At 59.9% G+C, this 55,711-nt stretch carries 50 protein-coding genes, 1 tRNA gene and 5 pseudogenes (1 of these 56 cut by a window edge); 33 read left to right on the forward strand and 23 right to left on the reverse strand.

Translation table 11 applies throughout. From position 1 onward, the window contains the following. Window positions 1-20: 20 nt before the first annotated feature. Window positions 21-97: transfer RNA gene (locus ACQZ5K_RS13610), tRNA-Met, on the forward strand. A 161-nt stretch (window positions 98-258) separates the two neighbouring features. Here ACQZ5K_RS13610 and ACQZ5K_RS13615 read toward each other — a convergent pair. The 5 genes and pseudogenes from ACQZ5K_RS13615 to ACQZ5K_RS13635 form a co-directional block, all read right to left on the reverse strand. Continuing rightward, window positions 259-396, reverse strand: a pseudogene (locus tag ACQZ5K_RS13615) (MATE family efflux transporter); the annotation flags it as partial. A 7-nt stretch (window positions 397-403) separates the two neighbouring features. Next, on the reverse strand, window positions 404-592 hold the full coding sequence (locus ACQZ5K_RS13620; RefSeq protein ID WP_135856656.1) for a hypothetical protein: 189 nt from the start codon (window positions 590-592) through the stop codon (window positions 404-406). Window positions 593-657: 65 nt separating this feature from the next. Next, entirely contained in the window at window positions 658-1,665 is a 1,008-nt protein-coding gene (gene ftsZ / locus ACQZ5K_RS13625) for a cell division protein FtsZ (protein WP_448740603.1), read from the reverse strand. A gap of 51 nt (window positions 1,666-1,716) precedes the next feature. Next, complete coding sequence (gene fabF / locus ACQZ5K_RS13630; protein WP_448740683.1) at window positions 1,717-3,012, reverse strand: beta-ketoacyl-ACP synthase II; 1,296 nt, start codon at window positions 3,010-3,012, stop codon at window positions 1,717-1,719. Window positions 3,013-3,175: 163 nt separating this feature from the next. Continuing rightward, on the reverse strand, window positions 3,176-3,763 hold the full coding sequence (locus tag ACQZ5K_RS13635; RefSeq protein WP_448740604.1) for a TetR/AcrR family transcriptional regulator: 588 nt from the start codon (window positions 3,761-3,763) through the stop codon (window positions 3,176-3,178). Between the two features lie 98 nt (window positions 3,764-3,861). Between ACQZ5K_RS13635 and ACQZ5K_RS13640 the strand changes: the two genes are divergently transcribed. From ACQZ5K_RS13640 to ACQZ5K_RS13650, 3 genes are all read left to right on the forward strand, one after another. Further along, window positions 3,862-4,971, forward strand: a complete 1,110-nt coding sequence (locus tag ACQZ5K_RS13640; protein ID WP_448740605.1) for an efflux RND transporter periplasmic adaptor subunit — start codon at window positions 3,862-3,864, stop codon at window positions 4,969-4,971. Next, window positions 4,971-8,084 (forward strand): efflux RND transporter permease subunit, encoded by a 3,114-nt coding sequence (locus ACQZ5K_RS13645; protein ID WP_448740606.1) that lies wholly within the window; start codon window positions 4,971-4,973, stop codon window positions 8,082-8,084. The genes ACQZ5K_RS13640 and ACQZ5K_RS13645 overlap by 1 nt, the downstream gene beginning before the upstream one ends. Window positions 8,085-8,391: 307 nt before the next feature. Beyond that, on the forward strand, window positions 8,392-9,204 hold the full coding sequence (locus tag ACQZ5K_RS13650; RefSeq protein WP_448740607.1) for an oxidoreductase: 813 nt from the start codon (window positions 8,392-8,394) through the stop codon (window positions 9,202-9,204). Window positions 9,205-9,382: 178 nt separating this feature from the next. On the opposite strand, the pseudogene ACQZ5K_RS13655 reads toward ACQZ5K_RS13650, so the two are convergent. After that, a pseudogene (locus ACQZ5K_RS13655) lies at window positions 9,383-9,534 on the reverse strand (isoprenylcysteine carboxylmethyltransferase family protein); the annotation flags it as partial. A gap of 20 nt (window positions 9,535-9,554) precedes the next feature. Next, window positions 9,555-10,448, reverse strand: coding sequence for an NAD(P)/FAD-dependent oxidoreductase (locus tag ACQZ5K_RS13660; protein WP_448740684.1), 894 nt, complete (start codon window positions 10,446-10,448; stop codon window positions 9,555-9,557). Window positions 10,449-10,667: 219 nt separating this feature from the next. Here ACQZ5K_RS13660 and ACQZ5K_RS13665 point away from each other — a divergent pair, with 219 nt between their 5' ends. Beyond that, on the forward strand, window positions 10,668-11,315 hold the full coding sequence (locus ACQZ5K_RS13665) for a TetR/AcrR family transcriptional regulator (protein ID WP_448740608.1): 648 nt from the start codon (window positions 10,668-10,670) through the stop codon (window positions 11,313-11,315). A gap of 74 nt (window positions 11,316-11,389) precedes the next feature. Then, window positions 11,390-11,878, forward strand: a pseudogene (locus tag ACQZ5K_RS13670) (zinc-binding dehydrogenase); the annotation flags it as partial. Between the two features lie 257 nt (window positions 11,879-12,135). Here ACQZ5K_RS13670 and ACQZ5K_RS13675 read toward each other — a convergent pair. Then, the gene (locus tag ACQZ5K_RS13675) at window positions 12,136-13,146 is read right to left on the reverse strand and encodes a LacI family DNA-binding transcriptional regulator (protein ID WP_448740685.1); all 1,011 of its coding nucleotides are present in this window, start codon (window positions 13,144-13,146) and stop codon (window positions 12,136-12,138) included. A gap of 181 nt (window positions 13,147-13,327) precedes the next feature. On the opposite strand from ACQZ5K_RS13675, the gene ACQZ5K_RS13680 reads away from it, so the two are divergent. The 6 genes from ACQZ5K_RS13680 to ACQZ5K_RS13705 all read left to right on the forward strand — a co-directional run bounded on the left by ACQZ5K_RS13680 (window position 13,328) and on the right by ACQZ5K_RS13705 (window position 18,597). Beyond that, window positions 13,328-14,281: a sugar ABC transporter substrate-binding protein gene (locus tag ACQZ5K_RS13680; protein ID WP_448740609.1), complete on the forward strand. Its 954-nt coding sequence runs from the start codon at window positions 13,328-13,330 to the stop codon at window positions 14,279-14,281. A gap of 127 nt (window positions 14,282-14,408) precedes the next feature. Then, window positions 14,409-15,530 (forward strand): ABC transporter permease, encoded by a 1,122-nt coding sequence (locus ACQZ5K_RS13685; protein ID WP_448740610.1) that lies wholly within the window; start codon window positions 14,409-14,411, stop codon window positions 15,528-15,530. Then, complete coding sequence (locus ACQZ5K_RS13690) at window positions 15,530-16,318, forward strand: ATP-binding cassette domain-containing protein (RefSeq protein ID WP_003523955.1); 789 nt, start codon at window positions 15,530-15,532, stop codon at window positions 16,316-16,318. Before ACQZ5K_RS13685 ends, ACQZ5K_RS13690 begins: the two co-directional genes overlap by 1 nt. A gap of 82 nt (window positions 16,319-16,400) precedes the next feature. Further along, window positions 16,401-17,192, forward strand: coding sequence for a TIM barrel protein (locus ACQZ5K_RS13695; protein WP_448740611.1), 792 nt, complete (start codon window positions 16,401-16,403; stop codon window positions 17,190-17,192). 26 nt (window positions 17,193-17,218) lie between these two features. Beyond that, entirely contained in the window at window positions 17,219-18,238 is a 1,020-nt protein-coding gene (locus tag ACQZ5K_RS13700) for a Gfo/Idh/MocA family oxidoreductase (RefSeq protein ID WP_448740612.1), read from the forward strand. A 56-nt stretch (window positions 18,239-18,294) separates the two neighbouring features. Then, window positions 18,295-18,597: a MurR/RpiR family transcriptional regulator gene (locus ACQZ5K_RS13705; RefSeq protein ID WP_448740613.1), complete on the forward strand. Its 303-nt coding sequence runs from the start codon at window positions 18,295-18,297 to the stop codon at window positions 18,595-18,597. A gap of 173 nt (window positions 18,598-18,770) precedes the next feature. Here ACQZ5K_RS13705 and ACQZ5K_RS13710 read toward each other — a convergent pair whose 3' ends face one another. After that, window positions 18,771-19,400 carry a TetR/AcrR family transcriptional regulator gene (locus ACQZ5K_RS13710; protein ID WP_448740614.1) on the reverse strand — a complete coding sequence of 210 codons (630 nt, stop codon included), beginning with the start codon at window positions 19,398-19,400 and terminating at the stop codon, window positions 18,771-18,773. Between the two features lie 87 nt (window positions 19,401-19,487). Here ACQZ5K_RS13710 and ACQZ5K_RS13715 point away from each other — a divergent pair, with 87 nt between their 5' ends. Beyond that, window positions 19,488-20,261: an SDR family oxidoreductase gene (locus ACQZ5K_RS13715; RefSeq protein ID WP_448740615.1), complete on the forward strand. Its 774-nt coding sequence runs from the start codon at window positions 19,488-19,490 to the stop codon at window positions 20,259-20,261. A gap of 238 nt (window positions 20,262-20,499) precedes the next feature. Here ACQZ5K_RS13715 and ACQZ5K_RS13720 read toward each other — a convergent pair whose 3' ends face one another. From ACQZ5K_RS13720 to ACQZ5K_RS13730, 3 genes are read right to left on the reverse strand one after another with little or no spacing between them, the layout of a single operon-like run. Beyond that, window positions 20,500-21,858: a peptidase S41 gene (locus tag ACQZ5K_RS13720; RefSeq protein WP_448740616.1), complete on the reverse strand. Its 1,359-nt coding sequence runs from the start codon at window positions 21,856-21,858 to the stop codon at window positions 20,500-20,502. A 36-nt stretch (window positions 21,859-21,894) separates the two neighbouring features. Then, window positions 21,895-22,299, reverse strand: a complete 405-nt coding sequence (locus tag ACQZ5K_RS13725; RefSeq protein WP_448740617.1) for a VOC family protein — start codon at window positions 22,297-22,299, stop codon at window positions 21,895-21,897. A 27-nt stretch (window positions 22,300-22,326) separates the two neighbouring features. Next, complete coding sequence (locus ACQZ5K_RS13730; RefSeq protein WP_080819752.1) at window positions 22,327-22,662, reverse strand: cupin domain-containing protein; 336 nt, start codon at window positions 22,660-22,662, stop codon at window positions 22,327-22,329. Between the two features lie 147 nt (window positions 22,663-22,809). On the opposite strand from ACQZ5K_RS13730, the gene ACQZ5K_RS13735 reads away from it, so the two are divergent. Beyond that, complete coding sequence (locus ACQZ5K_RS13735; RefSeq protein WP_448740686.1) at window positions 22,810-23,355, forward strand: MarR family winged helix-turn-helix transcriptional regulator; 546 nt, start codon at window positions 22,810-22,812, stop codon at window positions 23,353-23,355. A gap of 106 nt (window positions 23,356-23,461) precedes the next feature. On the opposite strand, the gene ACQZ5K_RS13740 is transcribed toward ACQZ5K_RS13735, so the two are convergent. After that, window positions 23,462-24,358 (reverse strand): LysR family transcriptional regulator, encoded by an 897-nt coding sequence (locus ACQZ5K_RS13740; RefSeq protein WP_003510199.1) that lies wholly within the window; start codon window positions 24,356-24,358, stop codon window positions 23,462-23,464. A gap of 105 nt (window positions 24,359-24,463) precedes the next feature. On the opposite strand from ACQZ5K_RS13740, the gene ACQZ5K_RS13745 reads away from it, so the two are divergent. From ACQZ5K_RS13745 to ACQZ5K_RS13790, 10 genes and pseudogenes are all read left to right on the forward strand, one after another. Further along, complete coding sequence (locus tag ACQZ5K_RS13745; RefSeq protein WP_448740618.1) at window positions 24,464-25,546, forward strand: 4-oxalomesaconate tautomerase; 1,083 nt, start codon at window positions 24,464-24,466, stop codon at window positions 25,544-25,546. 48 nt (window positions 25,547-25,594) lie between these two features. After that, on the forward strand, window positions 25,595-26,596 hold the full coding sequence (locus tag ACQZ5K_RS13750; protein WP_003523942.1) for an ABC transporter substrate-binding protein: 1,002 nt from the start codon (window positions 25,595-25,597) through the stop codon (window positions 26,594-26,596). Window positions 26,597-26,605: 9 nt separating this feature from the next. Next, window positions 26,606-27,427 carry an ABC transporter ATP-binding protein gene (locus ACQZ5K_RS13755; RefSeq protein WP_080707329.1) on the forward strand — a complete coding sequence of 274 codons (822 nt, stop codon included), beginning with the start codon at window positions 26,606-26,608 and terminating at the stop codon, window positions 27,425-27,427. After that, on the forward strand, window positions 27,414-28,190 hold the full coding sequence (locus tag ACQZ5K_RS13760) for an ABC transporter permease (protein ID WP_003523941.1): 777 nt from the start codon (window positions 27,414-27,416) through the stop codon (window positions 28,188-28,190). The genes ACQZ5K_RS13755 and ACQZ5K_RS13760 overlap by 14 nt, the downstream gene beginning before the upstream one ends. Window positions 28,191-28,308: 118 nt before the next feature. Further along, complete coding sequence (locus ACQZ5K_RS13765) at window positions 28,309-28,635, forward strand: hypothetical protein (RefSeq protein WP_448740619.1); 327 nt, start codon at window positions 28,309-28,311, stop codon at window positions 28,633-28,635. Window positions 28,636-28,763: 128 nt separating this feature from the next. Continuing rightward, entirely contained in the window at window positions 28,764-30,800 is a 2,037-nt protein-coding gene (locus tag ACQZ5K_RS13770; RefSeq protein WP_448740620.1) for a DUF4034 domain-containing protein, read from the forward strand. A gap of 8 nt (window positions 30,801-30,808) precedes the next feature. Continuing rightward, a complete protein-coding gene (locus ACQZ5K_RS13775; protein WP_448740621.1) occupies window positions 30,809-32,698 on the forward strand; it encodes a M48 family metalloprotease in 1,890 nt (629 codons plus the stop codon). A 300-nt stretch (window positions 32,699-32,998) separates the two neighbouring features. Next, window positions 32,999-34,942 carry a methyl-accepting chemotaxis protein gene (locus ACQZ5K_RS13780; RefSeq protein WP_448740622.1) on the forward strand — a complete coding sequence of 648 codons (1,944 nt, stop codon included), beginning with the start codon at window positions 32,999-33,001 and terminating at the stop codon, window positions 34,940-34,942. Between the two features lie 217 nt (window positions 34,943-35,159). Next, on the forward strand, window positions 35,160-35,489 hold the full coding sequence (locus tag ACQZ5K_RS13785) for a hypothetical protein (protein ID WP_448740623.1): 330 nt from the start codon (window positions 35,160-35,162) through the stop codon (window positions 35,487-35,489). Next, window positions 35,480-36,008, forward strand: a pseudogene (locus tag ACQZ5K_RS13790) (alpha/beta hydrolase); the annotation flags it as partial. The gene ACQZ5K_RS13785 and the pseudogene ACQZ5K_RS13790, both read left to right, overlap by 10 nt. A gap of 117 nt (window positions 36,009-36,125) precedes the next feature. On the opposite strand, the gene ACQZ5K_RS13795 reads toward ACQZ5K_RS13790, so the two are convergent. After that, window positions 36,126-37,025 carry a LysR family transcriptional regulator gene (locus ACQZ5K_RS13795; protein ID WP_137005202.1) on the reverse strand — a complete coding sequence of 300 codons (900 nt, stop codon included), beginning with the start codon at window positions 37,023-37,025 and terminating at the stop codon, window positions 36,126-36,128. Between the two features lie 119 nt (window positions 37,026-37,144). Between ACQZ5K_RS13795 and ACQZ5K_RS13800 the strand changes: the two genes are divergently transcribed. From ACQZ5K_RS13800 to ACQZ5K_RS13825, 6 genes are all read left to right on the forward strand, one after another. Further along, entirely contained in the window at window positions 37,145-38,077 is a 933-nt protein-coding gene (locus tag ACQZ5K_RS13800) for a VOC family protein (RefSeq protein WP_137005203.1), read from the forward strand. Window positions 38,078-38,220: 143 nt separating this feature from the next. Next, window positions 38,221-38,910, forward strand: a complete 690-nt coding sequence (locus ACQZ5K_RS13805) for a hydrolase (protein ID WP_448740624.1) — start codon at window positions 38,221-38,223, stop codon at window positions 38,908-38,910. A gap of 62 nt (window positions 38,911-38,972) precedes the next feature. Next, the gene (locus ACQZ5K_RS13810) at window positions 38,973-39,263 is read left to right on the forward strand and encodes a XapX domain-containing protein (protein ID WP_448740625.1); all 291 of its coding nucleotides are present in this window, start codon (window positions 38,973-38,975) and stop codon (window positions 39,261-39,263) included. Continuing rightward, window positions 39,263-41,245, forward strand: coding sequence for an amidohydrolase (locus ACQZ5K_RS13815; RefSeq protein WP_448740626.1), 1,983 nt, complete (start codon window positions 39,263-39,265; stop codon window positions 41,243-41,245). Before ACQZ5K_RS13810 ends, ACQZ5K_RS13815 begins: the two co-directional genes overlap by 1 nt. Window positions 41,246-41,440: 195 nt before the next feature. Further along, window positions 41,441-41,881: a DoxX family protein gene (locus tag ACQZ5K_RS13820; protein WP_448740627.1), complete on the forward strand. Its 441-nt coding sequence runs from the start codon at window positions 41,441-41,443 to the stop codon at window positions 41,879-41,881. After that, a complete protein-coding gene (locus ACQZ5K_RS13825; protein ID WP_127758127.1) occupies window positions 41,878-43,476 on the forward strand; it encodes an MFS transporter in 1,599 nt (532 codons plus the stop codon). The genes ACQZ5K_RS13820 and ACQZ5K_RS13825 overlap by 4 nt, the downstream gene beginning before the upstream one ends. A 54-nt stretch (window positions 43,477-43,530) precedes the next feature. Here the strand turns inward: ACQZ5K_RS13825 and ACQZ5K_RS13830 are convergent, their stop codons facing one another. Then, complete coding sequence (locus tag ACQZ5K_RS13830; protein ID WP_448740628.1) at window positions 43,531-44,313, reverse strand: pyrroline-5-carboxylate reductase; 783 nt, start codon at window positions 44,311-44,313, stop codon at window positions 43,531-43,533. 101 nt (window positions 44,314-44,414) lie between these two features. After that, on the reverse strand, window positions 44,415-45,278 hold the full coding sequence (locus tag ACQZ5K_RS13835; RefSeq protein ID WP_448740629.1) for an alpha/beta hydrolase family protein: 864 nt from the start codon (window positions 45,276-45,278) through the stop codon (window positions 44,415-44,417). 78 nt (window positions 45,279-45,356) lie between these two features. On the opposite strand from ACQZ5K_RS13835, the gene ACQZ5K_RS13840 reads away from it, so the two are divergent. Beyond that, window positions 45,357-45,908, forward strand: coding sequence for a TetR/AcrR family transcriptional regulator (locus ACQZ5K_RS13840; RefSeq protein WP_448740630.1), 552 nt, complete (start codon window positions 45,357-45,359; stop codon window positions 45,906-45,908). A 134-nt stretch (window positions 45,909-46,042) separates the two neighbouring features. On the opposite strand, the gene ACQZ5K_RS13845 is transcribed toward ACQZ5K_RS13840, so the two are convergent. The 3 genes from ACQZ5K_RS13845 to ACQZ5K_RS13855 are packed head-to-tail and all read right to left on the reverse strand — an operon-like array spanning window position 46,043 to window position 49,494. Further along, window positions 46,043-47,734, reverse strand: a complete 1,692-nt coding sequence (locus ACQZ5K_RS13845; RefSeq protein WP_137005209.1) for a flotillin family protein — start codon at window positions 47,732-47,734, stop codon at window positions 46,043-46,045. A 6-nt stretch (window positions 47,735-47,740) separates the two neighbouring features. Next, complete coding sequence (locus tag ACQZ5K_RS13850; RefSeq protein ID WP_448740631.1) at window positions 47,741-48,400, reverse strand: OB-fold-containig protein; 660 nt, start codon at window positions 48,398-48,400, stop codon at window positions 47,741-47,743. After that, entirely contained in the window at window positions 48,400-49,494 is a 1,095-nt protein-coding gene (locus ACQZ5K_RS13855; protein WP_137396280.1) for a PspA/IM30 family protein, read from the reverse strand. The genes ACQZ5K_RS13850 and ACQZ5K_RS13855 overlap by 1 nt, the downstream gene beginning before the upstream one ends. An 82-nt stretch (window positions 49,495-49,576) precedes the next feature. Here ACQZ5K_RS13855 and ACQZ5K_RS13860 point away from each other — a divergent pair. Continuing rightward, window positions 49,577-50,187, forward strand: a pseudogene (locus ACQZ5K_RS13860) (3'-5' exonuclease). Between the two features lie 20 nt (window positions 50,188-50,207). Here ACQZ5K_RS13860 and ACQZ5K_RS13865 read toward each other — a convergent pair. Continuing rightward, window positions 50,208-51,062 carry a LysR family transcriptional regulator gene (locus ACQZ5K_RS13865; RefSeq protein ID WP_448740632.1) on the reverse strand — a complete coding sequence of 285 codons (855 nt, stop codon included), beginning with the start codon at window positions 51,060-51,062 and terminating at the stop codon, window positions 50,208-50,210. A gap of 130 nt (window positions 51,063-51,192) precedes the next feature. Between ACQZ5K_RS13865 and ACQZ5K_RS13870 the strand changes: the two genes are divergently transcribed. Beyond that, a complete protein-coding gene (locus tag ACQZ5K_RS13870) occupies window positions 51,193-52,713 on the forward strand; it encodes an MFS transporter (RefSeq protein WP_448740633.1) in 1,521 nt (506 codons plus the stop codon). A 23-nt stretch (window positions 52,714-52,736) separates the two neighbouring features. Here the strand turns inward: ACQZ5K_RS13870 and fhuB are convergent, their stop codons facing one another. The 3 genes in view from fhuB to fhuF are tightly spaced (each overlapping or abutting the next) and all read right to left on the reverse strand, a layout consistent with a single transcriptional unit that may run on beyond the window. Next, entirely contained in the window at window positions 52,737-54,716 is a 1,980-nt protein-coding gene (fhuB, locus tag ACQZ5K_RS13875) for a Fe(3+)-hydroxamate ABC transporter permease FhuB (RefSeq protein ID WP_448740634.1), read from the reverse strand. Then, a complete protein-coding gene (locus tag ACQZ5K_RS13880) occupies window positions 54,716-55,600 on the reverse strand; it encodes an iron-siderophore ABC transporter substrate-binding protein (protein WP_448740635.1) in 885 nt (294 codons plus the stop codon). The genes fhuB and ACQZ5K_RS13880 overlap by 1 nt, the downstream gene beginning before the upstream one ends. Next, window positions 55,593-55,711, reverse strand: partial view of a siderophore-iron reductase FhuF gene (gene fhuF / locus ACQZ5K_RS13885; RefSeq protein WP_448740636.1) — the 3' portion only. It continues 670 nt past the right edge of the window; the window shows 119 of its 789 coding nt (coding positions 671-789); the start codon falls outside the window, past its right edge — the gene reads right to left on this strand; it ends in the stop codon at window positions 55,593-55,595. The genes ACQZ5K_RS13880 and fhuF overlap by 8 nt, the downstream gene beginning before the upstream one ends.

Here is a 55,711-nt window from a genome sequence, read left to right on the forward strand (position 1 = left end):
GCTATAATAAAACCAGTCAACGCGGGGTGGAGCAGCCCGGTAGCTCGTCAGGCTCATAACCTGAAGGCCGCAGGTTCAAATCCTGCCCCCGCAACCAAAAATTACAAATGATATCAAATAGCTCCGGGTCACCCCGGAGCTATTTTTTTGCCCAAAATCCTCTAGCACAACTCTAGAGCACATCCTGCAATCGATGAATCGATTGTGATGTGACAGCAGCGTTGGCAGGTGATTCAACATCCACTTCGACGGAGGTGGATGCCAGACAAGCCCATCGGCATCAGCGTGGCGGGTGGCACCCAGCGCTCGGGCCACAGCCGAGGAAACTCCCCTTCCAATCCCGCCATTCGACATCATTTGCATCAGCATGAGGACCGGAAAGACGAGGGTCACGCCCCAGCCATCACCCCTTATTTTCGGCGCCGTCTTCCCGCACTACCTCCTCGTGGGGCTGTGCCTTTAATCCAGCCACTTCGGTCTCCAGGCGGGCCAGCCGTTTTTCCAGCGCGATGAGGTAGTCTCCCTGCGGATCGTCGATACCCAGGACGGCATCTTCCCACGATCGCCATTTTTCTCGAAAACGCTTTAACATTTCAAATCTCCATGGCCATCAATTTTACAAATCGGCGCTTGCAGGCCCCACAGTATGAGCGAGCATCACGCCATTCGCTCCGAAAGGTGGATCACCTCTGCCGGTTGTCTCAATCCGGTGGCGACAACAGAGACTCTCAGCCGCCCCTCAAGCGCGTCATTGAATGTCGCGCCGACGACGATATTGGCGTCGTCATCGACTTCCTCGCGAACACGTGTTGCAGCTTCGTCGACATCAAAAAGGGTCATGTCCGGTCCGCCGGAGATCGAGACGAGAAGGCCTTTCGCTCCCCTGACGGACGCCTCATCGAACAGCGGATTGGCAATCGCTGCCTCGGCGGCATGTCGGGCGCGGGCGTCTCCCGTTGCCTCGCCCGTGCCCATGACAGCACGGCCCATGTCATGCATGACTGACCTTACATCGGCGAAGTCGAGATTGATCAATCCTTCCTTGACGATCAGATCGATGACGGAACTGACCCCGGCATGCAGCACATGATCTGCCATTTCGAATGCATCCGCGAAGGTCGTCTTCGCATCGGCAACCCGGAACAGGTTCTGATTGGGGATGACGATCACCGTGTCTGCGCATTGGCTGAGACGCTCGATTCCCTGCCGCGCTGTTCGCATTCGCTGGGTACCTTCGAATGTGAAGGGCATGGTGACGACGCCGACCGTCAGTATGCCTGCCTTGCGCGTAGCATGGGCGATAACGGGTGCGGCACCTGTTCCCGTTCCACCTCCCATGCCCGCCGTCACGAAACACATGTGCGTTCCGTGGAGATGGTCCATGATCTCGCCGATCGACTCTTCGGCTGCCGCCTGTCCAATATCGGCCAATGATCCGGCGCCAAGCCCCTCTGTGACGGTCGGGCCAAGCTGGATAAGGCGTGGCGCTTTTGACATGGACAAAGCCTGAGCATCGGTGTTCGCAACGATAAACTCCGCGCCCTCGAGATCGTGCATGATCATGTTGTTGACAGCATTGCCGCCGCCACCGCCGACGCCGATGACGGCAATCCTTGGCTTGAGGAGCGTTATGCCGGGCGGTGAAACGACAGTCGTTGGTTGCATGGTGGGAGCGTCCTGGTGGAGACTTTGTTCAAAAGGGATCACGCGCGGGGGTTAATCAGCCAATGGCGTACGACTGCCTCTCCTCGGCCAGCGTCGAAACACTGCGCTGGCATTGACGCCACCGAAGCCGAAGCCATTGGATATCGCATATTCAACATCGAGGGGTCGGGCATCGTTTGCGACAAAGTCGATGCCATTGGCTTCAAGGTCCGGTGAACTGAGATTCAACGTCGGGGGCGCGATCTGGTGCTGGAGCGCCAGGATCGTAAAAATAGCCTCAAGGCCGCCAGCGGCCCCCAGCAGGTGCCCCGTCGCCGACTTCGTGCCGCTGACAGCGATTGACTTCCTTTGGCCGAACAGGCTCTTGATTGCTCTGAGCTCTCCGAGATCTCCAACCGGGGTCGAAGTCGCATGTGCGTTCAGATGGCCGATTTCGTGCGGCGCGATACCAGCCTGCGCGATGGCTATTTGCATTGCCCTGCGGGCGCCGCTTCCGTCCTCCGGGCCGGAGGTAATATGATGGGCGTCGGCCGTCGTTCCGTATCCAACGAGTTCTGCTATCGGCGTCGCACCACGAGCAAGGGCGTGGCTTAACGCTTCAATGACGAGGATGCCTGCGCCTTCACCCATAACGAAGCCGTCGCGGGCGGTGTCGAAAGGACGTGACGCTTTGGCCGGGGTCTCGTTAAAGCCTGTCGATAGTGATCTTGCCGCTGCGAAACCACCAAGGCTGACAATGTTCATACAGGCCTCGGTGCCACCGCAAACCGCAATGTCGGCTTCATTGGATCTGATCAGTCGCGCTGCATCGCCAATCGCCTGAACGCCGGCAGCACATGCCGTCACCGGCGCTCCCAGCGGGCCTCTAAAGCCATGCCGGATAGAGACTTGTCCGGCAGCGAGATTCACGAGAAAGGATGGAATGGTGAAGGGCGAGAGGCGGCGGACGCCGCGTTGGTCGACGGTACGCACCGCCTCCGTTATCGCGGGAAAGCCACCGATGCCCGATGCGATGATTGTCGCCGTTCTCAGTTTTTCTTCTTCGGAAGCTGGCTTCCAGTTCGCCTGCGCGAGAGCCTCTTCCGCCGCTGCCAGCGCAAAGATGATGAAACGGTCGACCTTGCGTTGATCCTTCGAGGACAGGGTCCTGTCAGGATCAAATCCTCCTTCAGGATCGTCTGCCAGAGAAGGGACCACGCCTCCGATTTTTGAAGGCAAATCCCCGACGATGTCATCACCCAGCCGACGGATCCCGCTTTTGCCAGCAAGGAGCCGGGACCAGGAGATATCGACATTTGCACCAAGGGGGCTGACGGCTCCCATTCCCGTGACAACGACACGACGCATTTGCATTTCCACCTGTTTAGGATCAAAAATTTGGCATGCCTTCGGCGTCCGACCGAATGACTGGTCGTGAACTTTGGACATGCGGTTCGCGCTATTCTCTTCTGATACGCGTGCGGCGCTGAGCTTTGCCAGCTATCGGCGACGAACATCCAAAAACTGTTTGTTAGTCGCTGCCATCGCGGCCAGCAATGCGCCGAACCTCGCTCGCTGCCGCGTCGAGTACGCTCGTCGACAGCAGTTCATCCTCGATGATCCGCGACAGCGTCACCGCACCGACCATCATGGACAATATTGCCATGGCTTTTCCGCTTCGAGCTCTATCGTCACCCTCTCCGATGAGTTGTTCGAGCACCTCGAAATGCGCCCGGATACCATCCTCAAACGGGCGCCGAACTTCGTCAGTTTGACGCGCAGCGTCGGAGCCGAGAGCAACAAGCGGGCATCCTTCTGCCTTCTCGCCGCTATGATCTTTGGAGAGGTAGAAGCTGATGATCGATTCCAGCGGATCTGACGTGTCTGCTGCGGCATCAGACCACCTCCTGGTGGCGCTCTCGAGAGCACGCCGTGATGCGAGCGCCGCAAGATCGTCCTTGGATGCGAACTGCTTGTAGAACCCACCCTGGGTGAGGCCCGCACCCTTCATCAGGTCTTTAAGGCCGATCCCGTCGAAACCATGCTCTCGAAACAACCGGCTGGCGACGTTTATCACCCTCTCCCGGTTTTCCTCTGCCTGTACGCGGCTCACTCTCATGTGGACCTCCAATTAGATTTCATTTGACATCTATATGTCTTTTAGAGTTAGAGTGCAATCTAATATTTTTGAACAGGCCGTCAAGAAGGGACGATGAAATGAAACGGAAACTTGTTGTCACTGCAGCAGCAGTGCTGGCGCTGGCCGCAGGCGGAGCCGCAGCACTGCTGCTTCCGGCGCAGGCACCAGAAGCAAAGGCTGCCGATCCCCGGACCTTGGCGCCACTGGTCAATCTCGCGACGGCCAGGCTCCCTGGCAATTCGAGCAGCAGCTTTACCGGAACCGTTGGTGCTCGCGTCCAGAGCAATCTCGGCTTTCGCGTTCCCGGAAAGATCGTTGAACGTTTCGTCGACGTCGGGGAGCAGGTGAGCGCTGGCCAGCCATTGATGAGGCTTGACGAGACCGATCTTCGCCTTGCTCTGACCGCCAAGCGAAACGCTGTCATCGCAGCACAGGCGACGTTTGTTCAAGCGAAAGCCGATGAGAAACGCTTTGCCGTGCTGGTGAAGACCTCTGCTGCCTCGACGCAGCAATATGAACGATCGAAGGCCCTGCTGGATACGGCGACGGCACAGTTGGCCGCCGCTCAGGCTGAGGCGAATGTTGCCGAAAACGAGGCCCAATATACGGTTCTTGTTGCCGATGCAGATGGAACCATTGTCGAGACGCTCGGTGAACCGGGCCAGGTGGTAACCGCCGGGCAGCCGGTTGTGCGGCTCGCGAAGTCTGGTCCGCGCGAAGCGATTGTCTGGCTTCCCGAAACCATGCGTCCTGACATTGGAGCTCAGGCTTCCGCATCCGTCTATGGCAGAAACAATGCCGAAAAGGCCAAGCTGCGCCAGATCTCCGATTCTGCCGATCAGCAGACCCGCACCTATGAAACGCGCTGGGTGCTAGAAGGGGGTGCTGCAAATGCGCCTCTGGGCGCGACCGTCACCATCGAAATCGAGAACAGAGATGCGCAGAATCATGCGGAATTGCCGATAGGCGCCCTGTTGGATGACGGGACGCGCACAGGCGTCTGGGTGATCGATCAGCAATCGTCCCTCGTGAAGTTTCGTGATGTGAACGTGGAGCGGGTGAGCGAAGAGAATGTGGTCGTCACTAACGTCAAGCCGGGAGAAGAGGTCGTTGCGCTTGGCGCACATCTTCTGAAGGACGGAGCGCAAGTTCGCACCAACGTTGGGACAAAAGAGGCGGCAAACTGATGAACCTCAATCTGTCCGCCCTTGCGGTTCGCGAACGCGCCGTGACGCTGTTCTTTATCGTCCTTCTGTCGCTTGCCGGCGTCTATGCCTTCGTCAAGCTGGGACGCGCTGAAGACCCCTCCTTTACCATCAAGACGTTGACGGTCACGACTGTCTGGCCGGGCGCAACCGCGCGCGAGATGCAGGATCTCGTTGCCGAGCCGCTGGAGAAGCGCATTCAGGAATTGGCCTGGTACGACCGTGTCGAGACAACGACGCGGCCCGGCTTTGCCTATCTTACCGTCACGCTCAAGGACAATACGCCGCCAAGCGCCGTCGCTGAAGAATTTTATCAGGCGCGCAAGAAGCTCGGCGATGAAGCCAGAAACCTGCCGCAGGGTGTTCTGGGACCGTTCGTGAACGACGAATATTCCGACGTCAGCTTCGGCCTTTACGCTCTCAAGGCGCAGGGCATGCCGATGCGCGATCTCGTCCGAGAGGCCGAAAAGATCAGGCAGGACATGCTTCATGTTCCCGGCGTAAAGAAAATCAATATTCTCGGCGAACAGCCGGAGCAGATATTCGTAGAGTTCTCCTATGAGAAGCTCGCCACGCTCGGTATATCTTCTCAGGACATTGCCGCAGCCCTTCAACGGCGCAATACCGTTACGCCCGCTGGCTCAATAGATACGCAGGGTCCGCAGGTGTTCATTCGTCTCGACGGTGCCTATGACAGTATTCAGTCTATCGCTGATACGCCCATCGTCGCTTCCGGCCGCGCATTGAAGCTTTCCGACATTGCTGAGGTACGCCGGGGTTATCAGGAGCCCGCAAGCTATGTCATCCGTCATGACGGCGAGCCGGCCATCATGCTCGGTGTTGTCATGCAACAGGGCTGGAATGGTCTGGAGCTTGGCAAGGCTCTCGAGGAGCGCTCCAGCCGGATCGCACAGTCGTTACCCCTTGGCATAACGCTGACGAAGGTCAGCGATCAGGCTGTCAACATTGATGCGGCGGTGGGTGAATTCATGGTGAAGTTCGCCATGGCCCTCGGCGTGGTGCTCTTCGTCAGCCTCATTGCGCTCGGCTGGCGGGTGGGCATCGTCGTGGCTCTGGCCGTTCCGCTGACGCTGGCTGTCGTCTTCATCATCATGCTCGAGACGGGGCGCTTCTTCGACCGCATCACGCTCGGTGCATTGATCCTGGCACTTGGCCTGCTTGTCGATGACGCCATCATCGCCATCGAGGTGATGGTCGTGAAAATGGAAGAGGGCATGGACCGCATCAAGGCGGCTGCCTATGCCTGGAGCCACACTGCGGCACCGATGCTGTCGGGCACGCTTGTGACCATTATCGGCCTGATGCCCGTCGGATTTGCCGCCTCTGCAGCGGGTGAATATGCGGGCAATATCTTCTGGATCGTCGGTTTCGCACTGATTGTTTCCTGGTTCGTGGCGGTGATCTTTACGCCCTATCTCGGCGTAAAGCTGTTGCCCGATATCAAGCCGGTGGCAGGCGGCCATCATGCGATTTACGATACGCCGAATTACAGACGCCTGCGCGGTGCGATCGAATTCACCGTCAAGCACAAGTTCCTGACCTGCGCCATTGTCGGCGTTGTCATGGCGCTTTCGGTCGTCGGGATGGGTGCGGTGAAGCAGCAGTTCTTCCCGACATCGGACCGCCCTGAGGTTCTTGTCGAAGTCCGCATGCCAGAAGGCACGAGCATCGAAACGACGACAGCCACGGTCAAGAAGCTCGAGGCGTGGTTGAAGCAGCAGCCCGAAACGAAGATCGCGACCAGCTACATCGGCCAGGGTGCGCCCCGCTTCTTCTTCGCCATGGCGCCCGAACTGCCCGATCCTGCCTTTGCGAAGATCGTTGTGCTGACATCCGACGCACATGAGCGTGAGGCGCTGAAACTGCGTCTGCGGGAAGCTGTTGCGCAAGGGTTGGCGCCCGAGGCATTCGTCCGCGTGACGCAACTCGTCTTTGGCCCCTACACGCCATTCCCCGTCGAGTTTCGGATCAAAGGACCGGACGCCGAAGAACTGTACAAAATCTCCGAGCAGGCACTTGCTCTCATGAGCTCGGTACCTGACGTCAGAAATGCCAACCGTGACTGGGGTAACCGCACACCTGTTGTCCGGTTCGTTCCTGATCAGGATCGCCTGAACCTCATCGGCATGTCGTCCGCCGAGGCTGCCCAGCAGATACAGCTTCTGCTGAGTGGTGTTCCCGTCACGCAAGTCCGAGAGAACATCCGAAACGTTCCCGTCGTGGCCAGAAGTGCCGGTGAAATCCGCCTTGATCCTGCAAGGCTCGCCGACTTCTCGCTCGTGACGAGAGACGGTCGTGCGATCCCGCTCGATCAGATCGGCCACACGGAGGTGCGCGTCGAAGAGCCGATCCTCAAGCGTCGTGACAGAACGCCTGTGGTGACGGTCCGATCCGACATTAACGAGGCGACACAACCGCCGGAGGTTTCGCAGCAAGTGATGACCGCTCTCCAGCCACTCATTGCATCTCTGCCTGCCGGTTACACAATCGAGATGGGCGGCAATATCGAGGAATCACTCAAGGCCAATACTGCCCTGGTGAAGGTCTTCCCACTGATGATCGCAGCGACCCTGATCGTCATCATCCTGCAGGTACGCAGCCTGTCGACGATGACGATGGTGATGCTGACAGCACCACTCGGTCTTGCAGGCGTCGTGCCGACCCTGATCCTGTTCAACCAGCCTTTCGGGTTTAACGCGATCCTGGGTCTTATCGGCCTGGCGGGCATCCTCATGCGCAACACGTTGATCCTGACCGAGCAGATCAAGGAGAACAAGGCGGCAGGTCTTGATGATTATCACGCCGTGATAGAAGCGACCGTGCAAAGAACGAGGCCGGTTATCCTGACGGCGCTTGCCGCGGTCCTCGCCTTCATTCCCCTGACGCATTCGGTCTTCTGGGGTTCGATGGCCTACACGCTTATCGGCGGAACGGCGGTGGGCACGCTCATCATCCTGCTCTTCCTGCCGGCACTCTATGCTGCATGGTTCCGCATCAAGCCACCCAAAGCAGAAATCTATTCGGCGGAGCACGCGAATACGGAAACAGCTCAGCATTCGCTTGCTGCGGAATAGCCACCCCGTCCCTCCGCAGCATCATCTGCTGCGGAGGGATCATACTGCTTGGCGAGATGTGGCGTGTGTCTCGCGTGCCAACAGAACCCTTTCGGAAGCCATGCCTTCATCCCGCCGAGAACCGCCGCATTAACTCGACCGATGTTTCGCGCGTCGAAGCGATTCATTCCAAGTGTCGTGTGGGTTGACCACCCGTCTCCCCAATTTCCGCAAACGCGTTTTATTTCACTTGCAATCTAACTTAGTTATAGATTACAAGTGAAATCTATATTGATTTCTAATCCCACGCTAATTTTGGAGAGCGTAGATGTCGACAGACAAGATTGTTGTCGTGACCGGAGCATCCTCCGGCATAGGGCAAGCAACCGTAAGGTTGCTGTCGCAGAATAGGTTCAAGGTGTTTGCAGGATCGCGCAATCCGGACAAAAGTGGACCGGTTCCCGGTGTCGAGTACGGACGTCTCGATGTGGACAACGACGAGTCGGTGAGGCAGTTCGTCGATTGGGTTCTGTCCCATTCAGGCCGGATTGATGTCGTGGTGAACAATGCAGGCGTCTCTCTTGTCGGGCCGGTCGAAAGCACATCGGACGATGAGGCGAAGGCCCTTTTTGAAACCAATCTCTTTGGCCCGCTGCGCATGATACGAGCGGTATTGCCCGCGATGCGGCAGCAGAACTCCGGCTTGATCGTCAATGTCAGCTCGGTCCTCGGCTTCCTCCCAGCACCGTATATGGGCCTTTATGCCAGCAGCAAGCATGCCCTGGAGGGACTGTCTGAAACGCTTGACCACGAAGTTCGGCAATTCAACATTCGCTCCGTCTTGGTTGAGCCGACGTTCACGAGGACAAGTCTCGATGTCAATGCGAAGCAGACAGAGACGCTTATTGATGACTACGCTCCCCAATTTGCCAAATCCAATGAGGCCGTTCTTTCAGCCATTAAGACAGCAAGCAGTCCTCAGACTGTCGCTGCCGAAATCATGGCAGCAATCACAGGCCCTCACAAAATGCGCAGGCCGGTTGGAAAACAGGCTACGCTTCTGAGCCGCCTGAAACGATTTGTTCCAGCCAAGGCATTGGATAGCGGCATCAGGAAGACGTTTGGGCTCTCCCGATCGTAAGCTTTCGCGGAGCTTGCGCCCTAAAACCCGCAAAGTTGGGCATGCGGCATTCGGAAACTTCATGTCATCTATCGTCATGACTGACCGGGTGTCACAGTCGCGTCGACCGCCACATTCACTGTAGCGGTCGGTCGCACTGGCGAGAATATGCTTGCATGCGCTCGGACCGACACGGGTCTAAAGCAGCGTTCACAACCAGCAGCCGCCAGTCGATATCGAACGAGCGCAGCGTGCGACGACACGCTCTGCCGCCAGCGCCGACAGCAGTGCTGCGAGATAGACAAGTGGCGGAGGGAAGCGCACACCCGCGCTAGCCGGTTCCACAGTCATTTTCATCTTCCAATCTGTGCTTAAACCAGCATCGACTGCTGGGCAAAGATACCCGCCATCGCGCCTTGCCATGTTGCGGTGGTGACAGAGGGGATTCCGGGGTTAGCGAGGTCGCCGGCGGCATAGATGCCGGGCATGCTGGTTTCGCGGCGCTCGTCGGTCTTGAGGGCGATGCCGGTTGGCGTATTGACCATGGTGAGGCCCAGTGCGTCATGAAGGCTTGCGGACGGCTTGTTGCGCGGATGCGCGAAAAGGATGTCGACTGCGACATCGGGGCCGATATCGAGCTTGATAGTGGCATTGTGGTCCCCATGACGGACGATCTCGGTGATCCGGCCATCAACGAGCGGTACCTTTCGGCCCGCCAGATCGGCCCGGATGTCGGGTGTGATGTCGTGACCATCGGCAAAGACCGTCAAACTGTCGGTCCAATCGTGAAAAAGCCTCACCTGATTTATCGACTGCGGACCCGACCACACGAGGCCCCAATGCTGGCCGGCGACTTCAAAGCCGTCGCAATAGGGGCATGGGATGATGGATGTACCCCAGCTTTCGGCAAAGCCTGGAACAACAGGCATCTGGTCGACAACGCCATAACTCAGGATCAGGCGGCGCGCGCTGAGGCTTTCGCCATCGCCAGTGAGGACGGAGAAATTGTCGATGGCACCGGAGATGCTGTCGGCCCGAGCGTTGACCAGGTTGATCGCGGGATAACGCGCCAGCTGCTGCCGCGCCTCGGTCAGGATGTCCGATGGTGGCTTGTGATCGTGGCCGAGCACTCCGTGCGAGCGGCCTGCGAAGCGATTGCGCGGCAGGCCGGTATCAAGAACGGTGACCTTGCGGCGGGCACGGCCGAGCTGCAGGGCAGCGGCGAGGCCGGCAAAGCTGCCGCCGATGATGATGACATCATTCATGGTGATGGGTTCCTTGTTGTGGATGGAGGGGGACAGGCTGGGGCTGGCGGCGGCCTGATCACGGGGCACGCTGATGGTGGAAAGCGCGGCCAGCTTCAGCAGTGTTCGTCGTTGCATGGCACCCTCGTGTTTTTCGACTGATTCTTTGGCTTGCTTATTTATGAAACTACGTGGTATCTTAATTCACGAATAACGATACTGTCAAGGACTGTAACTATCGTGACTAAAAATAGTCAGAGCCGGCGCGGCCGGCCTGCCAACGAAACGCTTGGTCAAACAATCGTCGACACGGCAGGGGAACTCTTTGCCGAGCTGGGTTTTCAAGCGACGACCTTGGACAAGGTCGCTCAGCGGGCGAAGATATCCAAGCTCAGCATCTATCGTCACTTCGAGAACAAGGAGGCGCTGTTTGGCGCAGCATTTGCGGCCCGCTGCCAGCAGTTAATACCGCAGGTCCTTTTTGAAGGCGTCGACGATTCGGCCAAAGATCAGCTCATGGCGGTGGGATCATCCCTGCTTCGCACGCTGTTGCGCCCGGACGTTCGCAGTGTCGAAGCCATGGTTACGGCCGATGTCACAAGTCAAAAGTCGTTGGGCAAGATTCATTACGAAGCCGGTCCCGCCCATATGATCGCCCAAATCGAGGCCCTGTTGCGTCAATTGCATGCGAAGGCGCTTCTGAACGTGCCTGATCCTGTCCAGTCCGCCCGCCTGTTTGCTGCGCTTTTCAAAGGCTCAGATCTCCTGATTATCGCACGCTTCGATGAGGCGAGAGCGGAGGACGACAACGAAATCGAATCCTATTGCCGGTCGGCCGTCGCCATGTTCATGGCCGCGCACGGTGGCAACGACCACGTGGGCGCATAGCCTGGTTAAGAACGGATCGGAAAAGGAAGGATGTGGACATGGCAGAACAAAATGCCGATCAGATTGCCGACTGCCAGAAGGTGTTCATTCAGGCCGGTTCCGGCGGTGTCGGCACCTTCGCCATCCAGCTTGCCAAACATCTCGGCGCCACCCTGGCAACCACCACCAGTGCGGCTAATGCCGACCTCGTGCTGAACAGCCAGGATGCCAAGACGCTGGCAAAGTCATTGAACATGCTGAAGCCGGGTGGAAAGCTCATCTCGATCTCCGGTCCACCGGACGCCCCCTTCGCCAAATCCCTGCGGCTGAACTTCTTCCTGCGCTTTGTGATGCGGATACTGAGCCGGGGAATTCTGAAAAAGGCAAAGAGTCGAGGTGTGGACTACTCCTTTCTGTTCATGCGCGCGGAAGGTCAGCAATTGCGCGAGACCGCCGCGCTGATCGACGCCAGCGCCGTCCGTCCTGTGGTCGACAAGGTGTTCCCCTTTGCACAAACGGCCGACGCCTTGGTGTATGTCGAGACCGGACGCGCAAAAGGGAAGGTTGTCGTTGCCGTTTCGTAGTGAGCGGCTGGGCAAAGGTAGTCGCTCTCCAGACCATGATGTCCGCTTCCTATGTCTCTTGCGACAGTAGCGGACATTCTCGTTCCGGCCCAAACGAGATACTCCAAAAATGAGTAGGCAAGAGAGGCTTTTGACGCGAAGCGGAATTTGTTGCCGTAAAGCCGGATTGAGGTGGAGAATTTACAAGTCTCCATGCAGTCAGGCCCCCGCAACCAAATCTCAAAACCCCGTGGCACCAGCGACGGGTTTTTTTGTTGTCATGTGGAATTTCGGACGATCATTTTACCCGGCAAGGTGACTGTTTCGGCTTCAATGGCTCCGGTGATCATTCCGATGATGGCCTCGACCATCTCGTGGCGCGGTTGTTCATATGTGGTGAGGCCGTATGCGGGTGAACCTCCGAGTTCATAATTGTCGAATCCGACGATGGCCATCTCCTCAGGCACTCTCAGCCCGAAGTTTCCGCGAATTTCATCCATGGCGCCGAAAGCCAGGATATCGTTCTCACACATAAGGACATCGACGCGTTCGGAAGGTGCAGTATGCGAGAGATATTCGCGGACGGATGCTGCTCCCGCTGCGGCGCTGTATTTTTCGGCAGATAGCAGTTCGATCTCGCCAACGCCTTTTTCCGCCCAGAAATCCGTAAAGTGCTGCCGGCGCCTGAGCGCTGTCGAAAGCGCCGTCGCGCCGCTCATGAAGCCGGGCTTTCGATATCCCCGTTCGTATAAATGGTTGACGATGTCTCTCAGCGCCAGCTCGGCGTCGCATACGACGGCGGGTACGCCGTCGATCTGGCTATCGCGTGCCAGAACGAACATGGGCGGCATTCCGTGGCCAAGCTGGCGGTCCGTCAGCGTTTCATCGCGAAATGCGGTGCCAAAAAGAATGATGGCGTCAACCTGACGCTGGTCGGCATGCAGCAGGGCGTGCACGTGATCGAAGTGGTTATTGATGTTGATGAGCATGGCAACGAGGCCGGCGGCCTGCAGACGCTCCGTCAGTGTTTCGAGAAACGGCAGTTTCTGGGGATTGGCGAAGTCATCAACGAAGACGGCGACCTGATGGGTCAGATTGGTGGCAAGGCTCCGGGCAAGAAGGTTCGGCGAGTAATTCAGGGCGGCCGCCGATTCCAGCACGCGCCGTTTGCTCTCCTCGGTGATCGACGCACCGGGTGTGAAGGCCCGGATTACGGTCCATTTAGAGACGCCGGCTGCGGTCGCCACCTCCTTCGCCGTCGCTCTCCTGGTAGTTTCCCGCTTGCGCATAGTGCCTCCGACTAAAATAGAACGAACATTCCATTTCGGATTCCGATGAAATGAACGCTTGCTTTTAACCCATTCGCAGCTATGATGCACCTGCTTGCACCCGGTAGCAAGATATTTGCACCCGGTAGCATGCGTATTTTGCCGGTCTGAGGAGTGGGCCGGTACAAGGAGGAGGAACCACATGAAATCTATTCTCAGGAAACTCGCCCATGGCGTACTCGTCGCCGGAATAGCCGTGTCATGCTCTGCGGCGGCCAGGGCGCAGGATCAGTTGACCATCATCGCGGTCACCCACGGTCAGGCGTCCGATCCTTTCTGGTCTATTGTCAAAAATGGCATGATGCAGGCGGGCAAGGACAGTAATGTCCGGGTCGATTATCGCGCGCCCGAGACCTTCGACATGGTCGCGATGGGTCAACTCATCGATGCGGCCGCAAACCAGACCCCGGCGGGGATAGTGATTTCCAATCCAGACCCAGATGCCCTAGGTCCAGCGATTGAAAAAGCAGTTGCCGCGGGCATTCCGGTCATCTCGATGAATTCCGGCATTTCGGCCACGGAAAAGCTCGGCATCAGGCTGCACGTCGGTCAGGATGAACTGCCTGCCGGTGTCAAGGTTGGGGAGAAACTGAAGTCTCTCGGTTTGAAGCACGTTCTTTGCGTCAACCAGGAGGTGGGCAATGCGGCTCTGGACCAGCGCTGCGCCGGAGCGGAAAAGGGTTTTGAAGGCGGCAAGGTAACGGTGTTGCCGACGACAGCCGACCCGGCGGAAATCGAAGCCAAGATTCAGGCGGCGCTTACCTCCGATCCCTCGGTGGATGTTGTGCTCGGTCTTTCTGCGCCGCTGGTCGGCGAACGCGCGGTTGCGGTTGTCGAAAAGCTGGGTGTCGGCGACAAGGTCAAGGTTGCATCCTACGATCTGTCGGCGGGTTTTCTGAAGGCTGTCGCGGACGGGAAGGCACTGTTTGCGGTTGATCAGCAACCCTTCCTGCAAGGTTATCTACCGGTGACATTTCTTGCGTTGAACGCGCGTTACGGCACCATTCCGGCGGGCAACGTCGCCTCCGGCCCAAGCTTCGTCGAGAAGGACACGGCGGCCGCAGTCATCGAAAAATCCTCCCAGGGCATCCGCTAGGCCGGATGGAAGCGTGGCTCCCGCCAAAGCGGGAGCCACCCCGAACGCAACCTTTGCCTCGATGCGCGACCTTTTCGGCCGAACGCCGTTGCGCGCAAAGATGACACCCAATCTGAGGAACGAACCCATGACGCTGGCCAACGAACAGAACGGGTCGTCGACCCGATCCGACGAGCGGCTAAAAAAGGTTTCGATGATGACCGCGCTCCTGCGGCGTCCGGAACTCGGCGCTGTCGCCGGGCTGGTGCTTGTCACCATCTTCTTTTTCTTCACCGCCAATCCCGCCATGTTCACGCTGGCCGGCGTGGTCAATTTCATGGCTCCGGCCGCCCAGCTCGGCATTCTTGCCATCGGCGCCGCTTTATTGATGATCGGCGGTGAATTTGATCTGTCGATCGGATCAATGGTCGCCTTTGCCGGTCTCGTATTTGGCACGGCACTGGTGGTTCTCAATCTTCCGCTCAGTGTGGCGATCCTGATTGCGCTCGGATTTGCCGTGGTCATCGGCGTCACGAATGCCCAGCTCACGATGCGAACGGGTCTTCCCTCGTTCATCGTCACGCTTGCATTCCTCTTCATTCTGCGTGGCCTCACCCTGGTTGGCCTTAAATGGGCAAGCGGCGGAGCGACACAGCTTCGCGGCATGAAGGAAGCCGCCGCCGACAGCCCGCTTGCCCCGATTTTTTCCGGCGACGCCTTTACCTGCCTGTTCTCCTGGCTCGGCAGCCGGGGCATCATCGAGACATTTCCAAATGGAACACCGAAGGTTCCCGGTATTCCGGTGGAGATCCTGTGGTTCGTCCTGATCGCCCTGCTCGCTACATGGGTGCTTTTACGGACGCGTTTCGGCAACTGGATATTTGCCGCCGGCGGTGACCCGCGTGCGGCGCGCAAGTCGGGCGTGCCAGTGGCGCGCGTAAAAACCACCCTGTTCATCATAACGGCGATGTGCGCCACACTCGTAGCGATCCTCACCGTGCTGGATGCCGGCTCCACGGATGCCCGCCGTGGGTTTCAGAAGGAATTCGAGGCCATCATCGCGGCCGTCATCGGCGGCTGCCTTCTGACAGGCGGTTACGGTTCGGCGATCGGCGCGTTCTTCGGCTCGATTGTCTTCGGCATGGTGTTGATCGGCCTCACCTACACGTCGATAGATCAGGATTGGTACCTCGTGTTCCTCGGCGGCATGCTGCTGACGGCCGTCATTTTCAACAATGTGATCCGCAAACGCGTCACGGGAGAACGCTGATGAGCACATCTCAGACGCCAATCGTCGAGGTCAGGAACCTCGTCAAATATTTCGGCTCCATCATCGCGCTCAACGGTGTATCGCTGAGTGTCAACGCAGGCGAGGTTCTCTGCCTTCTCGGAGACAATGGCGCCGGCAAGTCCACTCTCATCAACACCCTGTCCGGTGTGTTCAAGCCGACATCGGGAGAATTCCTCGTCGAAGGCCAGCCACGCATATTCGACGGTCCGCGGAATGCGCTCGATGCCGGCATCGCGACCGTCTATCAGGATCTTGCGATGATCCCCCTGATGTCGGTGACGCGGAACTTTTTCATGGGCCGCGAACCTTTGAAGGGATTCGGCCCCTTCAAGAGCATGGACATGGATTTTGCCGACAGGGTCACGCGTGAGGAGATGCGCAAGATCGGCATCGATGTGCGCGAGCCGGATCAGGCGGTGGGCACCTTGTCGGGCGGTGAACGGCAATGCGTCGCCATCGCGCGCGCTGTCTATTTCGGGGCGAAGGTGCTCATCCTCGATGAGCCGACGTCGGCGCTCGGCGTTGCGCAGACCTCGATGGTTCTCAAATATATCAACCAGGTCCGCAATAACGGGCTCGGCGTCATTTTCATCACGCATAATGTCCGCCACGCCTATGCCGTCGGCAACCGATTCACGGCGCTGAATCGCGGCAAGACCCTCGGAACATATTCGAAGAGTGAAATTGGCATCGACGATCTGCAGAACCTGATGGCAGGCGGCAAGGAGTTGCAGTCCATCTCCGAGGAGCTGGGTGGAACCATCTGACTAGACATTCCCGAACGAATATCCGGTTCGGCGCGATCGCGCCGCGCCACGATCCCTCATACTCATCAGCAAGGTATTACCCATGAGCGCTTCTGCGACTTCCTTCCCACTGGCGGCCTGCGCCGAGATGTTGTGGCGTGACAAGCCGATCGAATGGCGCGCTTCCCGGCTCAAGGATCTGGGCTTCGGTGTCGGCCTGTGGAACTGGCCGGAACATGACATCAGCAGACTTGAAGCGACCGGCGCGACCTTCACCATCATGAATGGTTATCTCACCGGCCGGCTCACGGATGACGAAGGCGCGGCAGAGCTGCTCAGCACGGCCCGCCAGACCGCCCAGGTGGGCAAACGCCTTGGCGTTCGGCGACTGAACCTGCATGGTACGGGCCTTGGAGATCGCGGGTTGCCGGTGCAGCCTGTCGAGGTGGTCACGGGCGTCATGTGGCTCAAGGCGCGTGACACGCTTTGCCGTATCGTTGACCTCGCGGAAGAAGAGGATGTGGTTTTCACCCTGGAGAACCTCAACCTTCCCGTCGATCATCCCGGCGTACCGTTTGCGCGCGCGGAAGATGCGCTGGCGCTGGTTTCCAGCATCGACCACCCGCGTCTGCGCCTCAATCTCGATCTTTACCACGCCCAGATCGGCGAAGGAAACCTGATCGAACTCTGCCGCAGGGCCCTGCCGTGGATAGGGGAGATTCAGGTTGCCGACGTGCCCGGTCGCTGCGAGCCCGGCACGGGAGAAGTCAACTGGAACGGCATTGCCCGGGCGCTGAAAGCGATGGGCTATGCCGGGCCGGTCGGCATGGAGGCTTGGGCATCCGGCGATGCCGACGCAGCGCTTTCGGCTTTCCGCGCTGCATTCACAATCTGACACCATAAACCCACAGGACGATCCCCATGCCCAAGACAAAACCCGTCAATGTCGGCCTCATCGGCGCCGGCCGCATCGGCTCTTTCCACGGTGAAACCGTCGCCCGGCGACTGGTGGATGCCGAACTCGTCGCCATTGCCGATCCCGCACTGGGTACGGCAGCAGGTCTTGCGGAAAAACTCGGCGTCGACGCCGCCTATACCGACATTGCCGCATTGCTTGCACATCCCGGTCTCGACGCCGTCATCATCGCAACGCCGGCCCGTTTCCATACCAATGTTCTTGTTCAGGCTGCCGAGGCGGGAAAAGCGATTTTCTGCGAAAAGCCGATGGCACTGACGCTGGAAGATGCCGATCGGGCGATTGCCGCGACACGCTCGGCGGGCGTTCCCCTTCAGGTGGGCTTCAACCGCCGGTGGGATCAGGCCTTTGCGGAAGGCCGGGCCGCGATCGACGTCGGCAAGGTCGGTGCGCCGCAGCTCATCCGCTCGCTGACGCGTGATCCTGGCCCATTCGCCGCAGACCCCGGCCGTATTCCGCTCTGGACGATTTTCTACGAGACCCTCATCCACGATTTCGACACGCTGTTATGGCTGAACCCCGGCGCCAGACCCGTCGAAGTCTTCGCCATGGCGGATGCGCTCGTTTGCCCTGACGCGAAAAGTGAAGGCTTTCTGGATACGGCAGTGGTCAATATCCGTTTCGACAACGGCTCCATAGCCGTTGCGGAAGCCAATTTTTCGGCGCTCTACGGCTATGACATTCGCGGCGAGGTTTTTGGATCGGCCGGCATGGTGACGATGGGCGATGTGCGTCGTTCAAGCATGACGCTGTTCGATGGGCGCGGCGTCTCGAATGAGACCTGGCGTCGCGATACCGATCACTTTGTCCATGGCTACACGGCGCAACTTGCCTCTTTCATAACCGCCGTCCGTCAGGGGGCAATGAGTGAAGGGCCGACGGGCCAGGATGCACGCAACGCACTGGCGGTCGCCCTTGCCGCTGTTCAATCGGTATCCCGGAAGCAACCGGTCGCCCTGAATTGAACCCTAAGGCGCGGTGGCTTGCCGGCGTGCCTTCAGATCGACAAGGAGCAGGCTTCATGCGTACGCGGCAGACCTTTAAAACGCCGACCAGCATTCAGGACATGAAGGGTCTGATCGTAACGGGGAGCCTGAGATTGTCGGAGCAGCAGGACCATGTCGCGCGAACCATTCTGGCTCGTCCGCATATCGTCGCCTTTGGTACGATCGGTTCCCTCGCCAGCGAATGCGCCGTGTCTCCATCCACCGTCGTCCGTGTCGCCAACTCGCTGGGCTTTGATAGGTTCAGCCAATTCAGGCGGGTTTTTCGCACGCACGTACTGTCGGAAGGGAAGGGGCGTAACATGATGGATTTTCTATAGGTTTTACCCCGTGAAAGCGAAAGTCGCAGGTTCTGCGAGGTGGAGAAGAAAATGAATCTCGCCAAGATTTGGCCGGCAGGGGTCCGCCTCGCCTTTAGCCCGCTTTCCTGGTCGAATGCCGTTTTGCCGTCTCCGGTCCTCGGACGACCCCCTCAAGAGGTTGCGATTCAACCTTAAGGGCCAGCGGCCCCACGCCTTCCGGGCCAGGCTGTCAGCGCGACGTCGACCAAAGCCTTTAACCTAGCCCTGCACGCGCCATCGCAAGCCTGCGCGGACATGCCCTGAATGACGGCGCCGTAAAAGCGGGCGAGCGTATCCGTGTCGGTTTGCGTGGGTAGTTCGCCCTCGCTGACGGCGCGGTCGAACCGCGTCTTGAGAATCTGTATTGCCGCCTCGCGCAATCCTGCCGTTGTGCGGGCGACAGAGGCGTTTGCTTCCGAATGCTGGAGAACGGCCGTGGAAACGATGCATCCTCGCGGCTTGTCAGGCTGGGTATGTCCTTCAGCAATATCGTAAAGGTAAGAGGCGAGCGCCTCGTAAGCGGGTATTTGCGCCTGCAGCACTTCGGCGCGGCGTTCGCTTTGCTGCGCAATGCTATGATCAAGCGCCAGCCGGAATAATTCTTCCTTCGAACCGAAGGTCGCGTAGAGGGACGGCGGGGTGATGCCCATCGCATGGGTGAGGTCCGCTATCGAGGTTCCCTCATAGCCGTGTTCCCAGAACAGCCGGGCTGCGACGTCGAGCCCGGCATTCCGATCAAGCAGGCGCGGTCTACCGCGTTGTTTTCGCGTCATTTCAGACATTTTTATATCGATCACTATAAAAATATTGACAGATCATGGCCGGATTTTATTATAACGATCGCTAGTTAAATCGCAACGGAGTGATCCATGTCTCAGAAACTATCGAACAAAGTCGCCCTCATAACGGGCAGTTCACGCGGCATCGGCCGTGCCGCGGCCCTGGCGTTTGCGAAAGAGGGTGCAGGTCTTATCGGCGTTCATTATGGTGCGAACCCCGATGCGGCAAAGGCAACGATCCGCGAGATCGAGGCTCTCGGTTCGAAGGCGGTCGCTCTCAATGCCGATCTGCGGGCAGGGAAAGCGGCGACAGACAGCTTGTGGGGGCAGTTCAGGGAAGCCACGGTCGCTTTCACTGGCTCGCCATCGCTTGATATTCTCGTCAATAATGCGGGCATTGCCCCGGCGACACCGTTGAAAGAAACAACGGAAGCCGCGTTCGACGAGTTGATGACGATCAACTTCAAGGCGCCGTTCTTTCTCATTCAGGCCGTTGCCGATCATCTCCGCGACAATGGCCGCATCATCAACGTCTCGACCGGCTTCACGCGCATCGCGGCGCCGACGCATCCCGCCTATGCGGCGTCCAAGGGGGCGCTTGAGACATTGACGCTGGCGCTCGCCCCGGAGTTCGGCCGGCGTGGAATTACGGTCAATTCGGTGCTGCCCGGTGTCACTGAAACCGACATGAACGCCGGATGGCTGGCAGCGCCGGAGGCCCGCGCAGGCGCCGAAGCCCTGTCAGTCTTCTCGCGTGTCGGACGCGCCGACGATATTGCGGACGTCATCACATTCCTTGCCTCGAACGACGCCCGCTGGACGACCGGACAGATGATTGATGCGACGGGCGGTGCGCGGATTTGATCCAGGCATAGCAGATGTCCCTGGACGACTGACGTCGGGCGGTTTCGCCTGACGCCCGAATGGGACAACTGCGTTCCTTCTCCCGGGCGAACTTTTTATCGGCGCGCGCACCTTGCGATGTTGGCGTTCGTGGCCCGCCCGACAGAGGCGCGAGCCGGCGCTTTCTTCGTCTCGTGGGTGCGCAACGCCGCCTGACATATCGGGAGGCGGTTTACGTTATCAATGTGTCGCCGGCTACCTATCGTGCAGGCTCCAGTGCCTTTTCCAGCACGGGATCCCGACCGCGCATATAATCGTCGAAGCTCAGATCAACAGAGATGTCGGGTGAAAGAGAGATATTGCGGGGCCCGAATGCGACGGTCGCCCAGTAGCAGGTTCGGACATCGCTGCAGCCTTGCTCGTAGTCTTCGAATTCGGAGCTGTAGCGGACGCTTATCCCTGAGTTTGGCAGCGTTATTTTATCGCCTTCCGCCCAGAACCTGCCGCCATCCCCCATTTTTTCGCCGATCAGAGATACCCGTTCGCCTCCGCTTCCCTTTATCAAGGCTGCGGTGACGATGCCTGCGGAGAACGTCGCGCGTCCCACAAGGACAGAAATCCGCCCCTGATCAGGGAGAAGGCGGGGCAGTGCCTGTGCAAAGAGAATGCTGTTGAAGAAATCGCCGCCGTTGTTGAAACGGAGATCGACGACGATGTGCCTCGGCTGGAAAGGCAGGATGTCTTTGTGAATGATGCCGCCGAATTTTTCGACGAGCGGCTTATCGTCGACACTCCGCGCCGTATCGTTTCGAATGTAGAGCGTGGTTCTTCCGTCATCGAGAAAAGACGCGGTTACATCGCTCCGTTTGCTGTATAAGCGAGGACTTTCTTTTAGCCGGTCGAGCACATGCGGCCAGCGTCCCGGCGTCCTTTCCGCATCCGGAATGAGAACCGAATAGCCCCTGTTCAGCCCGGTGCTGCGCTCATCGCCCGGGTCTTTCGTTACAACAGGCAAATACACCGTCTCCAGCGTTCCGGACCCCAGATTCAGCGTCAGCGGTGTTTTCGCGGTGTCGTCAATGGCGCCTATATGCCGGAGCACCCTCGGCGTCACCAGATAACCGGGACTGAGAAAGTGGATTCTCTGATCTGTGCCCGCAAGATAGGGCTTGAGCCGGTTTTCCGTTTCCGCTGCCGTGAGCGAGCCGATCTTTTCTATGCGCGCACCGAGCAGATGCGCATAGTCCGGATGGGCCTTTACAACATAGAGGCCGTCGGCAAACCACCACAGGCGAATGGGCAAGTCGCCGCCAAGAAAAGCACCGATATTGGCGTTCGTATGGCCGTTTCGGGCAATCGCGACAGACCGCATGATCTCCATTGCGAAAGCTTCCGGGCTCAAGCGATCAACCTCGCTTTCGATAAAGTTGACGTGGCGCTCGAATGCCTGCCGTTGATCCGGGCTGAAGCTTTTATCGAGGGGCGCCCATTGCTGTTTAAGCGCCGACAGATCCTCCCGCATCTGCCGGGCCGTCATCGAGTTCTCGTTTGCATATCCCGTAAGCGGCAGGATTGCGAGAAAGCCAAGGACGAGCTTGTAACGTAAGGCTGTTCTCATGGGAACAACCCCTCGTCACGCGCGTGGATGATGACGTCAGCCCGCATTGCTCAAATCCATGTAAGCGGGTTCAAATTCGTGGCCATCGGGATCGGCGAAGGTGCGGAGATACATGAAACCCAGATCCTGCGGTTCACGGACATCCGCCTGCCCACCTGCTTTTGCGGCGGCGCCAACCATGGCGTCGACCTCTTCGCGGCTGTCGCGCGAAAGGGCGATCAGCATGCCGTTCGTTGTACGGGCATCGGCGATCGGTTTGGCAGTGAAGGTCTTGTAGTAGTCGTGCCGCAGAAGCTGGAAGGTGATGGTCTCCGACCACACCATCGAGCTTGCGTCTTCGTTGGAAAACTCTTCATTCTTCACACAGCCGATCGCCTCATAGAAAGCGGTCGAAACGGTCAGGTCTATCACCGGCAGGTTCAGGAAAATCATTTTGGCCATTGTCTTTCTCCTCATGGTGGAACGGGGTTACAGAAAGGTCTGCTGAAAGGTCTCGCTCGGATGGATGCAGATTATCTCCAGCCGGTCGGTGCCGATATTTTCGAAGCGGTGGGGGATATTGGCAGGCCCGACGACGATGTCGCCCGACGAGCCGCGCGCCCGCTGATCGCCGATTGTGAACTCGGCCTCGCCTTTGCGCACCACCCAGGTTTCGGCATAGGGGTGAACATGCAGATCAGGGCCGCGACCCGGATCGGCATTGACGACAAAGATGGATACGGCGCTTCCGTATTCGCATCCTTCATAACGCACCGTCCGGCTCTGGCCGGGGTTCGGTTCCTGATGACGACGAATGGAAAACATCTGGTCTCCTCCCTGAGACAAAACTATCTTCGCGAGAAGATATATGTGCAATTTATCTTCCTGTCAAGATATCTATCTTCTCGCAAAGATATATTCACGGAGCAGGCAAAGCCGTATATGGTTTTCGAAGTGGTGAAGGGTGATGAGATGAAGCAGGCGATGCCGGACACGACGACGGATCGGATGGTGGAAGCTGACAGGGAAGATCATGTCGACCGTCTCCGTGGCCAATGGGCGCGGGAACTGCCTGATATCGATACGGAGCCGATGGCTGTCTTCGGGCGCGCCAAACGGCTCAGCAACCTTCTGGCGCCGTCAATCGAAGAGACGTTTGCCGGCTTCGGTCTCGACCGCGGCGAGTTCGATGTTATAGCCACATTGCGCCGGTCTGGACCACCCTACCAGCTGACGCCGACGGAAATGTACACGACGCTGATGCTCTCCTCGGGCGGCCTGACGCACCGACTTGATCGATTGGAAAAGGCCGGCCTCATCGAGCGCAGAAAATCGACGCTCGATGGGCGCAGTGTCGTTGTATGCCTCATGCCGGCGGGCATCGAGTTGGCGGAAAAGGCGTTCCGCCAGGACATGAAAAGCGAACTGAGTTTCCTGCAGGGGCTCACTCCGGAGGAGCGCGGTAACCTCGCGGCGCTGCTGAAAAAGCTGGTGCTGGATATCGAGGCCCGTGCGTAGGCTCCGGTGCAGGTTTTTTCATTCGAGCGAACCTGCAAGTCCGAGCTGTTTACCGGGCATCTGCGGCTCGCGACCTGCCGGCGGTAGCAGCATTTTCCTCAAGCGATCACTGTGTTTTCCAGGTCTCGAGCAGCATCCTCACAAATTTTTCAGCGGCTGGGGAAAGAGCGCTGCTTCGCCTTTGCACGATGCCGATCGTACGGGAGACCACCGGGTTGACGATCGGTCGGGTGATAAGGAATGGGTGATCGTCCTGCGGCGTTGCCAATCGCGGCAGGACGGAAATCCCAAGTCCGGCCTCTACGAGACCGAGCGACGTGTTGAGATGCGTCACCTCATAAAACCAGTTCAATTTTAGATTGTGTCGCGCAAGCGCGCTGTCGAGAAGCGTCCTGTTGCCGCTTGAACGGTCCACGACAACCAGCGGATAGGCCTCCAGCTGGTCCCACTCGATTGTCTCGAAAGCTGCCAGAGGATGGTCTTTCCTCATTGCCAGCACGAAGGGGTCATCGATGAGTGGCTCGAATGAAAGCTCGGGATCGGAATTGCCCATCAGATTGATGCCGAATTCCACCTCGCCTCTGGCGACCGCTTGCAGACCCTCATTGGCTGTCAAATCCCTGATCCGCAGCCTTATATGGGGATATTGCTGGCTGAAGGTCTTGATGACGGTGGGAAGAAAGTAAAAGGCGGCGGTGGGAACGCAGGCCATGGTGATAAGCCCGCGCCGTTGCGCACCGTCCTTCATGGCAAAAAGCGATCCGTCAAATTCCTCGAGCATGCGCCGAACGAGCGGCATGACTTCCTGTCCCATGGCGGTGGGGGCAACGTGGCGCGTCGTTCTTTCCAGAAGTGGCGCGCCAATCGCCTGTTCCAGTTTCTGGATACGGCGGGTGAGCGCCGGTTGCGAGATATGCAGCGCCTCGGCGGCCCTGTGGAAACTGGCAAGTTCAACCACCGCTTGAAACGCTCGCAAATCCAGAATTTCACAATTGATGCTCATATCGCAATAAAGCTCCAAAACATTGCATTTAACAGATTAGACTCTTTTGCTCATATTGCAACAACGCGGCACATTGATCCGCCAAATGCAATATTGAGGCAACCCATGAACGATCTGCTGAAGATACCCTGTGTGCTGATGCGCGGTGGAACGTCGCGTGGACCGTTCTTTCTCGCATCCGATCTTCCCCGTGATCGGGCAGACCGGGACGCGGCCCTTCTTTCCATCATGGGGTCTGGCCATCCGTTGCAGATCGACGGCATTGGCGGGGGCAATCCGGTCACGTCCAAAGTTGCGATTATCGGCCCTTCCACCGTCAGGGGCGCTGACATCGACTATCTGTTTGCGCAGGTTCGGACCGACAGGCAGTATGTCGACTATTCGCCAAACTGTGGAAACATGCTGGCCGCCGTCGGCCCCTTTGCCATCGAAGCGGGGCTTGTCGAAGCGCAGGGCAACGATACTCTTGTGCGAATCCATAACGTGAATACCGGCAAGCTGATCGAGGCGAAGGTTCCGACACGCGGCCGCGAGGTTATTTATCTCGGCGACGCCTCGATCGACGGTGTTCCGGGTCTGGCGGCGCCCATCGCATTGACATTCATGGATGCGGCGGGTGCGAAGACCGGTAAGCTGCTGCCCACCGGAAAGCCGGCCGATCTGATCGATGGCGTCAACATAACGGCCATAGACTGCGCCATTCCGATGGTTCTCATCCGCGCAGCCGATCTTGGCGCGACGGGGTACGAGGATCCGCAAACCCTGAGCGCTCACAAGGATCTCATCGCGCGGATGACCCACATCCGCATCGAGGCTGGAAAGTTGATGGGAATGGGTGATGTGAAAGACATGGTCATTCCGAAACCGGTGCTCGTTGCACCGGCCCGCAGAGGCGGCACTCTCTCGGTGCGGTATTTCATGCCCAACGAGTGTCATCCTGCACTGGCGACGACCGGTGCCGTTGGAATCGCAACCGCGGCTGTCACCAAAGGCTCGATCGCTTATGATGTGGCCGGAGGCCTTTCGGTGCCGACCCAGATCCGCATCGAACATCCCGCCGGCTGCCTCGACGTGCAGCTGGAGATGCGAAACGGCGCAATAACGGCCGGCCTCGTAAGAACGGCGCGCAGGCTTTTCGAAGGCTTCGCCTTCGCCAAACCAACCGCTGCGATTGAAGACGCAGCCTAGACGCGGCCATAGTGGCGCAAAATATAGTCAAACCGGGAGGAGACCCTTATGCGTAAATATCTGCTTGCAACCGCGGCGCTCTGTGCGCTGGCGGCATCTGCCAATGCCGAATCCGTCAGGATGAGCGTTGGCTCGTACAACCTCAACAACCTGCCTTTCCCCGTGGCGGCGAGCCTCGGCTTCTACAAGGAGGAGGGCCTTGATGTAACGACCGAGAACTTTGCCCAGGGCGGATCGAAGGTTCTGCAGGCGCTTGTTGCCGGTTCCACGGACGTTGCCGTGGGCTTCTACGATCATACGATCCAGATGCAGTCGCAGAACAAGCACGTGGTCGGCTTCGTGCAGCTTGCCCGTAACTCGGGCCTGGTTCTCGCCGGCAAGAACGACACGGATTTCGATCCGGCCAAGCCCGAGACGATCAAGGGCAAGAAGGTCGGCATCACGTCGCCCGGCTCCTCTTCGGACTTCTTCATTCGCTACTACATGAAGCAGCATAATCTCAGCGACAACGACATCTCCATCATCGGCGTCGGTTCGGGCGCTGCGGCCGTTGCCGCCCTGCAGCAGGGCAAGATCGATCTGCTCGTCAATTACGACCCTGCCGCAACCATCGTCGTGGAGCGCGGGCTGGGCAAGATCCTCATCGATGCCCGCAGCGATCAGGGCGCAAGGGATGTCTATGGCGGCATCTATCCCACCTCGGTCCTTTACGCCACGCAGGACTATATCAACGCCAATCCGGAAGTGATCCAGAAGGTCACCAATGCGACCGTTCGGGCGCTGCACTGGATGAAGCAGCATTCTGCGGAGGAAATCGTCGCAAAGCTTCCCGATGATTTCGTGTCCGGCGACAAGCAGACCTACATCAAGGCCGTTGAAGCGGCCAAGGCAATCTTCTCCGAAGATGGCAAGTTTGAGCCTGCGGATCTCGAAACGCCGCTGGCTGTTCTGAAAAGCTTCAATGATGCGGTCGCCAAGGCGACGATCGATCTCAACACCACCTACACCAACAAGTTCGTCGAGGCTGCGGCCTCGAAGGCCGCAAACTGAGAGGCCGCCATGTCTTCGCCAGCCAGAAAGCTAGAACCCGTGACGGAACTCGAACCCCAGCCGATGGTGGCAATCGACGACGTGACCATGGCGTTCGGTTCGTTCGTTGCCGTGCAAAACGTAAATCTCAAGGTCGGCGATGGCGAGTTTCTCTCCATCGTCGGGCCGACCGGATGCGGAAAGTCCACCATTCTCAACGCGATTGCGGGCCTGTTGAAGCCAGCGCAGGGCAGGGTTTCCATCGACGGTTCGCTCGTCAAGGGCGTACAGAACAACATCGGATATCTGTTCCAGCAGGACGCGCTTCTTCCCTGGAAGACAGCGTTTCAGAATGTCGAGCTTGGTTTGATGTTCCGCGGCGTTCCCGAAAATGAGCGGCGCGCCAAGGTTCAGGCCTGGCTCGAAAAGGTTGGCCTGAAGGGCTTCGGAGACCGCTTTCCGCACCAGCTCTCCGGCGGACAGCGCAAACGCGTGCAGATGGCGCAGGCGCTCATCACCGAGCCGAAGGTTATCCTGATGGACGAACCCTTCTCTGCACTGGATATCCACACCCGCCACCTCATGCAGAACGAGTTGCTGCGCCTGTGGCAGGAGGACCGCCGTGCGGTGGTCATGATCACCCATGATCTGGAAGAGGCGATTGCGCTCGGAGACCGGGTTGTCGTTCTCGCTGCCGGCCCGAAGAGCCGTGTCATCGAGAGCTTCCCTGTCGATCTCGAGCGGCCCCGCAACGTCGCGGAAATCAAACTCGATCCAAAATTCATGACGCTCTATCGCGATATATGGGCGTCCCTGCGTGGCGAAGTGGAGAAAAGCTATGCAAGCCGTTAATGTTCGTATCATCCAGATCGCTCTTCTGGTCGTGCTTTTGGGCGGGTGGCAGCTCGGTGTGACCTCGGGCGCCATCGACCGCTTCTTCTTTCCGGCACCCTATGACATCGTCAAACAGGTGATTGACTGGGTTGCCGATGCCGGTTTTTACAAGCATGTCGGCATCACGCTGAGCGAAACGGTGCTGGGCTATCTCATCGGTACGGGTCTCGGTGTCGGCGCCGGTGTCTGGCTGGGCCTCAGCCCCTTCGTCGCGCGGGTGCTCGATCCGTTCATCAAGGCCGTGAACGCCATTCCGCGTGTCGTTCTGGCTCCGATCTTCGTGCTCTGGCTCGGTCTTGGCCTGTGGTCTAAGGTTGCGCTTGCGGTTACGCTCGTCTTCTTCGTCACCTTCTTCAACGCGATGCAGGGCGTGCGCGAAGTGAACCCGGTCGTGCTTTCCAATACCCGCATTCTGGGCGCCAAGCGCTCGGACCTGCTGCGTCACGTCTATTTCCCGGCTGCGGCGAGCTGGATTCTGTCGTCGCTGCGCACGTCCGTCGGATTTGCAGTGGTCGGCGCAATCATCGGTGAATATCTTGGAGCTTCCGCCGGTCTCGGCTACCTGATCGCCCGCTCGGAAGGCAACTTCGATGCGGTCGGTGTTTTCGCAGGCATCATCATTCTGGCGGTCTTCGTTCTTGTTATTGACCTCATTCTGGATTTTGCGGAGAAGAGGTTGATTACCTGGCGACCCAATGCAGGCGAGGAGCGTCCCGCGTAAGCGGACTGAAACAAGACTATTTCCGTCGGGGCGGTCCGTGATCGCCCCTTTTTAGCTGGCTGAGCCTTGCAAGCGAAATGGCGACGTCCAAATCCTTCATTCGTTGGACAAATTGCACATGCTGGACATCTACTACGCCGAGTTAGACACCAAATTGATGCCTGCGGACCCCGGCGGCCTCGAGCTCGCCGGTTCCATCGATCTTGATGCGCACCGTTTGCTTGCGGCTTTATTCGACAAGGGCCGGCAGGCGGGCGCCCACCTCAGCTACTTCGAAGATACGCTGCTTGAACCGGTGCAGGTCAGGATATTGCTGAATATCCTCCTGACAAACGAATATGTTCTTGAAGGTAACGAACACGCGCTGGCCGCGTTCAATTCGATGCGTGATCTCCTGGAGCGAGCTGCAAAGCGAGGCGTGGGGCTTTTGGCTTTTGCTGATTGAGTGCCGGGTCGGTGTTATGTTCCTGGCGGTGAGATTTGTAAAAGTGCCGGGAAAAGTCTCCTCAGATATCTCGACACAAGGGGCTTTTTGATGCTCCAAGGAAGGACGTATCCGCTGAGGAGCCATTCATGAAAACAGTCACAATTTCGTCTCCCCTGCCACTGGATGGCCCGCAATGGGTGAGATTCCGTCAGCGGCATGAGTTGCGGAAGGCGATGCTTGAACGGCGCTTCGACGAGGTGGAGCGTATACTCGCGGCGCTTGAGGCGGCGTGGTGGCAGTCCGACGATCTGGCGGACGATCGCTATATCCATCTTTCGACCGACACGGGCCTGTTCGACAGTGCCAGCGTCGACCCGGCCCTCAGACTGGAACTGCTCGATGGCTGGAGGCAGGCATACCCGGCTTCGTATCATGCAAGGCAGGTGGCCGGTCACTATTATTTCCGCCGGGCCTGCGACATCCGAACGGCGAGCTGGGCATCGGATGTTGGGGAAGACCAGTGGGCCGCCGCCCACATGGCCTGCATAATTGCGGCAGAGCATTTGCTGAAGGCGATGGCCCTTTCCGCGCGGCCTGCTCTTGCCGCGGAAACGATGATGGAGATGAGCCAGTATCTCGGTCAGCCGGAGTTCGTCGATGCGCTGTTTCTGGGTACGCCCGTTGAAAAGACGGCAGCGCGCGATGAGTTGGAACCGGAGCTTTACGAAGCCGCATGCGCCCGGCTTGCCAGACACGGATTGACGCCGCCCGGTATCATAACGGCGACGCTTCCTGCCTCGCTTCCGCCCCTGCAGCAGGGGGACGCCGAAAATCCCGGCTATTACTGGCTGCGCTACTGCCTTTCGCTTCGGCCCCGTTGGCCGGAAATCCTGGTTTCTTATGCGCAATATTTGAGCCCGCGATGGGGTGGCGATGATGGCGAGGTCGAAAAATTCGCCAAAGGCCCCTTATGTTCCGCACTGAGCGAACAGGAGCGCAATTCCGTGCGCTGGCCCGGGGTGCAGGATGCATTGACCATTCCCGATTATCCCGAACCTGGCGATACCCGCGAAATTGCCGCCCGGGAGAGGATTTTCAAGAATTGGCTGGCGCGGGATCTCACGGATCGCCTGCGTTTCGTTTCCCTCGGAAAATACGCCAATTTCACCCATTATTCTCTCCAGGACGAAAAACTGGCGCACCAGCGCCATGTCGAATCCATCCGTTATTGCAAGGCGCCGGGAACCTATCCGGCCATTGACGGCCCGTTCCGGGACTTCACCAATCTGATGCTGATCCAGCATTTCGAGGATCACGACGGCGCCTATGCAAATGTGTTGCAGACGGCCGTCCGCCGTTTTGATGAGCCGACCATGCTGACCATGGCGGCATTCGCCTGGCAGTTCGGCATGTGGGGAATAGAGGCGAACCCGGCCATCGCCACGCAGCTGGTCGACCGGGTCGCGCAACTCGAACCGCTCTACGAGCCCGATGAGTTCACGCCGATGCATGCCTGCCGGATGATCTGGGACGGAGGATTCCAGCGGGAGTCGGCCTGGTTGACCCGCGCATTCGCTGAACGGCGCGTCTATTCGGCCGCGGCAAGCATGTATGACATCGGAACGGGATTCCGGCCCAATACAGACCCGCAACTGCTCGACGGCGACGAAGCGGGTCGCTGGCTTCAGCAGGCGGTCGAGGAGGGTGAGCCGGTCGCACTTTATAACTATGCCTGGCGGCTGGAAAATGTCGACAATCTCGATCTGTCGCTCCGGGAAAATTTCGAACGGGTTCAGGAATATTACCGCGGCGCGATGGAAGGCGGCGTGGATATGTCCCTCATTCGACTGGCGAGCGTCGACCGCCGGCACGGCACTGCGGAGGAAAAACAGCAGGCCGTCGCCAATATGAAATCCCTCATCGACTATCATGACGACCACATTGCCGGAGAGGCTTATGGCCAGATCGTTCTCGCCTATAAATATGGCGATGGCGTTCCCAAAAGCGAGTTTATCGCCATGCAATGGTTCGACCGTTACAAGGAACTCTTCCCCGATCATTCGTCATTGGAGTGGATGGAAACGCAAGTTTATGGATCGAGCGGATTGCAGATGGCCGGGCGGGCGTTGAAGGCCTTCTTCCTCGGCAAGAAACTTTCAAGCGACCATCTTCCACCGAAATAAGCGTCGGCATGGCGAGCCCCCTCCAGTCACCGCGCGAAGGCAGATGGCGAGCCCTGGCCTGGCTCGCCTTTGGCGACATGTTCTTGTTGGCCAGCGGCCTTGCGCTGATCCTGTCGCCTCTTTTGCTTGTGTTGCTGGTGCCTTCGTGGCTTCTGCTGGTGCTTCTTGCCTTGCCGGCGCTGTCATGGGTCTTTTACGGGCTGATGGTCCTGCGAGCCTATGCGGCAGTACCGCCCCCACCGGTTTCGGATGGAATATTGCTGGAGGCCGACAGGGTTCCCGCTCTTGCCGAAGGGCTTGAACGGCTGCGCCTCGCCTGCGATGCGCCAGCCTTCACGGCCGTCTATATCAATGCCGAGCTTAACGCCTCCATCTATCAGACAGGCTCCCGTGGCGGCCAGCCGAGGCATGTTCTGGTTCTCGGTCTGCCGCTTCTCGCCCTGTTGACGCAACGGCAGGCCGCGACCGTCATCGCGCATGAATACGCCCATATCTCCCGGTTGCACGGTCATTTTGCGCGCTGGGCCCATGTGGCTCGCCAGCGCTGGGCGGCGCTTGGTAAATTGCATGAGCGCAATCATCGGCTGGTCACCGCGCCGCTCAGATTGTTTCTTGCCTGGTATGTGCCGCGCATGATGCGCGAGACGCTGGAGTTTTCCCGTCGCTGCGAGGCGGTTGCCGATGCTCGGGCGATTAGGGTCTGCGGCGCCGACATCGCATTTGAGACGGAAATCGCTCTCACATTGCGGCGAAGAGCCCTGTCCAGCCAATTCTGGCCGGATATGTTTGCTGGGGCAGGCAAGGATGACATCGCCCAGGCGCGACCCTTTGCCCTGATGTTGGCGGAACCGGAGAACAGCCGCCCGCGAGATAGCGCGCAGGCGGCCGTCTGGCTGCATGAAGACCTCTGCCAGAAACCGGATAGTCATAGCACCCATCCCGTTTTGTCGGAGCGCATTGCCGCGACGGGGTTTGATCCGGCAGGCCCGCTTCCCGATCATCTGCCCTGGCGTCTCGAAGAGACTTCCGCCGCCGCCGAATGGTTGGGGGAGGAAGCCCCCGGCATCGCGGCACGGCTTGATGCAGACTGGCGCGACAATGCCGCACGAGGCTGGCAGGATGCAAAAGACTGGCATACCCGTCAGCGCAGCGACTTCTCAAGGCTCCTGCAGCGTCGCGAACAACAGATGTTCGACGAGCAGGACTGGCTGCAACTGGTGCTGCTTTCAGAGAAATTCGATCCGTCAGGCATGCTTCGCGCCGAGGCGATTGCGGAAGGATTGCGGTATTCGCCTGAAGAGACGACGCTTCTACAGCTACGGGCAGAGGATATGGAGAAAGCCGGAGACATACACGGAGCAATGTCCTTGTGGCACCGCATCGGCCGGAACCCCTCTTTCTCCAGGTATCGGCTCCATCGCCACCTCTGCGAACTCTGCCTGCGGGTGGGAGACAGGCCGGCGGCGGAGCAGCATCGGCAGATCGCCGACCGCCTGTGGACGAGCGAAGATGCCGTCCGATCCGCCTCCAACGATGCCGGTCTCCATCCTCACGGGTTGGAAGCATCCGAACTCACCTTGCTGCAAGGCACGCTTCGTCCGCTGTTTCAGCATGCGCACGCCATCTGGCTCTGCCGCGACACGCCGCCCGGTGCGCCGGACCCGACACGATGGTTCCTTTATGTGCAGGCCTATGACGGCTGGTTCATGCGTTTCGTCGGCAAATTGACCGGCGAGGAAGACAGGAACGCTTCCGCCTGCAAGCGGCTGTTTGAACGTTTGCAGGCGCGGCTGCATCTTCATCTGCAGCTTCGTTTTATCGGGCCGAACGATCCAGTCCCGGCCCATTGCAGGCACGATAGCCTGATTGCCCGAGCGGGCACGGCCGCTGTCGCGTAGGTTACAGGCGTGAAAACGATGCTCGGACCGGCCTGCGGCGCGGCGAATTGTCAGCACTTGCCTATCTCGGGTAACACTTCATTTAGTGATTTTGTGAAATCTAAAATACGCAGGTTCCAAGGTTTCATCGGCGGAGCCGGTAGAACAAGCGGACCCATGACGACCTGCCCGGCGGCGGCTCGAAAAAGGCATCCGCTTGTCGCCCTATGAGGAGGGGCAACAGCTACCCGCGATGTTTCATTATATATTCCCCGGCCTCCCGAGAGGGCGGCTGGAGGAGTGCTTGCCTTGAGGCCATCCATGTCTTTCCTGAACAATACCAAGATAAAAACGAAGGTCGTTTTTGTCATCTCTCTGATGAGCCTGATGTCGCTTTCCGGAATAAGCTACGTCAGCCTGCAATATAAAGGCACCGACAGCGTCTATAGCGATTTCATCGGCCATGAGGCCCTTGCTGCGGTTCTGAACGCCAGAACCAGCGGGAACCTCAATGCACTCGGCATGCAGATGCTTCGCGCCAGCCTTAACGAGCCGGCCAGCGCTGATTTCGAAGCTGCCGTCAAAACCTTCAGAGCCGACCGTAAGCAGCTCGAGGAACGCCAGAACAAGATCATGGAGCTGGTGCCGGCGCGCACGGATGCCGCCCGCGATATCCTCAATGGTGTTGTCGAAGTCGAGGAGATCGGCAATCAGGTCATCGCCCTCATGCAGGCAGGGCAACGCGCCGAAGCGCAGCAGATGGCGCTCAACGTGCTTCGGAAAATTGCCGAAGTCTCGCCAAAGATCAGCGCCGGCAATGAACAGCTCATCCAGGTGATGAATGAGGGGAGAGAACGCCTTACAGCCAGCACCAATACGACGATCTGGACGGGTCTGATTACGCTCGCGCTCGTTTCGCTGGCCGTGATCGCACTTGGCCTGCTCATCTCCTCCCGGGGTATCACCACCCCGATTGCGCGGCTTCGTGCGCGCATGGAATCGCTGGCGGCCGGTGATACGGCAAGCGAAATTTCCGGAATGGATCGCAGGGATGAAGTCGGCCAGATGGCCGCCGCGGTTCAGGCGTTTCGCGAAAGCGCAATCGAACGCCTCCGGCTTGAGAATGAAACGGAGGCCAACCGGTCGACTTCCGAAAAGGACCGGATCGAGCGCGAGAAACAGAAGGCCAGGGAAGCTGCCGACGTACAGTTTGCCGTCGACAATCTTGCCACGGCCCTTTCGAAGATCGCCCAGGGCGACGTTACTTACCGGATCGTTCAGCCGTTCGTTTCCGGTCTTGACGGTATCCGCGGCGATTTCAACCGGGCTGCGGAACAGTTGCAGTCGACCTTGAGCCAGGTGGCGCAGAACGCGCGCGGCATCGACGCCGGCGCCAATGAGATAAGGTCTGCAGCGGACGATCTGGCGAGACGCACGGAGCAGCAGGCTGCCGCCGTTGAGGAGACTGCGGCTGCGCTGGAAGAAATCACCACGACGGTGAAGGACGCCACAAAACGGGCGCAGGAAGCGGGTCACCTCGTCGGCCGCGCAAAAGTCGGCGCTGAAAAATCCGGAGAGGTGGTGCAGCAGGCCGTCGCTGCAATGGAGCAGATCGCGACATCCGCCAATGAGATTTCCAACATCATCGGCGTGATCGACGAGATCGCGTTCCAGACGAACCTTCTGGCGCTGAATGCCGGCGTTGAAGCTGCGCGTGCGGGTGAGGCGGGCAAGGGCTTTGCTGTTGTTGCGCAGGAGGTTCGCGAACTGGCGCAGCGCTCCGCCGGTGCGGCCAAGGAGATCAAGAACCTGATCACGACATCCAACGGTCAGGTCCAGCAGGGCGTGCAGCTGGTTGGTGAAACCGGCAAGGCGCTGGAACTGATCGTGACGGAGGTGCAGGAAATCAACCGGCACGTCGCCGCCATTGCAGAATCGGCACAGGAGCAGTCCTCCGGTCTTCAGCAGATCAATACGGCCGTGAACCAGATGGATCAGGACACCCAGAAGAACGCCGCCATGGTGGAGGAAAGCACCGCCGCCAGCCACGGGCTTGCACGTGAGGCGTCTTCGCTCAACGGGCTGATCGCGCAGTTCAAACTGTCCGAAGGCGGTTATGGCGAGGCCTCCGCGCCCGTGCGCACGGCATCGGTCGCCGACAGGCCCGCAGCGTCTCCCGCGCGTGCGCTTGGCGGCAGGATAAGGGCGGCGTTTTCAGGCAATGCCGCGTTGAATACCGCCCCCGACAACTGGGAGGAATTTTGATCCTTGCCCTGCCTTTACGTCGCCTTCAGTTGAGGCGCTGAAAGCATCGCTCTAAATATTGACACTAGGGATCGGAGATCCCCGGTGTCGTGCTTTTGGGTGATATGAATCCGGAACTGCCGTGTATCTAAGCACTTGCGTGGCGGTCTAGCCAGTCCGGGGGTGACCGTTTTCCGGTCCTCTCACAAGCCGAAGTCAGACGTCCAGGTAGGACAAAATGGTTGCAGCGACGTCAGACGCCTCCTGCGTTTCACTCGAAACCTCCACTGATGTGCTGGTCGCGCTGTCTTGGGTCGAAGTCGTTTCATCGGTGGTTGAGATCAGGGAGGCGATATCCTGCACAGAGCTGCTGGTGGTCTTGGCGCTGTTCAGGGCCGTAACCTGCGCCGATGTCATGGCGGCGACCTGGCCTGGTGTGAAGGCTGCCGCTTGGGATGCCGTCAGGGCAGCGAGCGTACCGGTGCCCAATCCCGAGATCGCGCTCGAACTCAGGCTGATGATCTGCTCGGTGGAAAATGCCGTCAGGTCGTCGCCGCCATGGCGCTGAATGCCGTTGCGGTGGACAAGCGCGTGAAGGCGGTCGTAGCCAGCACCATGTATGACATGACGCGGGTGATGTCCAAAGGTTACAACGACAGCGTGACCCTCGAACAGCGCACGCAGGCGCTGGAGCAGATGAGCCGGCAGCGCTGGCAGGATGCGGAAAAGGGAAGCCCGGCCGATCTCAAGGGTGGCGAAGCGCAGTTCCTGATTGATTATCACGACTATTACCGGACACCGCGCGGTTACCATGCGCGTGCCGTCAACTCCGGCAATGCCTGGACGCAGACGACACCCTTGTCGTTCATGAACATGCCAATCCTGACATATATCGCCGCGCCCGGTGATGTTCATCCATGGGGAAAAAGCGCATTCCCGCTATTTCAGCGAGACCGCTTTCGCCGCGGCTGCCGAACCGAAGGAGCTGGTGATCATTCCGGACGCCAACCATACGGACCTTTATGACCGCGCTGACAAGATCCCGTTCGACCGGATAGCCGCCTTCTTCAATCAGCATCTGGCGTAGAAGACGACCATAAAGATGTCACGGCAGCCGTGGCTGTTGCCAGCCTTGCTGCCGTCACATTATTTCACGCCTCAGGCCGGCGCGCTCGTGCGCGTCGGCAGTGTCAGGCTGCCGGCTCTAGTCCAGCATCACCATATGCGCCGGCAACTGCTCTTCGAAAAATTTCGAGAAGGTCGCAATGCGGGGTGGCAGCGCCTGATAGGGCGGATAATAAAGCGTCAGCCAGAGTTCGGGCGGCGCCCAGCCGGGCAGCACATGAACGAGCCGGCCGCTATGGATATGTTCGGCGATATTAAATCCCGGCAGCAGGGCCACACCGGCACCTTCCGCTGCCATATCGGCCAGAACCTCACCGCTATTGGCGCTGAATGCGCGGCCGGCCGAGATGGCGATGCTCGATCCGCCGTCCGACAGGACCCAGTTCTCCCGCCGGCTTTCACCGCTATAGGCAAGGCAATCGTCAGGGGTCAGTTCGCTCGGATGTCCCATCTGTGTGAACCGGCTGCCCGGAGCCGCCACCAATATTCTCGGCACGGCCCTGATCTTGCGCCAGATGGTGAATTTATCCGATGGGGCCGATGAAATGCGGATCGCCAGATCGTAGTCGTCATCCACGATATTGATCAGGCCGTCCGAGAGTGAAATCTCGAAGCACATTTTCGGGTAGAGTTCCCGGAAGCCTGACAGGATCGGCGGCAGCACGGTTTTGCCGAGCCATGTCGGCGCGCTGATCCTCAGCCGCCCCTCATCGGCCTTGTGGGCGTTGCGGACATCGCGCCGGGCATTCTCCAGCGCCTCGACCGCCGGCTGGATCTGCGCGGCGAAGATCGCCCCGTCCGTCGTCAAGGAAACCTGCCGGGTAGTGCGGACGAATAATTGCACACCCAGATCATCTTCAAGCGCGGCAATCGCACGAGTGACGGCAGCTGCCGTCATGCCCAGTTCGCGGGCGACCTGCGCGAAGTTGCGCTTTTCGGCCGCCATCAGAAAGGTTTTGAGAACTTTATGATCGTTCATCGCCATTATTTCAAAAATCGCAATTCATTCGAGAAAAATATTGCAATTCCGCGATGCAATCAAGCGGGTTACATCTTTGTCCATCGAAACGGACACACCAAAGATGAAAGGCGCCGACGATGATCAAGGACATCATGGGCCTGCACCACGTCACCTCCATGGCGTCGGATGCGCGGCAGAACAACAGTTTCTTCACCGATACGCTCGGCCTGCGCCGGGTTAAAAAGACCGTCAACTTCGACGAACCCAACGTCTATCACCTTTATTACGGTGACGAAAAGGGAACGCCCGGCACGGTCATGACCTATTTTCCCTTCGCCAACATGATGGCCGGCCGTCCCGGCGTTGGAGAAGTGGGTGAGACGCAGTTTTCAATCCCGAAGGGTTCGCTGGGTTTCTGGAAAGAGCGTCTCCTTGCCAAAGGCGCCGCCGGCATTCAGGCTGACACGGTCTTCGGCGCCAATCGCCTGCGCTTCACCGGTCCCGATGGCGATGGCCTTGCACTGATCGAAACAGGCGACGACGCCCGTGCTGCATGGCTGGCCGAGGGAATTTCCGAAGACAATGCCATACGCGGTTTCACCGGCGCACGGTTCAATTTGCATGACACTGCCGCAACCGAAGAACTGCTGCGTTTCATGGGTTATGAGCGGACTGACGTTGAAGGCAATGTGACGCGCTTCGTCATCCCCGGCGGCAATGGGGCAGATACGATCGATCTTGCGGCCCTGCCCAAGACACCCTTTGCCCGTTCGGGAGCGGGCTCGGTCCACCATATCGCCTTCGCAGTCGAAAACCGCGAGAAGCAGCTGGAAGTGCGCAAGGCGCTGATGGATACTGGTTATCAGGTCACGCCCGTCATCGACCGCGATTATTTCTGGGCGATCTATTTCCGTACGCCGGGCGGCATCCTGTTCGAGATCGCCACCAATGAACCCGGTTTCGACCGTGACGAGGATACCGCGCATCTGGGCGAAGCGCTCAAGCTGCCGAGCCGCTATGAACCTTTCCGCAACCAGATCGAGGCGAACCTCGCTCCCCTTGCGGCATAGAGCGGGTCTCTAATCCGCATCCACTGACCAAACAGATATTACGCTTTTCAAGACGGCTGCCCCTGCCGGGCAGCCGGCCGGCGAAGCCTTCCTAGTTTCCACCGCCGTAGATCGGCAATCACCACCTGAACGGAGAACTGAAAATGTCCAAGCTCGAAGTCCTTACCCCCGCCAACAGCCAGCTCATCTTCATCGACCAGCAGCCGCAGATGGCTTTCGGTGTGCAGTCGATCGATCGCCAGACCCTGAAGAACAATGTCGTCGGCCTCGCCAAGGCGGCAAAGATTTTCAACATTCCGACGACCATCACCACGGTCGAAACGGAAAGCTTCTCCGGCAACACTTTTCCGGAACTGCTTGCGGTCTTCCCGGAAAACGACATTCTCGAGCGCACCTCTATGAATTCCTGGGATGACCAGAATGTCCGCGATGCGCTGGCGAAGAACGCCGCCAACGGTCGCAAGAAGATCGTTGTTTCCGGCCTGTGGACGGAAGTGTGCAACACCACCTTTGCGCTCTCCGCACTCCATGATGTCGCGGATTACGAGATCTACATGGTGGCGGATGCTTCCGGCGGCACGTCGCTGGATGCGCACAAATATGCGATGGACCGCATGGTTCAGGCCGGTGTCATTCCAGTGACATGGCAGCAGGTTCTGCTCGAATGGCAGCGCGACTGGGCACGCAAGGAAACCTATGACGCCGTCACCTCGCTGGTGAAGGAACATTCCGGCGCCTACGGCATGGGCATCGATTATGCCGTCACCCACGTCCACGGCGGCGCTGAGCGCGTCAAGCACGGCAAGCGCATCGGACCGAACCCCGCCAAGTAATATTCGTCCTAGGCCGCTTCGAATTCATCGAAGCGGTCTTTCCGTTCTCGGAGAGAAATCCCATGAAAATCTATCTTCTTTCTCTCGGTGCAGGTCTGCTCGTGGGCATCGTCTACAGCCTCCTGAACGTCCGCTCCCCGGCTCCGCCTGTCATCGCGCTCGTCGGCCTTCTCGGCATTCTCGTCGGTGAACAGATCATCCCTTTCGCAAAGACGATTGCCGGCAAGGAACCGGCCGTGGTTTCGTGGATCAACCAGATCAAGCCGCACATGTTCGGCCATATGCCGAAGGGTGGCGCTGAAACCACGGGTCTCGCCGAAGTTAAACAGCCGACCGAGCGGGAGAGAAGCTGATGCCGACACGACGCACCTTTCTTGGCGCGGCCTCGAGCCTTGCCTTTCCGAATCTGTTTTCACCGGCCAAGGCCGCTGATCCCGTCAAGACCGGAGGTTCTTCCATGCATCCAGATACGATCCTTCACAACGGCCGCGTCACGACGCTCGACCGCGGCAATCCGAATGCAACGGCAGTCGCCATCAAGGACGGCCTGTTCCTGGAGGTGGGAAGCGATGCCGAGGTCATGGCCCTTGCCGGGCCGGATACGAAGATCATCGACCTGAAGGGCAAGCGGGTTCTGCCCGGCCTGATTGACAACCACACCCACGTCGTGCGCGGCGGCCTGAACTTCAACATGGAACTGCGCTGGGACGGCGTGCGCTCGCTGGCAGACGCCATGGACATGCTGAAGCGTCAGGTGGCAATCACACCCGCCCCGCAATGGGTGCGGGTCGTGGGCGGTTTCACCGAGCATCAATTCGTCGAAAAGCGCCTGCCGACCATCGAGGAGATCAATGCGGTGGCGCCGGATACGCCGGTCTTCCTGCTGCATCTTTACGACCGGGCACTGCTGAACGGCGCAGCGCTTCGCGCCGTCGGCTACACCAGGGATACGCCGAACCCGCCCGGCGGTGAGATCACCCGCGATGCGAACGGCAATCCCACGGGCCTGCTGCTCGCCAGGCCGAATGCCGGCATTCTCTATTCGACGCTTGCCAAGGGGCCGAAGCTGCCGCTCGACTATCAGGTCAATTCCACCCGCCATTTCATGCGCGAGCTGAACCGGCTGGGTGTGACCGGCGTGATCGATGCCGGCGGCGGCTTCCAGAATTATCCTGACGATTACGAGGTGATCCAGAAGCTGTCGGATGAGAACCAGATGACGGTTCGGCTGGCCTACAATCTCTTCACGCAGAAGCCGAAACAGGAGAAGGAAGACTTCCTCAACTGGACGTCATCGGTCAAATACAAGCAGGGCAACGACTATTTCCGGCACAATGGTGCGGGTGAAATGCTGGTCTTTTCCGCCGCCGATTTCGAGGATTTCCGCCAGCCGCGACCGGACATGCCGCCGGAAATGGAAGGCGAGCTTGAAGATGTCGTCCGGATTCTGGCGGAAAACCGCTGGCCCTGGCGTCTGCACGCCACCTATGACGAGACGATTTCGCGGGCGCTCGATGTCTTCGAAAAGGTCAACCGGGACATTCCGCTGGAAGGCCTGAACTGGTTCTTCGATCATGCCGAAACCATCTCCGACCGCTCCATCGATCGTATCGCAGCCCTTGGCGGCGGCATCGCCACCCAGCACCGCATGGCCTATCAGGGCGAATATTTCGTCGAACGTTACGGTCAGGGCGTGGCGGAAGCCACGCCGCCGATTGCGCGGATGCTGGAAAAGGGCGTGAACGTTTCGGCCGGTACGGATGCAACGCGTGTCGCCTCCTATAACCCGTGGGTGTCGCTGTTCTGGATGGTGACCGGCAAAACGGTCGGTGGCATGCAGCTTTACCCGCGCGCCAATTGCCTAGACCGCGAGACGGCGCTGCGCATGTGGACGGAAAAAGTCACCTGGTTCTCGAACGAGGAAGGCAAGAAGGGCCGCATCGAAAAAGGCCAGTTCGCCGATCTCGTGGTGCCGGACAAGGACTTCTTCTCCTGCGCGGAAGACGAGATTTCCTTCCTCACCTCGGAATTGACCATGGTGGGCGGCAAGATCGTTTATGGCGCCGGTGACTTCAAGGCACTGGACGAAAGCAATATTCCGCCGGCGATGCCCGACTGGTCGCCGGTGCGAACCTTTGGCGGTTATGCCGCCTGGGGTGAACCGCAGGGCGCTGGAAAGAACTCGCTCAGACGGGCCGCGATCTCCTCCTGCGGCTGCGCCAATGATTGCGGCGTTCACGGCCACGACCATGCCGGCGCATGGACCTCGAAATTGCCGATTGCCGATCTTAAGGGCTTCTTCGGAGCGCTGGGTTGCTCCTGCTGGGCAGTCTGAGCCCGGCCAGCAGACAAATCCATCGGGCAGCGGATCGCCGCTGCCCGGTGGGCCGGGGAATAGGCGTATTGCGAATAGCGCAATTATATCGAAACTATTGATGCAATTGTTGGCGATAATCCTTTGCGCCAATATCGCTCCATCAGATGAACGCAGCGCCGCTCGAACCGACCGGCCAGATCGCAGGAGCAAAAAATGACCGAGCCGTCTTCAACCCTTCGCCTTCGCGGGCATCTTGCGGATATCGTTGCCGGACCCGCCACAAAAACCCTTGCGCTTCTGGCGCTCTGCTCGGCCTATATTCAGGGGCCGCTGACCAAGATCTTCGACTTTCCCGGCGCGATTGCCGAGATGAACCATTTTGGCCTTCAGCCGGCGGTCGCGTTCGCTGTCGTCGTCATCCTGTTCGAGCTTACCGCCTCCGCTCTGGTGGTGTCGGGCTTCCTGCGCTGGGCCGGTGCGCTGGCGCTCGCAGGCTTCACGCTTCTCGCCACCTTCATCGCTCTGCGCTTCTGGGAAATGGCGCCCGGCATGGACCGCATGATGGCCACCAACGCCTTCTTCGAGCATCTTGGCCTTGCCGGTGCCTTCATCATCGTCGCCGCAATCGATCTCACGAAAGGAACAGGCAAATGAGTGCTGCAAAATCCTCCGCGAGCAGCTTTGCTCCCCTTGCACAACCGGTTTTCGCGGTCCTCTGGGCGGCGACGGTGCTTGGCAATACCGGCAGCTTCATGCGCGATGTCGCCAGTTCATGGCTGATGACCGATCTTTCGGCCTCGCCGGCCGCCGTCGCCATGGTTCAGGCGGCCGGAACCCTGCCGATCTTTCTTCTGGCGATCCCCGCCGGCGTGCTGACCGATATTCTCGACCGCCGCAAGTTCCTGATCGCGGTGCAGCTTCTGCTGGCCTCGGTCAGCGTCACCCTCATGGTTCTTTCCCATACCGGCCTGTTGTCCGTCAGCGCGCTGATAGGGCTTACTTTCCTCGGCGGTATCGGTGCGGCGCTGATGGGGCCAACCTGGCAGGCCATCGTGCCGGAACTGGTGAAACGTGAGGATATCAAGAGCGCCGTGGCGCTGAACTCGCTCGGCATCAACATCGCCCGTTCCATCGGCCCGGCCGCCGGCGGCATCCTGCTTGCGGCTTTCGGGGCGGCCTTTACCTATGGCGCCGATGTCGCAAGCTATTTCGTGGTCATCGCCGCCCTTTTATGGTGGCCGCGGGCGAAGAACGCCAATGATGCTTTGGCGGAAGGTTTCTTCGGCGCATTCCGGGCGGGCCTTCGTTATACCCGCGCCAGCCGGCCGCTGCATGTCGTCCTGTTGCGGGCTGCGATCTTCTTTGCATTCGCCAGTGCCGTCTGGGCGCTGTTGCCTCTGGTCGCCCGGCAATTGCTCGGCGGAGACGCGAGCTTCTACGGTATCCTGCTCGGCGCTGTCGGGGCCGGCGCCATCGGCGGTGCGCTGCTCATGCCGAAGCTGCGCGACCGTTTCGATGCCGATGCCCTGCTGCTGGGTGCGGCCCTCACCACCGCGCTCGTCATGGCCGGGCTGTCCTTCGCGCCGCCAAAGTGGCTTGCCATCGTCATCCTGCTGTTTCTCGGCGGTGCCTGGATCACGGCGCTGACGACGCTGAATGGCGCGGCCCAGGCGATCTTGCCGAACTGGGTGCGTGGCCGCGGTCTCGCCGTCTATCTCACCGTCTTCAACGGCGCGATGACAGCGGGCAGCATCGGCTGGGGCGCGGTGGGTGAAGCGGCGGGTGTGCCGGGCACGCTGCTCATCGGTGCGGCCGGCCTTTTCATTGCCGGTCTCGTCATGCACCGCCTGAAACTGCCGGCCGGCGATGCGGATATGGTGCCGTCCAACCATTGGCCCGAACCGCTCGTTGCCGAGCCGGTGGCCCATGATCGCGGCCCGGTTCTGATCCTCATCGAATATAATGTCGAAAAGCATCACCGCTCCGCTTTCCTGCATGCACTGGACGAGCTTTCACAGGAACGCCGCCGCGATGGCGCCTATGGCTGGGGCGTGACGGAGGACTCTGCCGATCCGCAGAAGATCGTCGAATGGTTCATGGTGGAATCCTGGGCCGAGCATCTGCGCCAGCACAAGCGGGTTTCCCATGCAGATGCGGATTTGCAGGGCAAGGTGCTCGCTTATCATTCCGGGCTGGAAAAGCCGGTGGTGCGGCACTTCCTCACAATCAACCGTCCGGGGAAGGCGTAAAACGGAAAGGGGCCGAAAAGGCCCCTTTTTCGTTGTTGCCACGCGATTGTCCGATTATTGCGTGATTCGCTCCAATACACGGCTCAGCGCATCTTTCAGCGCCCCTGATCCGCCCTTGTTGTCGAAATCCAGCAGCACCTGCTCGTTGAGGCCGCCCTTGGTGGCGAATTCACGGCTGAGATCGATGAAATCCGTCCTGCTTCCGGCAAGCAGGGCCACCTCGGAAAGGCCGGCAAAGAGGGGCGCAAGATAGGCCCGCCCCTTTTCTTCCGGCAGACCGTTCTCGGAAAGCCATTCCGTCGTCGTTTGCATGATGCCGAAATAGGTGGCCATCAAAGCGCTGGCGGCGGCCAGAAGATCGTATTCCGCCTTGGTTTCGCATTCCACCGCATTGCCGAGCACGTTGAAGATAGCAGCCGTATCCGTATCGGCAGGATAAATGGCGGTGACGCCCTTGCGCCGGGCAACGAAGGGCAGCGGGATCGCCTGGCTGAGACGCACATCCGCGCCGATCCAGTCCAGAAGCGCCTCGCGGCCGGTTGCGGCAACGACGCTGACGATCTTCTGCCCGTCCCGGAACCGGAGCGGCCGGATGACTTCTTCAGCGATCTGCGGCCGGATAGCCAGCATGACGGTATCGCAGCCATCGACGATTGCCTGATTGTCGCTGGAGACGATCACCTGCGGGAAATCGGCGGCAAGTCTCGCCGAGATATCGGCACTGCGCTGGGAAACCATGACATGCGGCACGGCGGCAGGCCTGGCGAGCAGGCCCCTTACCATTGCATCGGTGATGGCTCCTGTTCCGATAAAACCGATTTTCTGGGGAAGTGACATGATTGCTCCGCTACGGCGTTTCGCGTGATGCTAATTTTTCCGTCCGGAATTGTCGACAAGCAGAGGGGGAAATTTGCGGTCGAGGCGGAGCCGCGCCCGGTTTATGCCGACTCTTCCAGCCCCAATATCGCCGGCCATGCCGGTGCTGCACGCTCTGACATGACCTCGATATGGCGCAGCGAGGTGAGGCCGAATTCTTCCGGGCGCAGGGTTCTGCGGTTGACGCTTCCTTGCGGGAAAACGTCGGCATAACGCCAGACGGCGGCGGGCGGCACCACCACATCGTCTGCCATCGTCATCATGCGCAGATCGAAGCGGGTGGCGGAAAAATCCGGTTCTGGCAGTGATTTGCCGATATCGCGCCGGAAGAAATCCCGGCTCGTGCACCAGCGCCGCCATTGCCAGTAGATTCCAGCGGGCAGATCCGCACCCAGCAGCAGTCTTCGACCGGGGAGGTAACCCGCGAGTGTCGTGCTGGCAGGCCCGAGCAGATACCAGAAGGCGATGACCGTGGGCCGATAGGTCCATGGATGGTCGCTGACATGGGCAAAGCCCGAGCCGATGGTGATGACACGCTCGAGCCGCTCGTCATGGCGTCGAAAAGGAAACGTCAGCCCGCCGAGGGAATGGCCGAGCAGCCAGAGGGGGCCTTCCGGTGCTATCCGGCAAAGTGCGGCCTCGGCTGCCGTCTGGTCGGCAATTCCCCAGTCGGCCATCGTGGCCCGGCTTTCGCGGACGGGCCGCTGTCGGGATGCGCCGAAATCGCGATAATCATAGGTCAGGACACCGATGCCTTGAGCGGCCGCCCATGTGGCGAAGGCGCGATAATAGCGCGCCGGAACACCCGTTGCGCCGTGAAGGACAAGATGCGCGCGGGCTGGCCCCCTGGGCGGAAAGAACCGGCCGGCGAGCCTGTGCCCTTCCGAAACAATGTCGATCTCCCGGCTCTCTGCAATATCAGTCATCCATTCCTTCCTCCTCCTGGACCGTTTGGTCTAATAACATCTCTGGACCAAACGGTCTACAGCGCTTAAAACAGGCGAATGGACGAAAGCAAGAACCGCCACGCTTTGATACGGGCCACCTCCGCGCTGTTTCGGCGGCGCGGTTATGCGGGTGTGGGACTGGCTGAAATTCTCTCGGAGACGGGCCTGCCGAAAGGCTCTCTCTATTATCATTTTCCCGGTGGCAAGGAGCAGCTTGCCGCCGAGGCGACGCGCTGGGCGGGCCGAAAGGTGGCTGAGCTGATCGATGCGAGTTTCGAGGGCGCGGAGAGCTTCGCTTCGGGCTCGGTGGCGCTGTGCCGTGCGATAGCCCGCCTCTCGCAGGAAAATGGCCGCATCATGGGTTGCCCGGTGCTCAGCATCATTCAGGCCGGCGATGAAAAGCCCGATTTGCGCCAGATCGGTGCGGATGTGCTCAGCGACTGGACCGTAAGGATTGCAGCTCAGGCAAGGCGTCTGGGCAGTCACGATCCGCAGACCGATGCCGAAAGACTGGTGATCGGGCTGCAGGGCGCGTGGGTTGTTTCACTGGCGCGCCAGGATGTCACGTCGTTTAAGACGCTGGAGAGCAGCCTGCTTCAGTCTGCCTAGGCGTATGCCGGTGCGTTTTCACGCAGAGGCCTGATCGGAGCCATCGGGGCTTGTGGTGCCGCATGCTGCGGAGTAAATGAAAAGCGCGGCCGCCTTCAGGCTGACCGCGCGTGTTGTCGGAGAGAATAGGACTTTTACGTCTCTTTAGGTTGCTGTTTTCCCTGCGTCGGCTGATCCGTGGCGTTCGCGATTGATGCAGCCAACAAAGCCTGTGTCGGGTCCGTACCCCTGAAGCCGGCCTGTGCAAGGATTTCGTCAAGAACCGGCTTTTGCGCAGTGAAGCTGAGAAGCTGGCTCGAAAGATCGCCGAGGCCATTGCCGTTTTTGGCGTCGCCGCCGCCACCGAGGGCGCCCGCCAGATTACCCGCGCTGAAGATGCGGATATCGGAGATTTTCTCGATGGGCTTCATCGCCTCGGAAAGTGCTTCGGGAATGATGGCGATCCTAGCACGGGCGAGTTCGAATGCGATGATGTCGCCCGATAGGGCATTGCGTGCATCGTTCTTTGCGCGTTCCGCCTGCGCCTCTGCATCACCGAGCGCGATGACGCCTTCGGCACGGATTTTCGCGGCCTGTGCCTCGGCTTCGGCACCGATCTTGGTGGCAGCAGCCAGGTTTTCGGCGGCTTGCCGTTCGGCTTCCGCCTTTACCGTGATGGCCGTCGCTTCCTGCTCTGCCGCCTTGCGGGCGTCGATCACGGCGATGCGCTTGGCGCGTTCGGCGATTTCCACTTCGCGGGCTGTTGCCACCTGTTCCTCCGCAGTGATGGCGGAAGCCTTGGCTTCGTCTGCCTTGGCGCGGGCAGCCTGTTCCTGCTCCACCTTCTGCGCCACGGCGATAGCGGCTTCGATTCGCGCCGTTTCGGTGATTTTGCGCGCTTCCGCCTCGCGTTCGGCAATACCGCGCTCGGCTTCGATGCGGGCAGTTTCACGCGCCTGGCGGGCTTGAGCATCCCGTTCGGCGATGCCGCGCTCCGTATCGAGCTTTGCCGTTTCCTCGTTGAGGCGGGCCGCCTGTTCGGCCCTTGCCGCTTCCGCCCGCGTTTCCGCCGTCTTGTTGGCGATATCGCGCTCCTGCGTCAGCTCCGCATCGCGCTGTTCGCGTTCGATGGTCAAGCGCCGCAGCACCGCTTCGCGGTCCTTCGTGGCAATTTCGACTTCGTTGTCGCGGACGATCTGGTTGCGTTCGCGTTTACGCTCTTCGGTGATCCGGGTGAGCGCCGTCAGGCCTTCCGCGTCGAACGAGTTGTTGGGATTGAAGTGCTTGATGTCGGTTTGATCGAGGCGTGTCAGCGAGACCGATTCCAGTTCCAGACCGTTGGACTGCAGGTCGTGCGCGACAGCCGCCTGCACGGATTTGACGAATTCGGCACGCTGCTCCTGAAGATCCCGCAGCGACATGGTGGCTGCAACCGAGCGCAAACCGTCGACAAATTTCGCTTCGACCAGTGACTTCAGCGCATCGGCATCATTTGTCCGGTCGCCGAGTGTCTGGGCGGCAAGTGCGATGTTTTCTGCATCGGGTTTAACCCGCACGTAAAATTCGGCGGTGATGTCGGCCCGCATGCGATCCTTGGTGATCAGGGATTCATGTTCTGATCTTTTCACTTCCAGTCGCAATGTGCTGAGAGAGACCCAGGAATAGGAATGGAAGATCGGCAGGATGATGGCGCCGCCATCGAGAACGACTTTCTTGCCGCCGAGGCCGGTCCTTACATAGGCTTTGTCGCGTGTCGACCGCGTGTAGAGCGATGTCATGATGATGCCGATGACGACGATGGCCGTGACGATGGCCCCCGCAATCAGGCCCAGAGAAAAGAAATCCATGGTGAGTTAGCCCCTATGATGCCCGCTATGGTGAACTTCCAGATCCGGCGGCGCGGGAATGGCCTGAAAAAGCCCATCCGCACCGTCGACGATCAATACCTGCGCACCCGTATCGATCGTGTGACCGGATGCGGCTTGTGCGCGCAGGAAGTGAATATTCTCGTGCCGGTCCTTGACCCGCACGGTGCCGGGCTTGCCCTGATCGAGAGGCCCGATGGTGACCGTGCCCACAAGTCCCAGAAAATCGGTCTGCTCGAGCGCGTTTGTCTCATCGCGTGGAATGACCTTCGCAACGGCGCGGCTGAGTGACCGCGTGGCCGGCAGGGCGGCGGCAATGGCGCCCGTCATGGCCAGATAGGGCGGCAATGGCCCGAGCGGCGTTGCGGAAGCGATCCCCTGAATGAAGAACCCGGCGACGGAAAAAGCCGAGAGCAGGATGACTGCCAGAACAAGAAGCGGCACGCCGCCCGCATTAAGCCATGACATCCAGCTGCCGAGTAACCCCGCCTCGGCATCGCCGGGCGCGTGGTAACTGAAGTTGTCGTCAAGCAGTCCCGAAGCCGATACACCAAGAAGAACCGAGACGAGTTCGACGATGCCAAGGCCGAAGACCGTCAGCAAGGCGATCCAGAAGGGAGCAGTGCCTGGCTGGACAATGCTCTCCATCAGCGCTGCCCTTCACGAAATGCCTTGAGCCGTGCTTCGATGGCGCTCTGGCGCTGCATCCGGCCGAGTTCTTCAACCTCCGCCGTTCCGTTATTGGGCTTGGCGGGGGTGCCGGTTACTCTTTCGATAGCGTCGAGCGCGTCAGCCAGACGGCGGTCGTTGCGCTGGGATGGGGTCGTATCGGTTGCCGGTGCGATGCGTTCGGCGCGCTTGGCATCCTCAAGCCGCTTTTGCGCATCCGCCTTTGCGGAGGCGATGCTGCGCAATGTGGTTTCCGCCTCGGCAATTTCGGCAGCGTTCTCGAGAATCGCCTTGTTCAGCGCTTCCCGCTGCGCTTCCAAATCGATCTGCAGCCCAGTTGCCGCGCGGGCCAAATCCTCGCGGCCGTTTTCAAGTCCGATCCTGATCTTGTCGTCGAGGTCGCGAATTTCTTCGTCGAGATCGGCGGCCTTGGCTTTCAGGCGATGGCCGGCTGCGACCGCCACGCCAAGCGCGGATCGGGCCTCATCGGCGATCTGAGCGATTTCCCGCACTGCCTGCTGCGCGACTGCGACCGGATTGGACGCCTCCGCCGCATCGACAGCGTTGTTCATGACGCCGGCGATGACACGCCCGAGTCGCCCAAGAATACCTTCATTGTTCATCGAAGCCTCCCTGTTTGGTTGAAAGCCGGTTTTTATTCCGGCATGGATGCTGATGGTTTCGCCCTCGAACACGAGGCGCGCTTCTGAAAAGTCATTCCAGCCGTCGTGATAGCCACGGACGGTATAGGGCACCACGACGCGGCCCGAGAGGGTCGCGATGCTTACCGTGTCCGGCCCTTTGACCGAAAAGAGCTTGCTGTCGAGCGGAATGTCCCGCACCGGCTCTTGCGGATCGCGCTGGCTATGGTCGCGCAGAGCCAGCGTCACCATGCGGGAAGGAAGGCTGGTCTTGACCCTGATCTCTTCATAAGCTGCCGCATGCAAGGCTACGAGATTGGCGCCTTCAGTCCGGTCAAGGATTGCCATCGCTCGCCGATAGGCAAGAAGCGTTTCTTCGAGAGAAGAGCGGTTCCCCTCCGAGAGATTCAGTGCCAGGACAACGTTGGACAAAAGTTTCGTGCTCATGTGAAATATATAAAGCACTTCATTTGTGCTTTCAAGATGTGGCCCGCGCGAAATGAGAGGTTGGTTCATGAAAAAAGCAATCATATTCGACTGCGAGTTCCTCTCCTGGAACGTTCCCAGCGCAGGTTTTGGTGCGCGGCTCATGATCCCGATCCGGTCATTGCGCAGATTGGCGCCGTCAGGCTTGGGCTGGAGGGCGATTTTCCGCTTCTGGGGACCTATAAGGCCTATATATGTCCGGTCGACCGTCATGGCGGAAGATATGTGATCGATCCGTTCTTTACCCGGCTGACGGGTATCACCGGGGAGATCATCGAAGGGGAAGGCGTGCCCTTGCAGGAGGCCCTTTCAAGCTTCGACAGTTTCTCGGAGGGTGCCCAATGCTGGTCATGGGGCAAGGACGAGCTGAATATGGTGGCGATCAGCTGCTATGTCGCCGGCATACAGCCGCCCATCCCTGCCAACCGTTTCGACAATGCCGTCAAACTTCTGCTTGCAGCGGGAATGCCGGTGGAGGACCTGGCAAAAACGCCGAGCAACAGGCTGGCCGATTATTACGGCGTCGATCATCCGCCATTGCAGGGGCACGATGCGCTCGATGACGCGCTGTCGGTTTCCTATACGCTGCAACATCTGCTGAGGGGCGGAAAACTGAGGCCGGAGGTGTTCGACGTTTAGCCGGTGTCAGACGGATTGCGTCACGATCCCGGCCGATGTTCGCGAAAGGCGGCGGCGAGCGTGCGTAAGGCCTCCCGGGATCTGCTGTCCGTCAGGGTCGAGAACATGATGATTTCCGTGGAGGGCAGGGGCGGCAGGCCAAAACGCTGGCTGACCTCCACTGTGCCGGGCGGTGCGAGGCGGGAGGAGAAGGCGGAAACCGCAAGCCCGGCCGAGACGGCAGCGGTCACCATCGACGATGTGCCGCCAAGAAACACCTCCGTCCACGCAATCGCAGCCGCGTCGAGGGCGCGGGTGGCGATGTCACGCACGCCACAGGCAGGCGAGAGCGCCGCCAGCCGCAGCGGTTCAGCCTGACGGTGTTCGAATTGCGGGGTTGCATACCAGCCGAAATGTTCCGGCCCTAGCACCTCGCCGTCGCGCCGATCATCCTCACGCCGGATGATTGCCGCATCGATCTCCCCACGGTCGAAGGCGTCCAGCAGGGATCGGGAATGATCCATGCGCACTTCGATTGTAAGCCCGGGGTCGTGGTCGTTGAGGCGTGCAAGAAGGGTCGGAACCTCCGGTCCCGCCACATGGGCGGCAATGCCAAGGCCGAAGCGACGGCGTGGGGAGGAAAGACCCGCCAGCGCCCGGTCATGCGCGGCGAGAAACTCGCGGGCGGGTGCCAGAAACACCGCGCCCTGCGCTGAAAGGCGCACTGAGCGCGGTGTGCGTTCGAGCAGCCGGTGGCCGAGCCTGTCTTCCAGCCGCTTGAGCTTGACGCTGATGGCGCCCTGGGTGGTGCCGAGCGCTTCGGCAGCACGGGTGAAGCTCTGCATATCGGCGATGGTGACAAAGGCTTCGACGGCCTCCACATCCAGCGTGCTCATATCGATTATTCCAATTTGTTGTCTCTGAAATAGCCAATCATCCAATTCAGTTATGGTCAAGCTTTGTCTAGCGTGCCTCCTCCACAGATCGGTTTTCGCAAGTGCGGGCCGACCCAAGAAAGGCTGAAGAATGACCCTTGCCGTTGCCGCCCCCGCAAGCAGCAGAAGCGCCATGGCGCTTGCTGCCGTTTGTCTCTCCGCCCTGATGTTCGGACTGGAAATTTCCAGCGTTCCGGCGATCCTGCCAACACTCGAACAGGTGCTGCATGCGGATTTCCGCCAGCTTCAGTGGATCATGAACGCCTATACCATCGGCGTGACGATGGTGCTGATGGCGACGGGGGCGCTGGCGGATCGCTTCGGCCGCAAACGTGTCTTTATCGCCAGCATTGTCGCTTTCGCGCTTTCCTCTCTGGCCTGCGGAATGACGGAAAACGTCTCGGTGCTGATCGGCGCCCGCTTCCTTCAGGGGCTGAGCGGCGGGGCAATGCTGGTGTGCCAGATAGCCATCCTGTCGCATCAGTTCCGCACGGCCCGCGAACGCGGCATGGCGTTCGGCTGGTGGGGCATCGTCTCGGGCGTGGGGCTGGGTTTCGGCCCGATCATCGGCGGCGCCATCGTTGCGTTGTGGAGCTGGGAATGGGTGTTCCTCGTTCACGTCGTGCTTGGCGCGGGAACATGGCTGCTTGCCGCCGGCGGCGTCGGAGAATCGCGCGATCCGGAGGCGGCGCGTCTCGATCTTGTCGGCATGGTCACCCTTTCGGTCGCCGTTTTTTGCCTTGCCGTTTTCATCACGCAGGGACCCGCGCTCGGTTTTGTGAGCCCGGCGGCGTTTCTGATCCTCGGCGTCGCGGCTGCGAGCTTCATTGCCTTCGTGATTGCTGAAAAGCTTAGTTCAAGACCGATGTTCGACTTCTCCGTGTTTCGCATCCGGCCTTTTTCCGGGGCGATCATCGGTTCTGCGGCGATGAATATCAGCTTCTGGCCGTTCATGATCTATTTGCCGATCTGGTTTCAGGCGGGCCTCGGTTATGACAGCGTCACCGCCGGCCTCGGCCTGCTTGCCTATACGCTGCCGGCGCTGGTGATGCCGCCGCTCGCGGAGCGGCTGTCGCTGCGCTACCAGTCGCGCCTCGTCATTCCGGCCGGGCTGTTCACCATCGGCCTCGGTTTCATGCTGATGAAATTGGGAAGCGGCATCGAAAATGCGAGCTGGCTCACCATGCTGCCCGGCTGCATCCTCGCCGGTATCGGGCTCGGGCTGACCAATACGCCTGTTACCAACACCACCACGGGCGCGGTTTCCCCCGCCCGTTCCGGCATGGCCTCGGGCATCGACATGAGCGCACGCATGATTTCGCTCGCCATCAACATCCCGATCATGGGCTTTATTCTGGTGGAAGGCGTCCGGGCTTCGCTTCGGGCGAACCTGCCGTCCGGTGCGGATGTGCATGAATTGCAGTCGCTGGCGGAAAAGATCGCGGCGGGAACTGCCGGCGCCTCGGCGCGGGGCGTTTCGGGAGAACTTGTCCATCGGGCGCTTGCGGACGGGTTCGGCCTCATCATGCTCTATGCCGGCATCAGTGTCTGGCTGCTCGCCGCCATCAGCTTCACGATCTTCGGCCCGGCGCGAAAGCCTGTTCAAGGTTAGGGCGACGGTCGCAAAAGGGAAGGCTATTTCCTCCGCCCCAGCAGGACCATGAGCAGCGGCGCGCCGACGAGAGCGGAAACCAGACCGGCGGGCAATTGGTAGGGAAAGGCTGCCATTCGCCCCACCCAGTCGGCAAGCACCATCAGGCAGCCGGCGGCGAGTGCCGCGGCGATGAGATGCGGGCCGGCGCGGCGAAATCCGATTTCGCGGGCAAGGTGTGGCCCCATCAGCCCGGCAAAACTCAAGGGGCCGATGATGAGCGTCGCCGCCGCCGTTATGGCGGCCGCGAGAATGAACAGCGCGGCCCGTGCTGAAGGAACATGGACGCCGAGTTCCCGCGCTGCACCCGCGCCGAGCGGCAGCAGGGTAAGCCACCGATGCGCCAGAATGGCGAAGGTTGCGAAAACCACCGCGCAGACGGCCGCGACCCGGGCGGTGAAACCATCGACGAGATAGGTCGAGCCTCCCATCCAGCGAATGATCATCATGGCGCGCGGGTCGCCGCCAGCCGCCAGCACGCCGATCACGGCGTCGAGCATGGCCGTCAGCACCACGCCGGTCAGAAGAACACGCTCGGGCGTGAAGCCGGACCTGAGGCCGAGCGACAGGATGGCGAAAAGAACCGCGGCGGCGCCGGCGCTCGCAAAACCCAGTTGCAGCATCGGCCCGGAAGCGGTGAAGGCAAAAAGCGCGACGGCCATGCCCAGCGTCGCACCGGCTGAAACGCCAAGCACTTCCGGGCTTGCTATCTCGTTGCCGGTCAGGCGCTGGAGAATGGCGCCGGCTGCACCAAGCAGGCTCCCGGCTGCGAAGGCCGCGACGACCCGCGGCCAGCGATAGGGCAGAATTTCGCTCCATTCACCGACAGGCAGCAAACCCCAGCTTCCATCCGGCGCACGGCCGAAAAGAATGGCGGCCGTTACGCCCGCAGCCAGCAGGCCAACGAAAGACAGGACCATGATGGGGGAAAGGCGACGCTGTTTAACGATGCCCGGCGGCGGAGCGGGCAATTCCCTCTGCATGGCTTTCAGGCGGGGCAGCAGAAACAGCACCAGCGGCGCGCCGAACAGGGCCGTCATGGCGCCGGTCGGTATCAGCCCGCCGGTGATATCCGAAAGGCGTTTGACGATTTCGTCCGTCAGAAGCAGCAGGCCTGCGCCGATGAGCGGCGACCAGAGGATTTGTTGGGCGATGCGGCGGGCACCCGCAAGCCGTGCTATGGCGGGTGCGACAAGGCCGACGAAACCGATGACGCCGACGGCGCTGGTGACAAGCGCGGCCAAGGAGACCGCGATCGATACCGCAAGAACCCGCAGCCGCACGACCGAAAGCCCGAGCGCTCCGGCGCTGACATCCCCCAGTTCCATCAGCGATAAAGGCCGCATGATCAGCCCGGCAAGCGCGGCCAGGACCAGAATTTTCGGAAAGAGGGTGATGGGAACGGCCCAGCTTTGCAAAGACAGCGACCCCGCACCCCAGATGAACAGGCCGCTCAGATACCGTTCGTTGAGAAGGACGAGAATGGCCGAGGCGGCGGCGCACCAGATGCCGATCATCAGACCGGCGAGGACGAGCGACAGCGGTGAAAATCCGCGTCTTGCGCCGATGGAAAACACCGCAAGGGCGGCCAATGCGCTGCCCGCCATCGCCACCACATCGCGGCTGATGCCTTCCAGAGTGGGAAAGGCGAACATGGTTGCGGCAACGGCAAGATTGGCGCCCGCTGAAATGCCGAGCGTCGAGGGCGAGGCGAGGGGGTTGCGCAAGGCCTGCTGCAACAATGCGCCGGCCAGCGCCAGCGCAGCACCCGCCACAAGCGCCGTCACCATGCGCGGCAGGGTGGAATAGAGCAGCATGAGCCGCTCAACATCATATTGCGCACCGTCGTCGCTCAATCGATGCAGATCCGGCCAGATATCGCTGACGGCAAAGATGGCGCCGAGGAGGAAGAGGCTGGTGGCAACACCGGCGGGGGTGAGGAGGCGCAGGAGGACCGGCGGCATCAGGCGTGGCTTTCCAGATGCTCGGTCACCAGACGGGCAAACCGCATGGCTTCCTGCACCATGCCGAACATCAGCACGCCGGGAAGGGTGGAGACCCGGCCCGCCCGGACGAAGGGCAGATTGCTCCAGAGCGGGCTTTGATCGAGCCGCGAGAGAATGTCGGGCGGCGTCAGCGGTTCGAAGGCGATGAGCCGGGCATCCGCCGAAAGGGCGGCCAGCGCCTCCAGCGCAATGGTTTCGAACCCCCAATAATTGGTCTTTCCCGGCCAGGCATTGGCAAGACCGATCTTTTCCATGGCGCCCTGATAAAGACCGGGGCCGCCATAGACCCGCGCATGGCGCTCATCCATGAAATTGATGACGGCGACCGGCGGCGGCCGCAATTTTTCAAGCCGATGACGGCAATCGGCAAAGCAGGCTTCGGCCCGTGAGAGGAAATCCTCTCCCCGCTGTTCCCTGCCAAGGGCCGCGGCAAGCTTGCGGGTTGCGGCGCAGGACGCCGTCAGGGCGTCGCTCTCCGGTGTATAGATGGGAAATTCCATCACCGGAGCGATCGACTGTAATTTCGGGGTAAGCGAGGCAAGGAAAGGCGTTGACAGGATGATGTCGGGTTTCAGGCTCGCCAGCACTTCGAAATTGATTTCGGCGGTCAAGCCGAGGTCGGCCACGCCTTCCGGCATGGCAGGCTCCACCATCCATGTGTCCCAGTCCGCGCGTGCGGCGATCGCCGTCGGCGCGGTGCCGAGCGCGAGCAGGGTGGAGGCAAGTCCGTAATCGAGCGAGACGATGCCGCCCTTCGGCATCGCCGCTTTCGCCACGCTCTGCCATGGCAGGGTCAGCGCTGCCGCCATCAGCAGGCGGCGAGTGGGCGAATGGTCAGGCATCATGCGTGTCCCGGTTTTGTCCGCAGGGCAGAGGACAGCTTGCGCCGCATCCGCCAATGGCGGGGATCATGTATCGCAGGCAGCAAACGCGCCTGTTGCCCTTAACCACCA

The sequence above is a fragment of the Agrobacterium sp. 22-226-1 genome (assembly GCF_053522345.1).

What these genes read in the sequence shown, in the direction of transcription:
- ACQZ5K_RS13620 (WP_135856656.1), bottom strand. Translation starts at nt 592, where the DNA reads ATGTTAAAGCGTTTTCGAGAAAAATGGCGATCGTGGGAAGATGCCGTC.
- ftsZ (WP_448740603.1), bottom strand. Translation starts at nt 1,665, where the DNA reads ATGCAACCAACGACTGTCGTTTCACCGCCCGGCATAACGCTCCTCAAG.
- fabF (WP_448740683.1), bottom strand. Translation starts at nt 3,012, where the DNA reads ATGCGTCGTGTCGTTGTCACGGGAATGGGAGCCGTCAGCCCCCTTGGT.
- ACQZ5K_RS13635 (WP_448740604.1), bottom strand. Translation starts at nt 3,763, where the DNA reads ATGAGAGTGAGCCGCGTACAGGCAGAGGAAAACCGGGAGAGGGTGATA.
- ACQZ5K_RS13640 (WP_448740605.1), top strand. Translation starts at nt 3,862, where the DNA reads ATGAAACGGAAACTTGTTGTCACTGCAGCAGCAGTGCTGGCGCTGGCC.
- ACQZ5K_RS13645 (WP_448740606.1), top strand. Translation starts at nt 4,971, where the DNA reads ATGAACCTCAATCTGTCCGCCCTTGCGGTTCGCGAACGCGCCGTGACG.
- ACQZ5K_RS13650 (WP_448740607.1), top strand. Translation starts at nt 8,392, where the DNA reads ATGTCGACAGACAAGATTGTTGTCGTGACCGGAGCATCCTCCGGCATA.
- ACQZ5K_RS13660 (WP_448740684.1), bottom strand. Translation starts at nt 10,448, where the DNA reads ATGAATGATGTCATCATCATCGGCGGCAGCTTTGCCGGCCTCGCCGCT.
- ACQZ5K_RS13675 (WP_448740685.1), bottom strand. Translation starts at nt 13,146, where the DNA reads ATGCGCAAGCGGGAAACTACCAGGAGAGCGACGGCGAAGGAGGTGGCG.
- ACQZ5K_RS13680 (WP_448740609.1), top strand. Translation starts at nt 13,328, where the DNA reads ATGAAATCTATTCTCAGGAAACTCGCCCATGGCGTACTCGTCGCCGGA.
- ACQZ5K_RS13685 (WP_448740610.1), top strand. Translation starts at nt 14,409, where the DNA reads ATGACGCTGGCCAACGAACAGAACGGGTCGTCGACCCGATCCGACGAG.
- ACQZ5K_RS13690 (WP_003523955.1), top strand. Translation starts at nt 15,530, where the DNA reads ATGAGCACATCTCAGACGCCAATCGTCGAGGTCAGGAACCTCGTCAAA.
- ACQZ5K_RS13695 (WP_448740611.1), top strand. Translation starts at nt 16,401, where the DNA reads ATGAGCGCTTCTGCGACTTCCTTCCCACTGGCGGCCTGCGCCGAGATG.
- ACQZ5K_RS13700 (WP_448740612.1), top strand. Translation starts at nt 17,219, where the DNA reads ATGCCCAAGACAAAACCCGTCAATGTCGGCCTCATCGGCGCCGGCCGC.
- ACQZ5K_RS13705 (WP_448740613.1), top strand. Translation starts at nt 18,295, where the DNA reads ATGCGTACGCGGCAGACCTTTAAAACGCCGACCAGCATTCAGGACATG.
- ACQZ5K_RS13710 (WP_448740614.1), bottom strand. Translation starts at nt 19,400, where the DNA reads ATGTCTGAAATGACGCGAAAACAACGCGGTAGACCGCGCCTGCTTGAT.
- ACQZ5K_RS13715 (WP_448740615.1), top strand. Translation starts at nt 19,488, where the DNA reads ATGTCTCAGAAACTATCGAACAAAGTCGCCCTCATAACGGGCAGTTCA.
- ACQZ5K_RS13720 (WP_448740616.1), bottom strand. Translation starts at nt 21,858, where the DNA reads ATGAGAACAGCCTTACGTTACAAGCTCGTCCTTGGCTTTCTCGCAATC.
- ACQZ5K_RS13725 (WP_448740617.1), bottom strand. Translation starts at nt 22,299, where the DNA reads ATGGCCAAAATGATTTTCCTGAACCTGCCGGTGATAGACCTGACCGTT.
- ACQZ5K_RS13730 (WP_080819752.1), bottom strand. Translation starts at nt 22,662, where the DNA reads ATGTTTTCCATTCGTCGTCATCAGGAACCGAACCCCGGCCAGAGCCGG.
- ACQZ5K_RS13735 (WP_448740686.1), top strand. Translation starts at nt 22,810, where the DNA reads ATGAAGCAGGCGATGCCGGACACGACGACGGATCGGATGGTGGAAGCT.
- ACQZ5K_RS13740 (WP_003510199.1), bottom strand. Translation starts at nt 24,358, where the DNA reads ATGAGCATCAATTGTGAAATTCTGGATTTGCGAGCGTTTCAAGCGGTG.
- ACQZ5K_RS13745 (WP_448740618.1), top strand. Translation starts at nt 24,464, where the DNA reads ATGAACGATCTGCTGAAGATACCCTGTGTGCTGATGCGCGGTGGAACG.
- ACQZ5K_RS13750 (WP_003523942.1), top strand. Translation starts at nt 25,595, where the DNA reads ATGCGTAAATATCTGCTTGCAACCGCGGCGCTCTGTGCGCTGGCGGCA.
- ACQZ5K_RS13755 (WP_080707329.1), top strand. Translation starts at nt 26,606, where the DNA reads ATGTCTTCGCCAGCCAGAAAGCTAGAACCCGTGACGGAACTCGAACCC.
- ACQZ5K_RS13760 (WP_003523941.1), top strand. Translation starts at nt 27,414, where the DNA reads ATGCAAGCCGTTAATGTTCGTATCATCCAGATCGCTCTTCTGGTCGTG.
- ACQZ5K_RS13765 (WP_448740619.1), top strand. Translation starts at nt 28,309, where the DNA reads ATGCTGGACATCTACTACGCCGAGTTAGACACCAAATTGATGCCTGCG.
- ACQZ5K_RS13770 (WP_448740620.1), top strand. Translation starts at nt 28,764, where the DNA reads ATGAAAACAGTCACAATTTCGTCTCCCCTGCCACTGGATGGCCCGCAA.
- ACQZ5K_RS13775 (WP_448740621.1), top strand. Translation starts at nt 30,809, where the DNA reads ATGGCGAGCCCCCTCCAGTCACCGCGCGAAGGCAGATGGCGAGCCCTG.
- ACQZ5K_RS13780 (WP_448740622.1), top strand. Translation starts at nt 32,999, where the DNA reads ATGTCTTTCCTGAACAATACCAAGATAAAAACGAAGGTCGTTTTTGTC.
- ACQZ5K_RS13785 (WP_448740623.1), top strand. Translation starts at nt 35,160, where the DNA reads ATGGTTGCAGCGACGTCAGACGCCTCCTGCGTTTCACTCGAAACCTCC.
- ACQZ5K_RS13795 (WP_137005202.1), bottom strand. Translation starts at nt 37,025, where the DNA reads ATGAACGATCATAAAGTTCTCAAAACCTTTCTGATGGCGGCCGAAAAG.
- ACQZ5K_RS13800 (WP_137005203.1), top strand. Translation starts at nt 37,145, where the DNA reads ATGATCAAGGACATCATGGGCCTGCACCACGTCACCTCCATGGCGTCG.
- ACQZ5K_RS13805 (WP_448740624.1), top strand. Translation starts at nt 38,221, where the DNA reads ATGTCCAAGCTCGAAGTCCTTACCCCCGCCAACAGCCAGCTCATCTTC.
- ACQZ5K_RS13810 (WP_448740625.1), top strand. Translation starts at nt 38,973, where the DNA reads ATGAAAATCTATCTTCTTTCTCTCGGTGCAGGTCTGCTCGTGGGCATC.
- ACQZ5K_RS13815 (WP_448740626.1), top strand. Translation starts at nt 39,263, where the DNA reads ATGCCGACACGACGCACCTTTCTTGGCGCGGCCTCGAGCCTTGCCTTT.
- ACQZ5K_RS13820 (WP_448740627.1), top strand. Translation starts at nt 41,441, where the DNA reads ATGACCGAGCCGTCTTCAACCCTTCGCCTTCGCGGGCATCTTGCGGAT.
- ACQZ5K_RS13825 (WP_127758127.1), top strand. Translation starts at nt 41,878, where the DNA reads ATGAGTGCTGCAAAATCCTCCGCGAGCAGCTTTGCTCCCCTTGCACAA.
- ACQZ5K_RS13830 (WP_448740628.1), bottom strand. Translation starts at nt 44,313, where the DNA reads ATGTCACTTCCCCAGAAAATCGGTTTTATCGGAACAGGAGCCATCACC.
- ACQZ5K_RS13835 (WP_448740629.1), bottom strand. Translation starts at nt 45,278, where the DNA reads ATGACTGATATTGCAGAGAGCCGGGAGATCGACATTGTTTCGGAAGGG.
- ACQZ5K_RS13840 (WP_448740630.1), top strand. Translation starts at nt 45,357, where the DNA reads ATGGACGAAAGCAAGAACCGCCACGCTTTGATACGGGCCACCTCCGCG.
- ACQZ5K_RS13845 (WP_137005209.1), bottom strand. Translation starts at nt 47,734, where the DNA reads ATGGATTTCTTTTCTCTGGGCCTGATTGCGGGGGCCATCGTCACGGCC.
- ACQZ5K_RS13850 (WP_448740631.1), bottom strand. Translation starts at nt 48,400, where the DNA reads ATGGAGAGCATTGTCCAGCCAGGCACTGCTCCCTTCTGGATCGCCTTG.
- ACQZ5K_RS13865 (WP_448740632.1), bottom strand. Translation starts at nt 51,062, where the DNA reads ATGAGCACGCTGGATGTGGAGGCCGTCGAAGCCTTTGTCACCATCGCC.
- ACQZ5K_RS13870 (WP_448740633.1), top strand. Translation starts at nt 51,193, where the DNA reads ATGACCCTTGCCGTTGCCGCCCCCGCAAGCAGCAGAAGCGCCATGGCG.
- fhuB (WP_448740634.1), bottom strand. Translation starts at nt 54,716, where the DNA reads ATGCCGCCGGTCCTCCTGCGCCTCCTCACCCCCGCCGGTGTTGCCACC.
- ACQZ5K_RS13880 (WP_448740635.1), bottom strand. Translation starts at nt 55,600, where the DNA reads ATGCCTGACCATTCGCCCACTCGCCGCCTGCTGATGGCGGCAGCGCTG.